We start from the raw sequence: 56,240 nt of genomic DNA on the forward strand, positions 1-56,240 counted from the left end.
CAGTCAGTTGCCAGCCTCCGGCCTGCACCGCCACCCAAGCGCCCCAAGGCGGACCTGCGAACTGGCCCAGGGCAGACCATTGCTGGACCCAGCCCACCGTGGTCGAGACGGTATCAAGGCTGGGCGCCAGCCTGACCGCCAGGTTGAACAGGGTCGCCGGGATCAGCCCGCCCACCATCGAGAACACCAGTACGCCAGCGTATTGCGGCAGCGGATGCGCCGTGGCGCCGAACGCCAGCAACGCGCCGCCCGCCATCGCAAGGAATCCGGTCGCCAGCAGCGCGAACGGCTGGGAACCGCGGCCGAGCCAGTGACCCGCCGCAAGGTTGCCCACGATATTGACCGCTGCCGCACCCGCCGTGAGCCAGGCGGCATTGCTGCCGGGCAAGCCGGCCTGCGCGTAGATCGAAGGCAGGAAACCGATCACCGCCAGCCATTGGCCTGAATACATGGCGAAGGTCAGTGCCATCAGCCAGACGGCGCGCGAACGCAGGGTCAGGCCAAGCAGGCTGCGGTTCGAAAAATGCCTGGGGCCTTGATACGCCAGGACTGTTGGCCGTTGCCGGGGCGGGTCTGCCGGCAAGCGCCAGTTCAGGAGCAGCGCCAGCATGACCGCCAGCGCGCCCAGCAGCCACCACCAGATCCGCCAACCCCATGCCGGGGCGTCCAGTTGCATGACCGACGGTCCGAGGAGCAAGGCCAGCGAGGTACCGAAGGGCATGTAGGCGCCCCAGACGCCGAGCATGCCGTTGAGTCGCTCGGGCAAAACCAGCCGGCGCACCAGTCCGGGCGCGGGCAGCACAACCCACAAAAAACCCCAGCCTTCCAGCGCGCGCGTTGCCAGCAGCCAGGCGGCGCCATTCGCCAGTCCACCAAGCGCGCTCGCGCACCCCAGCATCAGCAGCCCCGCAACCATGCTGCGCTTGAGGCCGACGCGCTGCGCCGCCAGGCCGGTCAGCAGCCCGAGCGTCATGCCGGCCAGTTACACCAGCGACAGCAAAAAACCGGCCTGCAGCAGCGTAATGCCCAGCACGTCGCGAAGCACCGGCAAGGCCGGCGGCAGCTTGCCGACATGCAGCGCGGCCACCACGCCTGCCGCGATCACGTAACGGGCAGCGCGCAACTCATGGTCGTTATCAAGCGTCAGGGTACTCACCACTAGGCTGACAGCTCAGGCAGGAAAAACCGCATGGCCCATAAGCCGCTCATGCTCTTTGCCGGCAAAGCGGTCGGTCATGCCGGCGATGTAGTCGGCCACCACGCGTTCAGGTTTTGCACCGGCGGCCTGCGGACAGTCGCTGCCGTCAAGGCGGTCGAAGCGGTCGAAGCGGTCGATATGCGCCTGCGGCATCTGCGCCGGGTCGGCCATGTAGGCCTCGAACAGGTCGCGCACGACCTGCTGGGCGGCCTGCGTGGTCTGCACCACCTGCGGATGGCGGTATAGATTTTGTAGCAGAAAACGCTTGAGGGACTTGGACTGCAAGGCCATTTGATCAGAAAAGCAGACCAGGCCCGCATGCTGTCGTACCGCCTGGACATCGGCCGGCGCGGCCTGCGCCAGCGCCCGCCCGGTGGCATCGATGACGTCGTAAACCTGGGCGCTGAGCATGCGCCGTATGGTTTCAAACAGCAGGCGCCGGCCCTGCAGCCGGGGGTATTCGGCCAGGGTTTCGCGCCGGTAGCGGCTGAACAGCGGCACGTCCTCCAGCTGCTCCAGGCTCAGCAGGCCAGAGCGCACGCCGTCGTCCATGTCATGGGCGTTGTAGGCAATTTCATCGGCCAGGTTGGCCAGTTGCGCCTCCAGGCTGGGCTGCCGACAGGCCGGCTCGTCGCGGGGCTGATCGACAAACCGGCGCGCCACGCCGCCCGGCTCTCTAGCCTCGATATGCCGGGCGTTGCGTTTCGAGCAGTGCTTCAGGATGCCTTCGCGCGTCTCGAAGGTCAGGTTCAGGCCGTCGTAGTCCGGGTAACGCTCTTCCAGCGCATCGACAACGCGCAGGCTTTGCAGGTTGTGCTCGAAGCCGGCGCTGTCCGGGTTGTGGCGTTGAAGGCAGGCATTCAGCGCATCCTGTCCGGCATGGCCGAAAGGCGTGTGGCCCAGGTCGTGCGCCAGGGCAATCGCCTCGACCAGGTCTTCATTGAGCTGCAGGGTGCGGGCAATGGAGCGGCCGAGCTGCGCGACTTCCAGCGAATGCGTCAGCCGGGTGCGAAACAAGTCACCTTCGTGGTTCAAAAAGACCTGGGTCTTGTAGACCAGCCGGCGAAAGGCGGTCGAATGCACGATGCGGTCACGGTCGCGCTGGAAGTCCGAGCGCGTTGGCGCTACCGGTTCGGGAATGCGGCGGCCGCGCGACTGGGCCGGATCACAGGCGTAGGCAGCCAGATTCATGGTTTATGCATCAAAAAGGCTGGTTGCGCAATATGGATAAGCACAAGCAGCTATTAATTTCATAGTAAAGCGCGTTACCCGTTGATCAGGTGCAGCACAGGTCGATGACTTCGCGCACCAGCGCATCGGGCGCGGCGCATACGGCGGCCTTGCCCGGGCCGTTGATTACCACGAAGCGAATCTCGCCAGCTTCGGACTTCTTGTCCACGCGCATCAGGTCGAGGTAGCGGCCCGCATTGTCGGTACTTGAAAGCACCGGCCCCTTGACCGGCAGCCCGGCGCGCTCGATCAGCGTGGTCAGGCGACTGACAAAAGCCGCATCAACCCGGCCCAGCTGCTGCGACAGATGCGCGGCCATCACCATGCCGCAACCGACGCCCTCGCCGTGCAGCCATTCGCCGTAACCCAGCCCGGACTCAATGGCGTGGCCAAAGGTATGGCCGAAGTTCAAAATCGCCCGCAGGCCCGATTCGCGCTCGTCCTGGCCGACGACCCAGGCCTTGATCTCGCAGCTGCGCTGGATCGCATGCGCCAGCGCGGCGGGCTCCTTGGCCAGCAGCGCATCCAGATTCCCTTCCAGCCAGTCGAGAAAACCCATGTCGGCAATTGGTCCGTACTTGATGACTTCGGCCAGGCCGGCGCTCAGTTCGCGGTCGGGCAACGTCTGAAGCGCATCCAGGTCGCACACCACCAGTTGCGGCTGGTAGAACGCGCCAATCATGTTTTTACCGAGCGGGTGGTTGATGGCGGTCTTGCCGCCCACCGACGAATCCACCTGCGCCAGCAGCGTCGTCGGCACTTGAACAAAGGGCACGCCGCGCATGTAGCTGGCGGCGGCAAAGCCGGTCATGTCGCCCACCACGCCGCCGCCCAGGGCGAACAGCACGGTCTTGCGATCGCAGCCGTTTTCAAGCAGCGCGTCAAAAATCAGCTGCAGCGTCGGCCAGTCCTTGTGCGCTTCGCCATCGGGCAGCGTGACCAGCAGCACCCTGGCATAGTGCGCGCGCAGGGCATCGGTCAGCTGCGCCGCATACAACGGCGCCACGGTCGTGTTGGATACCACCAGCGCCGTTGCGGCCTTGGGAAGCTGCTGGTAAGTGGGCGCCTGGCCCAGCAAACCGGTGCCGATCACGATGGGGTAGCTGCGTTCGGCCAGGTTGATCCGGACCTGCGCCGTTGCGGGAGAAAAAGGAGGATTTGCGTGCATCAACGAAGTGTAGAGGCACTTTTCGGCAGGGATGGGCAGGTGGCTTTTTTACGCGGTGTTGAGGGTCAACACTGCTGAATGGCGCGGCGTCACGACCCCGGAACGATACCGGCCAGTTCGAGTTGCATGGCGATCATGTTGACCAGTGTGGACACCGAGGGACGGCCGGTTTCGATGACGAAATGCGCGGTTTCGCGGTACAGCGGATCGCGCTGGGCATACAGGTCTCGCAGGCGGCCGAGGGGATCAGCCACCTGAAGCAGGGGTCGGCTGACATCATGCCGGAGCCGGCGAAACAACTCCTCGGGTGAAGACCGCAGGTAAATCACATGACCCCGGTCATGCAGATGCAATCGGTTCGCCGGGCGCAATACCGCCCCACCGCCAGTCGAGAGGACACCGCTCGCCTGCAGGGTCAGTTCATCTATTGCCGATTCCTCGACATCGCGGAAACTGGCCTCGCCTTCCCGCTCGAAGTAGTCACGGATGGAACAGCCAAGCCGCTCCTCGATGACGTGGTCGGAGTCGAGAAAGGCAAGCTGCAACCGCCGGGCGAGTTGTCGCCCGACGGTGGATTTACCGGAGCCGGGGAGGCCGATTAAAACAATCAAAAGCTCACAACGGTTGATACTGAACTCGGAGGGGTCACAGTCACATCTACCCGTACGGTCAGGCAATCGGCTGATCCATCTAGGCTAATAACGTGATTCCCCCCGTTTGAGGAATTTCGGACAATATTGGGACTGATTACGGTGATTTTGCATGTTGCACCCGTCGTCACTACCGCAGCGCTTACATTCGTGCCAGTTGACATGGCATTGCCATTTCGGTCAGTAACCCGGACTGTGAATCCGTTCAAGGTTCGAGCTGATGTCAGCGACACGTTGGCGCCTTGAGTGGCCAGAGCAATCACAATCTGCTGGCGCACCCTGATACTGCCGCTCCAAGTCACGTTGTCGCACGTGTTAGCAATAGAAGGATACGAGTGGACATCATCAGCGCACGCCGATACTCCAGTTGTACCGCCAGGGTAGGTCTGCTCGGCCTCAGGGTTGTATACACGATTTTCGTCGTCATCCCGATAAAGAGTTCCTACTGCAAAAAAAGGTTCATTGAATTGCCAGATGTTGTCGCCGTTCAAGTCAACAAAGCTTTCCTCGCCATCCATATACGCGAGAATTGCCACTCGACCGTTGAAGGGACGAATTCCTTGAGTTGTATATTGCACGCTGCACCCGGAGTTCTCATCGATCAAACATGTGCCCTGCACCAAACCATGCGATGCGACAAAGTTCACAGGAGCTCCTGCCGGAACAGGATTTCCTTGCCGATCGGCAACCCGCATGGTCAGCGTCGTTTGGACACCATCAAAATTTAATCCCTCGATACTCAGCTTGGTCGCGCTTAGTGATGCGGCGTTCTGGGTCGCCCGCCCTGAAGTGACGGCAACTCCCGAGGATGAGGCGATTACCGTGGAGTTGCTCGCCAATACGGCGGTCAAAACGACTGGGGTAGGTAAACCACCCGAAGAGACAGTAACAGACGCGAACCCATTGCCATCAGTTGGCACCGATTGGATCAACGTGGTGGCTACTCCTCCCACAGAGAAGGTCACCCCTGCGCCGATGGCCGCACTAGCCAACGAAATATTGACAGTTTGCCCTGCCATTCCCGCCCCGGAACTGTCCAGCACCTGGAACTTGACCGTAGATTGCTTCAAACCAGTAGCCGCAGCGGAGGACACCATCAATGGCACTGTAGCCGAGGTATAGACCAAATTGGCAGGCTGAGCTGCTGCTACGGTGATCGTAGTGGTCACGGCGGCAGCTCCTGTCGCTTGCGCCGTCAAAATAACATCCCCCGAGCAGTTGACAGCCGATTGATAGGTTGTATTGATCAATCCCGCGCTGTTTGTCGATGCGCTGGCAGGGCTAAATGATCCACAACTTGCAGAAAAATTGGCTATCACCACAGAGCTTCCAGCCAATTCACCATTGACTCGTCTTTTAACAGTCACAGCGGAAGACTGAAGCGCACTAATCGAGTTCTTTGCAACCGACAAGTTTGTCAGCGTTACATTGGCTGCGGACGTTTGGTAATCCAGACTAGCGGATACGGCATTTGTACCCACGGTAGCCGCTGCAATCAAGTTTGCAGCTTTTGTAGCATTCAAACTAACAGGGCTGATTTGCACTTTAGCGATACCACCCGCTCCAGTGAGCGCGGAAGTTTGGGCCAAGGTGGCAATAGTCGAGTCTGTAGTGAAGGTAACCAACTTGTTGGTTACCGCTGCACCGCTTGCATCTAAGACAAGGACTTTGACGAAAAACAGCGCGCCGCTACCGATAGCGTTGGAAGTCACAACAACATCCGTAGCGTCCACGATCGACAGGCTAATGGTAGGCACAACATTGACTGTGGGTATCGTCGTATTAGGTGAACCCGTGCCAGTTGTATTTGTGCCAGTGCCAATAGTTGTAGCCGAGTTCCCGCCCCCACCGCCACAAGCTGCCAAAGCCAAAGCCAAAGCACTTGCCAATAAATATTTCGAAAACTTCATGTCACTCTTTCCAAACTTACAGAGAATAAATTTCTACCTGAATCACCGCGCAGCAGCACGATCCGTGATCATCTTCGGCGTAATAAACACCAGCATTTCCTGTTTCCGGGACGTGCGCTCGCGGCTCTTGAACAGATTGCCCAGGTAAGGCACATCGCCCAGCAGCGGAACCTTGGTTTCATTATTCGTCTCTTCCAGCGTGAAGATGCCGCCAATCACCACCGTGCCGCCGTTCTCGACCAATACCTGCGTCTTGATGTGCTTGGTGTCAATGGCAATGCCGGCGGCGGTGGTTTCACCACGGCTGTCCTTGTTCACGTCCAGGTCCAGAATGATGTTGCCTTCAGGCGTGATCTGCGGCGTGACTTCGAGTTTCAGGTTGGCTTTGCGAAAAGCCAGCGACGTGGCACCGCTGGAAGTGGCGGTCTGGTAGGGGAATTCGGTGCCCTGCTCGATCAACGCCTTGACCTGGTCCGCCGTGACCACGCGCGGGCTGGAAACGATCTTTCCCTTGCCATCGGCTTCAAGCGCCGACAGTTCCAGATTCAGGAAGCGGTTGGCCGCTGCGTTGAAAATCGACACGGCAAACGAAGCCGCATTGTTGGCAACGCCCAGGGTTGACGCGGGAAAGCTGACGAAATTGCCACTGGTGTCGGCAGCTGTCGCGCCGTAGTTGGTGCCCAGCGTGACGTTGGTATTGCCGTTTGACAAGGCACCGGCGGCGCCAATCATGCCGCCACCCAGCCTCACGCCCAAAGACCGTCCAAACGTGTCCGACGCCTCGACGATTCGCGCTTCGATCAGCACCTGGCGCACGGCAATGTCCAGTTTGCCAATGAAGCTTTGCACCTGCTCCAGCCTGGAAGGAATGTCGGTGACGAACAACTGGTTGGTTCGTGGCTCGGCAATCACGCTGCCCCGGCTGGACAGTATGCGCGCAGTGGTTGCGCCCGCGCCGCCTGCGGAAATCTGCGCGGCAATTTCACTGGCCTTGGCGTAGTTGATCTGGAACGACTGCGTGCGAACCGCTTCCAGGCCCTGGATCGCCACGCGGGACTCCAGTTCCTGCTTGTCCTTGGCCGCCAGTTCGTCCTTGGGGGCAATCAGCAACACATTGCCGGTCTTGCGCATGCCCAGGCCCTTGGCCTGCAGGATGATGTCCAGCGCCTGGTCCCAAGGCACGTCTTTCAGGCGCAAGGTGACCGATCCGGTGACCGTGTCCGAGGTGACCACATTGAAGTTGGTGAAGTCGGCAATCACCTGCAGCAGTGAGCGAATTTCAATGTTCTGGAAATTGAGCGACAGCTTTTCGCCATTGAAACCCGTGCCTTGGGTCAGCTTGTCGGGGTCCACCTTTTGCGGGCGCACTTCCAGCACGAACTGGTTGTCGCTCTGATAGGCACTTTGTTCCCATTGACCGGTGGGCTCCACCACCATGCGAACCTTGTCGCCAACCTGCGAGGTGGTCACGGTTTGCACCGGGGTTCCGAAATCCGTGACATCGAGCCGGCGGCGCAGCCCTTCGGGCAGGGCAGTTTTCAGGAATTCCACCACCACGGTCTTGCCCTGCTGGCGAATATCCACGCCAACTTCGTTGTTTGGCAGGGCGACCACGATGCGGCCCGAGTTGTTGGGGCCGCGCCGGAAATCGATATCTTTCAGCGGCAGCGTGTCGCGGTTACGGCTTTCGGCAAATACCGGGGCTGCGGCCACCGAAGGCGCGGCCACGGCCTGCGAATCCAGAATGATCAGCAAGGACTTGCCTTGCAGTTCGGCCTTGTAAGCCGTTGGCGTTTTCAGATTGAGCACGACGCGGGTACGCTCGCCGGCCTGGATCACGTTGGCAGAGCGCATGTTGCCCAGGTTGATTTCAATCGCCGAGCGGCCCAGGGAATTGCCGACACCCTGAAAATCAAGGGCAATACGCGCAGGCGCCTGAATGCTGAAACCCGTAGGAACGCTGGCCAATGGTTCGGCCAATTCGATCCGTATCACTTCCGAGCCTCCCTGTACCGAACCCGAAACCGCCTGGATGGAGTTTTCTGCCTGTGCCAGCAGGGGCATGCTGCCGGCCACGACCATCACACCCAGCACTGCGCGGCGCACGACGCGCCCAAGCAAACGTGGCAGACTTTCTTGCACCCTCGTCTTCACTGCCAATTCCGCTGTCTGCTTGTTCATTTCTTTTCCTCTAGAAGCTGTAAAGTCGCTGGCCGCTCTGTCCACTCGCCTGCTGCGTCCTGCACGATTTCACGCAACACCATACTGGCTTCGGTCACGGAAGTGATACGGCCATAGTTCTGGCCCAGATAATTGCCGACGCGTACCTGGTAGATCAGGTTGTCAACGCGCACCAGTGCCACGGGCCGCCCGGCTTTGGTCAGGCTGCCGACCATGGCCACGCTGTCCAAGGGCGTTGCCTCCAGCGGCTCCTTGCGCCGGCTCAGTTCCGGCGTGATCAGCGCGGCATTGGACGTCGCCTGGCTGGAATCACGTTTGAGCGCCTGCACCAGTTTTTGATTGCTGAAAGGCTCGATCGAGCCTTTCTGGTCATAGGTTTGCGGCGTGAATTTGGTCGGTTGCTGCAATGGCGCGACCTTGGGCCGGGTGATGTCACGCTGGGCGCTCATCCATTGCTGCAGTTCTTCATGATCCGATGAACCGCAAGCTGTCAATAAAAGCAGGCTGCAGACCATGGTCAAGGCAAGGATTGGTCGGGTGGCGCTCATTTCTTGGCTCCATTGGCTGAAGCATTCTTGCGCTGCAAGGCAATTTCTTCGCTGTCCAGATAGCGAAAGGTTTTTGCTGTCGCATCCATGACCAGGTTGCCGTCTTTTGCAGGTGTGATGGCCAAATTGTTCAGCGTCACAATACGCGAAAGGTTGGCTATATCGGCTGCAAATGCACCCATGTCGTGGTATTGGCCTGTAACCCTGACCTGGATAGGCAACTCGGCGTAGTAATCTTTGATAACCACCTGCCCCGGCCGAAACAGTTCGAACTGAAGACTGCGACCCAGGCCGGCCTGGTTGATGTCGGACAGCAAGGCATCCATTTCAGCTTTGCTGGGCAACTGCTTTTCAAGATGTGTCACATACTGTTGAACCTGTTCACGCTGTTTCTTCAGCGCCTCCAGATTAATAGCCAGCGTCAGCTTGCTTGTGTAGTCCTGACGAAGCTGAACTTCCCTTGTCTTTTCCGCAGTCAGTTCTGAATCCGCTGCACTCAGCCACACAAACCAGAGCGCCACGACTACCGCGACAGTGACGGCAACACTCAGAAGGTAGCGCGGAAGAGAGGGCCAGGAAGAAGGATCGTTCGGGTCCAGGCCGGTGAACTGGTGCTGGATACGGCTTTGGAAGGCTGCAAAATCAAAGGAGTGTTTGGACGTTTTTTTTGCCATGATCAATTTATTCGTGCTGCATCAAAGCTTGGCCTCAGCAGGTGCCGACGAGGCGGCCTCTTTTTGATCACTGGCCCGTTTGATTTCCATCCGCATCGAGAAATTTGAAACCCGGCGCTGGTCGCGCGGACTCAGCGTCACTGTTCCCGCGGTAATTTCTACCAGTTCAGGCTTGGACAGCCATGGGCTGTTGTTGGAAACGTTGCGTAAAAGTTCTGAAACCCGCTCGTTTGATTGGGCAATGCCTGTCAACAAGACCGTCTGGTTTTCCTGCTTGAGGCTGTTTACATACACGCCATCGGGAAGTTGCCGGACCAGTTCGCTCAGCAAATACACCGGCAGGTTGCGGTTTCCCTGCAAATCCTCAACAGCTGTCTGGCGCGCCTTGAGCGAGTTGATTTCTGCCTGCAAGGTGGCAATGTCTTTGATCTGTTCGTCCAGGCGCGTGATTTCAGATTGCAAAAAAGTGTTTCTACCGCGCTGGCTTTCGATTTGCGTCAAATACCAGGAATACGTGAGGCTGCAGATCAGCACGCCGGCCAGCGCAGCCAGGCCAAGGGTCGCGAAAAAGACTTCACGCCGGCGTTTGCGGGCGGCCTCCCGGTGCGGCAGCAGGTTGATCAGAATCACTGTGCGAACCTTCGCAAAGCCAGGCCGCATGCAGTCAGGTAAGAGGAGGCTTCGCGTCGCATTTTGTTTTCCATAACGCCGCTGCCGATTTCCATTCCGTCAAAAGGATTCACCATCTGGCAGGCAAAAGCCGTCTGCTCCGTTACCGATTCCGTCAGCCCGCCCAATGAAGAGGATCCACCGGCCAGCATCACGTAATCCACCCGGTTGTAGGGCGTGCTGGTAAAGAAAAACTGGAGCGCCCGGCTGATTTCCTGGGTCATGCTCTCGACAAACGGTTTCAACACGCCGAGCGCATAGTCTTCCGGGAGTTCTCCGCCACGCTTTTTGGTTTCTGCTTCTTCAAGCGAAAAACCATATTGCCTGACAATCAGTTGGGTGAGTTGTGCGCCGCCAAACGCCTGGTCACGCTCGTACAAGACTTCATCATTCCTGATGACCTGCATGCTGGTGGTAACTGAGCCAATCTCGAACAGCGCCACCATGGTGTCCACACCCTTGTTGGGCATGTTCTCGATCAGCCGGGCAGTGGCAAGGCGGGACGCATAGGACTCCACGTCCACCACGATAGGCTTGAGCCCGGCGGCTTCGGCAAGACCCTGCCGGTCCTGGACCTTTTCTTTGCGGGAAGCGGCAATCAGCACCTCGACATCGCCACTGGACGTTGCGCTGGGCCCCAGGAGGCAAAAATCGAGGCTGACTTCATCAAGCGAAAAAGGGATGTATTTGTTGGCCTCGGACTCTACCTGTATCTCCAACTCGGCATCGCTCAGCCCGCCAGGCAGAATAATCTTTTTACTGATAACAGCGGAAGGTGGCAGCGCCATGGCGACATTTCGAGTGCGCGTGCCGCTCTTTTTCACAACCCGGCGGAGCACGTTCGCCACCTCGTCGAATTTTTCGATGTTGCCATCGGTGACCCATCCGACGTCCAGAGGCTCGATGGCACAGCGCTCAAGAACCAGGCGGCCAACGCTGTTGCGGCTCAGCTCGACCAGTGTGACACTGGATGAGCTGATGTCGACGCCCAGTAAAGGAGGTTGTTGACGGTTGAATAACGATCCCAGTGAGATCAAGGGCGCCCCCGGATGAACGGCTACTATGTAACCTGTTTGCTTAAAAATCACTTGGATGTTAGCAGCAAGACTGTGCAGAAGTAACCACTTTTACCGTTCACAACAAAGGCTGCGTTGCCAAAAGTGGACGGACTTCAGGGAAAGTGCTCATGTAAAAAGTTGCCCTGTGGTGTAACAGTGCGATTCTCCGGTGCTTGCTTGTCACGCTGGCGCATCCAGAAATTTTTATAATGCGGTTGCGACTCTACGATTGACCCTGATGCCCTCTTCCTCCCGGACTCCCGATTCCCGATCAAAACCCAGCACAGTGAAGCAGCCTTCTTCCTGGCTGCGCTCTTTTGCCAAGTTCTTGCTGGCCAGCATTGGCTTGGTCCTGGCCGGTCTTGCCGGCCTGGCGATTTTTCTGGCGGTTGCCCTGGCAGTCGCCTACCCCAACCTGCCGGACATTTCCGCCTTGTCGGACTATCGGCCGAAGCAACCGCTGCGGGTGTACACGGCTGACGGCGTCATCATCGGGGAATTCGGCGAAGAGCGCCGCAGGCTCACGCCCATCGATGAAATTCCGCAGATCATGAAAGATGCAGTGCTGGCTATCGAAGATGCACGGTTTTTCTCGCATGGCGGAGTGGACTATCTGGGCGTGGTGCGTGCGGCGCTGGCCAACCTGGGCCGGGCGAAAAGCCAGGGTGCCTCGACCATCACGATGCAGGTTGCGCGCAATGTCTACCTGACGGCCGAAAAAAGTTACACGCGCAAAATTTATGAAATCCTGCTGACCTTCAAGCTGGAGCATTCACTGTCGAAGAACCAGATTCTTGAGATCTACATGAACCAGATTTTTCTGGGAAATCGTTCCTACGGCTTTGCTGCGGCGGCGGAAACCTATTTCGGCAAGCCGCTCAAGGATGTCAGCATTGCCGAAGCCGCCATGCTGGCCGGCCTGCCCAAGGCGCCTTCAACCTATAACCCGATCGCCAACCCCAGCCGGGCCAAGACGCGTCAACTTTACATCATCGAGCGCATGGAGCAAAACGGCTTCATCAATGCCCAGCAGGCAAAAACAGCCAAGGAAGAAGAACTTCAGATCAGGACCGGACGTGATGCCGGGCGCGTGCATGCCGAATACGTGGCTGAAACTGTTCGCCAGCTTGTGTTTAACCAGTATGGCGAAGAAACCTATACGCGCGGTCTAAATGTCTACACCACGCTCAAGTCTGCCGACCAGACCATGGCCTACAAAGCCTTGCGCAAGGGCATCATGGATTACGAGCGCAGGCAGATCTACCGGGGTCCCGAAAAATTCATTGACCTGCCGTCCAACCCCCCGGAAGTCGAAGATGCCATTGACGAGGCCCTGGCCGAGAATCCGGACAACGGAGACATCATGTCGGCTGTCGTGCTGGAGGCCAATCCCAAGCGGATCATTGCGATGCGCCTGAACAGCGAAAAGGTGACGATCACCGGGGAAGGCCTGAGGCCTGCGCAATCGGGCCTGGCCGACAAGGCCGGTCCGAACATCAAGATTCGTCCGGGTGCGCTGATCCGGGTGGTCAAGACGCCGAAGGATGGCTGGGAAATCACCCAGTTGCCGGAAGTCGAAGGCGCCTTTGTGGCCATGGATCCGCGTGATGGCGCGGTTCGCGCGCTGATTGGCGGCTTTGATTTCGAGAAAAACAAGTTCAACCATGTGACCCAGGCCTGGCGCCAGCCCGGTTCGAGCTTCAAGCCCTTCATTTATTCGGCGGCGCTGGAAAAAGGCTTCACCCCGGCCACCGTTGTGAATGATGCACCGCTGTTTTTCGACGCCGGCGTGACAGGCGGACAGCCCTGGGAACCCAAGAACTACGACGGCAGTTTCGAAGGCCCGATGAGCCTGCGCACCGCCCTGAAAAAATCAAAAAACCTGGTGTCGATCCGCATCCTGCAATCGATTGGCGCCAAGTATGGCCAGGAATGGGTAACGCATTTCGGTTTCGATGCGGAAAAGCACCCGGCTTACCTGACGATGGCGCTGGGCGCCGGATCGGTGACCCCGATGCAGATGGCAACGGGTTACTCGGTTTTTGCCAATGGCGGCTACCGCGTCAATCCCTACCTGGTCACCAAAATCACTGACCAGCGCGGCAAGGTGCTGCTTGATGTCACGCCGCCAGCGCTCAACGAGTCAATGCGCGGCATCGATGCCCGAAACGCGTTCATCATGAACAGCCTGCTCCAGGAAGTGGCGCGTTCAGGCACGGCGGCCAAGGCTCAGGCCATGCTCAAGCGTCCGGATATTTTCGGCAAGACCGGCACCACCAATGACTCGATCGACACCTGGTTTGTCGGTTTCCAGCCCACGCTGGCGGCAGCGGTCTGGATGGGTTACGACACGCCCAAGAAGCTCGGCGACCGTGAAACCGGCGGCGGCCTGAGCTTGCCGATCTGGATCAACTTCATGGAATATGCCCTCAAGGGCGTGCCGGTCACCGAATACCAGGCGCCAGCAGGCGTGGTCAACCTGAATGGCGAGTGGTACTACGAGGAATATGCCAAGGGCGCGGGCATCAGCAGCGTGGGCATGCAGCCAGAGACTGGCGCTTCCAGCGAGGAAACAGCACCTGCGCCAGGCGGCGGCATTCAGGTCCTCCCCCCCTCTGACGAGAAAAAACGAATCCTGGACCTGTTCAAGAACTGAAGCCCTCCGTGTCCTGAAAATACCCTGAATAAAAAAACGGACCTTCAAGGTCCGTTTTTCTCGGGCTTGCCAATGATCAGGCAGCAGCGGCAAACACCAGGGGCTGGCCGGCCTGTTCGCTGGCGTAGTGCGAAAGATTTGAAAAAAACTCCCGCTCGTCCTTGGTGTCAAGCCATTTCGCGCTATTGAATTTATAGTGAAAACCGCCGGCCCTGGCAGCCATCCAGATTTCCTGCAGCGGTTTTTGAAGGTTGATGATGATCTGGCTGTGGTTGGCAAAAGTCAGCGTGACCATTGCGCCGGTGCGCTGGTTGTCGATGTCCACATCGCTCTCGTCGTTCAGCCGGTCGCAAGCCTGCTCGATGGCCTTGAGCACGCGCTCTGCCTGGTTCTGGTATTCAAGGTCCGTCATTACAATCCTGTCATGGTTTTTTCACACCGAATTCTAGGCCGCCTTGCCCGTGTCGTTGCCAGGCATGGTTTTGTTGCCATTGTGGCGGGCGCTGCAATGCTGTCCGGCTGCGGGCAGAAAGGTCCGCTGTTTTTGCCGGTACCCCCACAGGCGCCTGCACTGGTGCTGTCGCCCAGCCTTTCCCAGTTTCCCGCGCCTGCGACTGCCCCGGCGTCGGCGTCGGCAGCGCGATAGCCGTTGCCGACGTGGCGGTCATTCATCCTTTCATGCGCTGATTTGCATGGCAGCATACAAGGCAGCCGGCCTCTCAGTCATCGCTCCCATTTTTTGCCCCTTGCTCCAACAGAACCTGCCCCATGCAACTTCCCGTCCTTCCCGGCCATCCCCATTTTGCCTACCAGGGCAACGCGCTGTTTGCCGAGGCTGTGCGCGTCAGCGAACTGGCCGCCACCTACGGAACGCCCCTGTTCATCTATTCAAAAGCCGCCATGCTGTCGGCGCTGGCGGCCTACCAGCGCGGCTTTGAAGGCCGGGATGCGCAGATCTGCTATGCGATGAAGGCCAATTCCTCGCTGGCGGTGCTGCAGGTGTTTGCCCGTGCGGGTTGCGGCTTTGACATTGTCTCCGGCGGCGAACTGGAGCGTGTCCAGGCAGCAGGCGGCGATGCAGCGAAGGTCATTTTTTCAGGCGTTGGCAAGACGCGCGCCGAGATGCACCAGGCGCTTGCCGCAGGCATTGGCTGCTTTAATGTCGAAAGCGAGGCCGAACTCGACGTGCTGTCCGGCGTGGCCCTGGCCATGGGGCTGCGCGCGCCCGTCAGCATCCGCGTCAATCCGAATGTCGATCCGAAAACGCATCCTTATATTTCCACCGGACTAAAAGGTAACAAGTTCGGCGTGGCCCATGAAGACGCGGTGCGCATCTACCGGCATGCCGCTTCGCTTGACGGGCTGGAAGTGGTAGGCATTGACTGCCATATCGGCTCGCAGATCACCGAGGTAACACCTTACCTTGACGCCATGGACCGCGTGCTGGACCTGGTGGCCGCGATTGAGGACGCGGGCATCGCGCTGTCGCACATCGACTTTGGCGGCGGGCTGGGCATTGACTACAACCACGACATGCCGCCCGAAGCCGATGCACTCTGGCGGCAACTGCTGGCCAAGCTTGATGCCCGCGGTTATGGCGGCAGAAAACTAATGATCGAACCCGGCCGTTCGCTGGTCGGCAATGCCGGCATCTGCATCTCCGAAGTGCTTTACCTCAAGCCGGGCGAACAGAAGAACTTCTGCATCATCGACGCAGCCATGAACGACCTGCCGCGCCCGGCCATGTACCAGGCTTTCCATGCCATCGTGCCGGTCGAGCCGGTCGCCTCGGAGGCGGACGGGCCTGTTTATGACGTGGTGGGGCCGGTCTGCGAAAGCGGCGACTGGATTGGCCGCGACCGCGTGCTGAATGTGGTGGCCGGCGACCAGCTGGCCGTCATGTCGGCCGGTGCCTACTGCATGAGCATGGCCAGCAACTACAACACCCGGGGCCGCGCGGCAGAATTGCTGGTGGATGGCGACGTGGCCCGGCTGATTCGTGCGCGCGAGTCGGCAGCCGACACCTTTCGCGGTGAACTGCTGCTGCCCTGAATGAAGAAGCGCCAAAGCGCGTTGGTTGAAATTTCAGCGCTACCGCAGGCTGTATTCAAGCCAAATACGCCTCCAGCGCTTATTTCACGGGCGCAACCAGCTATTTATTTAATAGCAGTAAAGTCAGCGAGTAGCAACGACTGGTTGGCTCGAAACCTGTCGCCGTTTCTTGGACCAGTGGTTCCACACGCGCCAGCCCAGCAGCGTGGCAACAATGGCGGCATAAACGAAAACTTCATCGAAGTTGTTTTTTCCGGCGCGCATCCAGAAAAAATGCAGAAGGCCCAAGCCGGCAATCAGGTACACCAGCTTGTGCAGCAACTGCCAGCGCTTCGCGCCCATGGCCTTGATAGCGGCATTGAAGGACGTGGCCGCCAGCGGGGTCAGCAGTAAAAAGGCCGAAAAACCCACCAGAATGAACGGTCGCTTGATGATGTCCTTGACAATGTCGGCCACGTCAAAGCCCATGTCAAACCAGCTGTAGCTGAGCAGGTGAACCACGACATAGAAGTAGCCAAAAAGCCCCAGCATGCGCCGAAAGCGGGCCAGTGCCGGGGTTTTGCTGATAACCCGCAACGGGGTGACCGCCAGCACGATGCAGACAAATCGCAAGGTCCAGCTGCCCGTGGCGCGGATCAGCGCTTCGGCCGGATTTGCGCCCAGCTGGTCGCTGAAAGCCTGGTAGAAAAGCCACGCAAACGGCAGCAGGCACAGCATGAAAACCAGCGGCTTGGCCGCCGGGTGCAACAACCATTTTTGCCGCCCCGCCATTGCAGCCGCCATCAGAAATTCTTCTTGAGGTCCATGCCGGCGTAGAGCTGGCCGACTTGCGCTTCATAGCCGTTGAACATCAGGGTCTTGCGCTTCTTGGCAAACAGCCCGTCCTCGCCAATGCGCCGCTCGGTGGCCTGGCTCCAGCGCGGGTGGTCAACCAGGGGATTGACATTCGAGTAAAAGCCGTATTCCTGCGCCGCCGCCTTGTTCCAGGCAGTGCGCGGCTCCTTGTCGGTGAAGCGGATCTTGACAATGCTCTTGCCACTCTTGAAACCGTATTTCCAGGGCACGACCATGCGCACCGGTGCGCCATTCTGGTTGGGCAGCACCTCACCGTACATGCCAAAGGTCAGCAACGCCAGCGGGTGCATGGCCTCGTCCAGGCGCAATGCCTCGACATAAGGCCATTCGAGCACGCGCGAGCCGACAAACGGCATGGTCTTGGGGTCGGCCAGCGTGATGAACTCGACATACTTGGCGCTGCCCAGCGGCTCGACCTTTTTGATCAGTTCGGACAGCGAATACCCCACCCAGGGAATCACCATCGACCAGCCCTCGACGCAGCGCAGGCGGTAAATGCGCTCTTCCTGCGGACTGAGCTTGAGCAACTCTTCGAGCGAGAAGCTTCTCGGGTTCTTGACCAGGCCTTCGACCGCAACCGACCAGGGTTTCACCGGCAGCGTCGCAGCATTTTTCGCCGGGTCGGCCTTGTCGGTGCCGAACTCGTAGAAGTTGTTGTAGGTGGTCGCGTCCTTGTACTCGGTGACTTTTTCCATCGTCACTGCACCGGCGGCCGCAGATTTTCCACCGGTCAGCGCCGCCAGCTTGCCCGGCTTGGGCACGCCTTGCGCCAGCGCACCGCGCCCGGCCCAGCCTGCCAGCGCGGCGCCTGCCGTTCCGCTGGCCATGAGCTTGATCAGGTCGCGACGGCCCTGGTAGATGCCTTGCGGGGTGATGTCACTGGAAAGCGGATGATTCAACCCGCTGGAATTTGTCTTGATAAGCATGGGAGTTCCTTTCAAACCTGCAGTGGTTGGCTGTAGTACGCAGCAAATCCCATAAAGGATTCAATACGAAGGACTCAACTGGCCGCTACAAGGTTCCGTAGCTGTGCAGGCCCGACAGGAACATGTTGACACCGAGAAAGGCGAAGGTGGTGACTGCCAGTCCGCCCAGCGCCCACCAGGCCGCCACCGTGCCGCGCAGGCCCTTCATGAGCCGCATGTGCAGCCAGGCGGCATAGTTGAGCCAGACGATCAAAGCCCACGTTTCCTTCGGGTCCCAGCTCCAGTAGCCGCCCCAGGCCTCGGCGGCCCACAGGGCGCCCAGTACCGTGGCAATCGTGAAGAAGGCAAAGCCGACGGCGATCGCCTTGTACATCACGTCGTCCAGCACTTCCAGGCTCGGCATGCGAGCGGCAATGTGCTTGCGGCCCAGCAGGATGCCACCGGTGATCAAACCGGCCACCAGCAGGTAGCCCATCCAGTAGTTGCTGCCGCCGGCTTCGAGCGGCGACTTGCGAAACACGATGGGCACGAAGCACAGCACCACGCCCACCATCCACAGGGGCGTCAGCTTGTACCAGCGCGTTTCCTGCGCCTGCTGCTTGACATGGTAGGACAGCGCCACCATGGCCGCCAGCGCGAACATGCCGTAGCCGATGAAGTTGGCCGGCACATGCAGTTTCATCCACCAGCTTTTCAGCGCCGGCACCAGCGGCTGGATTTCATGCGCTTCGCGAATGACGGTGTACCAGAGCAGGAAACCGACCGCAGCGCTGACCACCAGCATGACAAATGCGCCCAGCGCGCGGGTCTTGTATTCGGCTTCGAAGTACAGGTAAAAAGCCGCCGTCATCCAGCAAAACAGCACGAACACTTCATACAGGTTGCTGACGGGAATGTGGCCGATGTCGGGGCCGATCAGGTAACTTTCGTACCAGCGTACCAGCGTGCCGATCAGTGCCATGCCCACACCCACCCAGGCGATTTTCGAACCCAGCGACTCCAGGGTTGCGCTGTGACTCGATCCGACGCTGTTCGGCGTGTTGCTGGCGAACATGCCGAGCCAGTAAAAAATCGTACTCATGAAGAACAGCATGCTCATCCACAGGATGGCCGACTGGCTGGACAGGAAATACTTGAGCCAGAACACCTGTTCGGCCTGCGCCAGATCGCCCTGGTAGGACGTGATGCCCAGCAGGGCAAAGCCGGCAACGACCATCATCAGCACGCGCAGCGGTCGCCAGAACCAGCCCATTGCGATGGTGGCCGGAATAGCGCCAAACAAGATGCCTTTTTCATAGACATCCATGTAGGCACTGTAGCGGGCAAAGGCATACAGGAAGCCGCCCGCCACCAGCACGGCAAAGACCCAGTCCAGCGCATTGCGCTTGGCGAAATAACCTTCGTTCAGGCTCAGCGTGCTGTCGCCGCCGGAAGAAAGGGTGGTCGTGGTGTTGATGCTCGTCGTGGTATTCATTGGGGTGCCTGCAACAATTTCGTTTTCAACATCTCAAATTCCTTGTCGCCGTCCATGGTTTTGCGGTTGGTGGACAAGGCCATGGTGGCCTGGCTACTTTGGGCAGATTCTGACACCGAATGCATGGCCTCGAGGCCACCGGCGGAATCAGCATTGCCGGGTGCATGGGCAGGCGCAAGCGGCGCCAGCCAGACCCATATCCGGCGCTCGCGGATGTACAGCATGGCAAAGATACCCAGGATCAAAAAGGCACAGCCCAGGTAAACGATGGTCTTGCCTGGCGCCCGCGCCACCTGGAAAACGCTGGCCTGGACCTGCTTGAAATCCTTCAGCTGAAACGCCATCGGCGCCGGGTAATGCGGCGCGTCCGACAGGCTCAGCACCATCTGCGACATGAAGGCCTGCGTTTTCTCGTCCTGCGGCAAGGGCTTGAGATCAGCCTTCTCGCGCGTCATCGACGTCAGCTCGAACAGCACGCCGTTGAGGATACGGACCAGCACTTCTCCGGCGCGCTCACGCTCGGCCTGCGGCACATTGGCCTCCATGAAATCGGAAATTGCCTGCAGTCCGGCAACCGGCCCGGCCTTGCCGGCAGGTATCACCGCAGTTGCCTCCGCACCGGCAAAAAGCGCCAGCGCACGCGATGCCGATTCGTTCAGTTGCTGCGCCAGTTCCGGGCGGGCCGTGCCGACGGCCAGACGGGTGTAGCGCTGGACCGCCAGGTCGCGCTGCGCCGGATCGGCCAGCGCGGCGCGCAGGCGAACGAAGGTTGCCGTGCTGCTTTCCGGATCGGCGGGTATGCGCAGGTACTGGAAGGCGTCGACCGTGTTTTCGCGCACGCCCATCAGGAACATGGGCGGGGTGTCGGGGTTGTCATCCATCTTGACCGGCAGCATGTAGTTCTGGAACTCACGCGCCTGGCCGGCGGCATCGCGCAGCTTGTAACTCACACTGGGGCCGACATTGCGCAACTGCTTTTGCGTGACGGTCTTGTTGGCCGCACCGAGCCGCGTTTCGATCGCCTTGTGCAGGTCTACCTTGCGCACGTCGGCGCCCGGGCTTGCCGCGCTACCCGAAACGCCGGCAAAATTCTCGACATTGATGACGCGCAGCGCGGTGTATTCCAGGGTGAGCTGCTCGGCGCCGGCCCCCTGGCCGTTGGTCAGCGCGCTGGAGCCGCCAATCGTTCCCTGGATTTCAAAAGGCCGGGTGGCGGCGGACATCGGAATCGCGCTCAGCGTGACGCTGGAGCCACCATCGTCAAAGCTGGACTGGTAAATCTCCACGCCCTTGTAGTTCGCCGGGTGGTTGACCTCGACCCGCGCCGGCGTTTTATCGCCCGTGGCCTTGTCGTGGATGACGATGTCGCTGGCAAACAGCTTGGGCATGCCGGTGGAGTAGTACTCGACGCTGAATTTCTTCAGTTCTATGGCAAAAGGCAATTCCTGCAGCAGGATGCCGCCCGGCTGGTTCAGGATCGCAGTGCTCGACTGGGTGCCCTCGGCCACCAGCAGGTTGGCGCGAAAGGTCGGGTTGCGCTCGCTCAAGCGGTGCTCAGCCGGTACGTCGGCAATCAGCCCGCCGCCGGTAAAGGTGGTTTTGCCGTTGATCAGCATTTGCGCCCGCACGATCATGTCGCCGTCGAGCAGGCCGCCGATGCAGATCAGCACAATAGCGCTGTGTGCGGCGATGTAGCCCAGCTTGTTGGCTGAGCCCTTTTTGGCGGCGACCATCCAGCCGGCGCTTCGCTGCTGGAGCTTGACCTTCCAGCCGCTTTGCACCAGGGTCTGGCCGATGCGCCGCGCGGCCGCTTCGGGCGACTCGGCCAGACCAACTTGCGCGCGGTGGCCAAAAGCCTTGAGGCTTTGCTCGCGCACGTCTTCCTTGAGCTGGTTGAAGTCGGCCAGGATCTTGGGCGTGTTGCGAGCGATGCACAGGGATGTGGAGACCACCAAAAACGCCAGGATCAGCAGGAACCACCAGGCGCTGTAGACCGTGTTCAGGCTTGCCAGGCTGAACACCTGCGCCCAGAACGGCCCGAACTGGTTGACGTAGTTGCCGAGCGGCTCCTGCTGCTTGAGTACCGTGCCGATCACCGAGGCAATGCAGATGACCGTCAGCAGCGAAATCGAAAAGCGCATCGACGACAGCAGCTCCACCGACGCGCGCAAAGTGCGCGAGCCCCAATTGACGTTCATGCCTTCGGTGGAAACTGTCATACGTGAAACTGAAAGCCCGCAGGCTTGGTGTGGAGCATGGAAATGGACGGTAAAAAAACAAAAAGGCGGACTTTCCTCAGAAAGACCCGCCTTGATGTGATTGATTGATACGGCTTCGGTTCAATCCAAGCCAAGGATTTCTGGAGTAAAACTGCAAAAAAGGGGCGCTTGGCTTAAACCATGGCAGACCCCAAGTTCAGGGCTTAGCGCAAACCGGCGATGTAGTCGGCAACCGCCCGGATTTCCTTGTCATTGAGCTTGGCCGCCACCTGGGTCATCTGGATGCTGTTGGTGCGGATGCCGTCACGGAAATACGTCAGTTGCGCGGCGGTGTATTCGGAATGCTGGCCGCTCAGGCGCGGGTATTGTGCAGGAATGCCGCCACCCGTCGGGCTGTGGCAGCCGGCGCAGGCAGCGATCTGGCGGTCGGCAATGCCGCCGCGGTAGATGCGCTCGCCCAGCGTGACCAGCTCTTTTTCCTTGGCGAAACCGGGCTTGGCCTTCTTGCTGGTGGCCCAGTAGGCAACGTTCTTCATGTCGGCGTCCGACAACGTGGCGGCAAAGCCCTGCATGATGGCATTTTTACGCTTGCCTGACTTGTATTCCTGCAACTGCTTGACCAGGTATTCAGGATGCTGCTGCGCGAGCTTGGGGTACGCCGGTGTTCCGGAATTGCCGTCGGCACCATGGCAGGCGGCGCAGACGGCGGTGAAGGTGGCTTCTCCCTTGACCAGGTCAGGCTTGGCAGCCATGACCGGCGCCACAACAGCGACCGCAGGCGCTTGGGCGGCATCCGCCGGTGCAGTTTCAGCCGCAGCAAATGAAGACATGGCAGGCAAGGCCAGCAAGGCGGCCAGTAGGGAAGTAGCGAACAGCTTCATATCGGGACTTTTAATTGGTTGGCGCACAGAACTTGGGTAAGGCGGGATTTTACAATGGCTTGGACGCCAAGCCCTATTATCGGGATTTGGCAAACGGCTATTCGCCTGCCTTGTGGGCCAGCGCCTGCCGTTGCGCACTTTTATTTTTTCCGGCCTGCCTTGCAACGGCAGCGCAGCCACCGACTTCCAGGGATCGCCCCATCATGACTTCTTCAGCCGCCTTGCCTCTTGCCGCCGCCACCAAGCCCGATCCCAAGATCGCCATGGGCTGGCTGCACACCGCCAAATTCCTGACGACCGCGCCCGAACTCAAGCACCTGCCGCGGATCGAAGTGCCCGAAATCGCCTTCGTGGGCCGCTCCAATGCCGGCAAATCGACCTGCATCAACACCCTGACGCAGCAGCACCGGCTGGCGTTTGCTTCAAAGACGCCTGGGCGAACGCAAAGCATCAACCTGTTTTCGCTGGGCAAGCAGGGCGTGACCGATGCCGTGCTTGCCGACCTGCCGGGCTACGGCTATGCCGCCGTTCCCAAGGAAGCCAAATACCGCTGGCAGCAGGTGATGGGCAATTACCTGCAGACGCGCGACAACCTTCAGGCCATCGTGCTGCTGTGCGACCCACGGCTGGGCCTGACAGAACTCGACGAAATCTTGCTCGACGTGATCCGTCCGCGCGTCGAGGAAGGGCTGAAATTCCTGGTGCTGCTGACCAAGTCCGACAAGCTCAACAAGACCGATGCAGCCAAGGCATTGCAGATCGTCAAGCTGCAGGCGGGCGGCGGCGACGTGAAGCTGTTTTCATCGCTGAAACGCCAGGGTGTCGAAGAGGTGGCCCAGCACTTGTGGGACTGGGCGCATCCCATGGAAAAACCGGTCAAGGCGCCAAAACCTGCGCCAGAGTCGCCAACTGGCGGCGAATCAGACCCGCAAACGCCCATACCGCCAGCGGCTGACCTGGCCTGATCGCCGACAAGGCATTCCAAACGACCGACAACTTCAATTTCAAGCAAATAATGGCTATAGCGCATGTCCTGCATACGCAAGCAGCTATCAATAAAATAGCACCATGATTGAAACGAGCGACTGCGCCCTGCCCCACGGCATCACCCTTTCCTGCCGCTGCACCGGCGCCAGGGGCCGGCCGGTGCTGATGTTCCTGCACGGGTTTCCGGAAGCGGCGTTTGTCTGGGATGGCCTGCTGGAACATTTTGCGCGCCCCGGGAATGGCGGCTTTCGCTGCATCGCCCCCAACCTGCGCGGCTACGGGCAGTCCAGCGCACCTGCCGAAGTGGCCGACTACCGGCCCCGGCATCTGGTGCAGGACGTTGCCGCACTGATCGAGCACGAAGGCGGCCCGCTGGCCTGTCTGGTGGCGCATGACTGGGGCGGCGCCGTGGCCTGGAACCTGGCCGCCAGCGCGCCGGGCTGCATGGAAAAGCTCGCCATCATCAATTCACCACACCCTGGCACCTTTTTGCGCGAGCTGCAGCATTCGCCGGCGCAGCAGGCCGCCAGCGCCTACATGAATTTTTTGATTCGCCCGGATGCCGAAGCGCTGCTGGCCGAAGATGACTTTCGCCGGCTGTGGGAATTTTTTACCGCCATGGGCGCAGCTGACGGACCGCACGCCTGGCTGACTGACGCCGTCAAGGCGCAATACCGCGACATCTGGCGCGCCGGGCTGACCGGCCCGCTCAATTACTACCGTGCCTCACCGCTGCGTCCGCCCCGGCCAGGTGCGCCACACCACGACCCGGCGGCCGCCGCCGTGGTGATTCCACGCGACAAGCTGGAAGTGCACGTGCCGACGCTGGTCATCTGGGCCATGGACGACACCGCCCTGCCCCCGGCCTTGCTCGACGGTCTTGAAGACTTCGTGCCGCAAATGCAGTTGCACCGTGTCGAGGGCGCCACCCACTGGATCGTGCATGAGCAGCCCGAACGGGTCATCGGCTGCCTGGAAGATTTTCTTCGATAAACCCGTGATTGCGCGCGAACTGCTATAAAAATAATAGCTATAAATGCAATCCTGTAATGCGCAAAGACGCTAAAAAGCTTAAAAAAACAGCCGCGATGACTGAACGTCCGCTCAGTACAGCGAAGGCTCGCCTTCGGGCCGTGTCTTGAAGCGTTTGTGCACCCAGTAATACTGCGCCGGCATGGTGACGATGTAGTCCTGCAGCCGCGCATTCATCAGCGCGGTGTCGGCCACCGGGTCGTCGCCGGGAAAATCGGTCCAGGCCGGCATCACCTGCACGTCATAGCCCTCAGGCGTCAGGCGCGGCAACAGCGGCACGACCTTGGCCCGTCCCAGGCGGGCAAAGCGCGACAGCGACGGCACGGTGGCAGTCTGAACGCCGTAAAAGGGCACGAACACCGACTCGTCCGGGCCAAAATCCATGTCCGGCAGCAAATACAGCGGCTGTCCTTCGCGCAGCGCTGCGACGATCGGCTTGACGCCCTCAATGCGCCCAAACAGGCGCAAATGGCCAAAGCGCTGGCGGCCCTGCAAGATCCACTGGTCGACGAGCTTGTTCGACTGGTCGGTGTAAATCGTGGTGGAGGGCCGGGGCACAACCAGCGCCGTGGCGGCCCAGGCCGCATCCAGACCAACAAAATGCGGTAGAAAAATTACCGTCGGGTCGGTGCCCGCCAATTCCTCGGTAGCGCCAGTCAGCCGGACACGCTGCCGCACGCATGATTCAGGCGCATGCCACAGCCAGGCGCGGTCCAGCCAGGCCTGCGAAAAACAGACAAAGGTCTCGATGGCCAGCTTGCGTCGCTCTGCTGTTGACAGCGCTGGAAAGCACACCGAGAAATTTGCATGCACGACGCGCCGGCGCGCGCCGATCAGGCCATACAGCACCCAGCCCAGCACCGTTGCCAGGGCGCGCACGGCCGGCAGCGGCAGCCAGGCCAGCGCTTTCATGAAGGCAATGCCAACCCGCGTCATCGCATCGCCGACCGAGGCGCGAAGATTGTTCAAGTAGCGTCCTTTCGAGGCGTCTTGTAGCGCGCATAGCCCCAGAGATACTGGCCGGGCTGGCTCAGCACGATGGCCTCGATCGCCTGGTTAATGCGGGTAACGGCCGGCAGCATATAGGCCTTTCCACCCTTTTCAACGGCGTCCAGACCGGACACGGCCGGCCAGATCTTCAGGAAATAGCCCCGGCCCCTGGGCAGACGCTCGCAGCTGACCGGCAGCACGGTCGCGCCGGTTTGGAGGGCCAGCCGGGCTGCCAGCGTCATGGTGTAGGCCGACCGGCCAAAAAATGGCGCCCAGATGCCCCAGCCTTCGGGCGGCACCTGGTCGGTCAGCATGGCGATGGCCTGGTTGGCCTTCAGGGTCTTGTGCATCAGCCGGATGCCGCGCATGCTGGCCGGCACCATGGTGAGGTTCTGGCGGTCGCGGGCAAAGCTTTCCAGGCGAGCCAGCCAGGCCTTGCGGGCGGGCCGGTAAATGGCGGTGATCGGCCCGTACAACTCGGCCAGCGCCTGCGTCCCCAGCTCGAAACTGCCGCAGTGCGGCCCGAAAAATATCACGCCCTTGCCCTGCTTAAACGCGTTGTCGGCATGCGCCCGGCCTTCGACCCGGACATTGCCCAGGCACGACTGCGAACGCGGCCGCATCCACAGCTTGGGCAATTCGCCGACAAAGCGCCCGGCCTCGGCAATCGCCGGCCGGGCTGCTTCAAACGACAGGCCAGCTTGCGCCACGTTGGCGCGGAACTGGGCGCGGTAACGGGCACTCAGCCACCAGACGCCCCAGCCCAGTCCGGCGCCCAGCGTGTGCAGTACCGGCAACGGCCAGCGGGAGAAAAAACGGAATAACCAGAGCATGAAAAGGGTGCTAAAGGACTAATGAAGCCAAAAAAGGGAGCGTCTTATAATTGCACTTGTCGCCGAGTTACTGAACAACTTGCAGGGCGACATTAAACCAAACTGCTAAAGCGTTCGCCAAAGCACTTCCTGCTGGCAACGCGCCAGCAAAACTTATGGAGTGTACGCAATGGCAAACGATTTTCTCTTTACTTCCGAATCCGTCTCTGAAGGCCATCCCGACAAGGTTGCCGACCAGATTTCAGACGCCATTCTGGACGCCGTCTTCAAACAGGACCCGCATGCGCGCGTGGCCGCCGAAACGCTGACCAACACCGGCCTGGTCGTGCTGGCCGGCGAGATCACCGCGCGTGAAGATGTGAATGTTGACTACATCCAGGTGGCGCGCGACACCCTCAAGCGCATCGGCTATGACAACACCGAGTACGGCATCGACTACAAGGGCTGCGCGGTCATGGTCTGCTATGACAAGCAGAGCAAGGACATTGCCCAGGGTGTGGACCATGCGAGCGACGACCACCTGAACACGGGTGCAGGCGACCAGGGTCTGATGTTCGGCTATGCCTGCGACGAAACACCCGAACTGATGCCCGCGCCGATTTACTACGCGCACCGCCTGGTCGAGCGCCAGTCCCAGTTGCGCAAGGACGGCCGCCTGCCGTTTTTGCGGCCCGATGCCAAGAGCCAGGTGACGATGCGCTACGTCGATGGCAAGCCGCACAGCATCGACACCGTGGTGCTGTCAACCCAGCACAGCCCCGACCAGAGCGAGACACCGTACAAGATGAAGGCCTCGTTCATCGAAGCCGTGATTGAAGAGATCATCAAGCCGGTGCTGCCTAAGGAGTGGCTGCAAAATACCCGCTACCTGATCAACCCGACCGGCCGCTTTGTCATCGGCGGACCGCAGGGCGACTGCGGTCTGACCGGGCGCAAGATCATCGTCGACACCTATGGCGGCGCCTGCCCGCACGGCGGCGGCGCCTTCAGCGGCAAGGACCCGAGCAAGGTGGACCGTTCGGCGGCCTACGCAGCGCGCTATGTGGCCAAGAACATCGTGGCCTCCGGCCTGGCCCGGCAATGCCAGATTCAGGTGGCTTACGCGATTGGTGTCGCCAAGCCGATGAATGTGACGGTTTATACCGAAGGTACCGGCGTCATCCCGGACAGCCAGATCGCAGAACTGATCAACGCGCATTTCGATCTGCGCCCGAACGGCATCATCCAGATGCTGGACCTGCTGCGGCCGATCTATGAAAAGACCTCCGCCTACGGTCACTTTGGCCGCGACGAGCCTGAATTCACTTGGGAGCGCACCGACAAGGCAGCAATTTTGCGCAACGCCGCCGGCCTGTAAAGCCATTCCTTTGGCCGGGACCTGCAAGGGCAGGCCGAAGGGGCACAGCACGTCGATGGCTCGCTGTGCGCGGTGAGCGATCAGAAAAACGATGCTTTGTTGCGCCTGTTGTCAAGGCCACGCTCGGGCTGCGACCAAGTCAGGGCGACAAGACGCGTCAGACGCTGGCGCTATCCCCGGGTGTAAGGCGAATCCGGAATGAACTTGCTTTTGGTCCCCTGAAGTTCGGGTGCAGGTTCTGCATCGGGCTGAGGAACAGGAACGGTCTTGTTGGTTCCCTCAAAACCAAAATCCTTGCCTCGACGCTTGGGGCCGGAGTCAGGTGCGGGGTTGGCCTTTTGCGCCCCTTGTGGGCCATGGGGATCTGGTGAATCAGGCGTTTTTTCCATGTCTGGTGCTCTCTCAGGTAATGAAAGGGCTGCTTTCCTTGCGCGTCAGCGGCAGGCTGTCGGCTGCTGGGGACCGCGCCATGGTGAGACTCCTTTCGACCGTAAATGGCCAGCGGCTGGGCAACCTGCCCGCGGCGGGAATTTCGCTGCGCAACTGAAAATTTCTAACCGCGATGGGTGTACTGGAATCGCGAAAGCTTGAACTATCTTTTGGCATTGTGATTTCTTGATCGCAGTCAACAGAAATTCACTTTAAGGCTGCCTTTGCAGCTTGCGCATCGGACCCAGAGGAAATACATGTAGGACATGAAGCAAGTTTTGCTCGTCCATTCCCTAGAATTCTGTAACCCTGTCCAGCATCTGCCAACTCACTGCCCGCAAACAACAGCGCTTACGCCCGAGTATTTGAGCTGCACAGAATCCGGTGCATATTCAATGTGCACGCCTTCGGCATCGGCCAGCGCCTGCACATCAGACCATTGCAGGCAACGATAGGTCGGCATGCGGTTGCCCAGGACGAGCAGTTCATTCGACGCATCAGCCTCTACCGTGATGCGCAACCGGGTGTCGCCTGCTTCACCCTCCACGCCAATCACCACGCCAGCCGGTTTCTCGAAGGTATCGGTCAGGGCGATCAGGCTCGCGGTGAACACACTGCGAAGCATGCCCTTGGGCAGCTTGGCAACGGCCCCTGTCGCTTGGTTGTCCAGGGAGAACCCGCGAAAGGAAAGCTCGGTCGCCATGAGGCCCAGCGATTCCTCGACCGCGCTGTTTACCGCGATCAGTTCGTTGTCTTTGGGCGCCAGCCAGGTCATCAGGTTCAGGGACGTGGCCGCGGCTTCCCGCGACAAGGTGCCGAGCGCCTGGGTGTTCTTGGCCAGTTGGGCCATGTCAGGAACTGCAGCCTTGATCCGCCTGTCCAGCATGGCCGACATCATGCCGATCGGCTGAAGCGTCCCGGCGAGGTTGTGGCGGATGGCCGGCAACAGCCGGCGCATGAGTGCGTAGCGGGCTGCCTCGGCAAGGCGCTCTTTCAGATGAGGAATTTCGCTGGACATAAAGGAGAAGCAGAAAGTGTCGATAAATCATGAGTCAGGGATGCGCGTGTGCAGCAATGCCAAACGCAAATCGTCCGGCAAAGGCGCATCGGCGGCAACCGGTAGCGGTCGAATAATAGCAGTGGCCGGTGGAATGCCTGCCGGGCCGATCACAGGCCGACACATCAATTAATCACGCCGCTCTTGAAAACCGGCATGAATGCCCCTATTATTAGCACTCGATGGTATGGAGTGCTAACAACATCACACACCGCCCAATCGACAGGCAGTCGCTTTTTCAGCAGCTGCGCTTGAATTCCAAAAACCATTGTTAAAAAACAAGGAGCTTTTCATGAATCTTCGTCCTTTGCATGACCGCGTGATTGTCAAACGCGTGGAAAACGAAACCAAAACCGCCTCCGGCATCGTGATTCCGGACAGCGCTGCTGAAAAGCCAGATCAAGGCGAAGTGCTGGCCGTCGGTCCAGGCAAGAAGAACGACAAGGGCGAACTCGGCGCCATGGCCGTCAAGGTCGGCGACCGCGTGCTGTTCGGCAAGTACAGCGGCCAGACGGTCAAGGTTGACGGTGACGAACTGCTGGTCATGAAAGAAGAAGACCTGTTTGCAGTGGTCGAGAAGTAATTTTCACTCTCTCCAATATTGCTACTTATTTAATAGCTGCTTATGCAAGCAGAACGCGCGCAAGCAGGCTATTTCATTGATAAATTTTAAGGAATCCGAATCATGGCAGCAAAAGACGTAATTTTCGGCGGCGAAGCCCGCGCACGCATGGTCGAGGGTGTCAACATCCTGGCCAATGCCGTCAAGGTAACCCTGGGCCCCAAGGGCCGCAATGTGGTGCTGGAGCGCTCGTTCGGCGCCCCTACGGTGACCAAGGACGGTGTGTCCGTGGCCAAGGAAATCGAACTGAAAGACAAGCTGCAGAACATGGGCGCGCAGATGGTCAAGGAAGTCGCTTCCAAGACCTCCGACATCGCGGGCGACGGCACCACCACCGCCACCGTGCTGGCCCAGGCCATCGTGCATGAAGGCATGAAGTACGTGGCCGCCGGCATGAACCCGATGGATTTGAAGCGCGGCATCGACAAGGCAGTTTCTGCCCTGGTCGAAGAGCTGAAAAAGGCTTCCAAGGCTACCACCACCTCCAAGGAAATCGCCCAGGTCGGCTCGATCTCTGCCAACTCCGACGAAACCATTGGCAAGATCATTGCCGATGCGATGGACAAGGTCGGCAAGGAAGGCGTCATCACCGTTGAAGACGGCAAGTCACTCGACAGCGAACTCGACGTCGTCGAAGGCATGCAGTTTGACCGTGGCTACCTGAGCCCTTACTTCATCAACAATCCGGAAAAGCAGTCTGCACTGCTGGACAACCCGTTTGTTCTGCTCTACGACAAGAAGATCAGCAACATCCGTGACCTGCTGCCTACCCTGGAACAAGTCGCCAAGGCGGGCCGTCCGCTGTTGATCATTGCCGAAGAAGTCGAGGGCGAAGCCCTGGCAACCTTGGTCGTGAACACGCTGCGCGGCATCCTGAAGGTGGTGGCTGTCAAGGCCCCTGGTTTCGGCGACCGCCGCAAGGCCATGCTGGAAGACATCGCTGTGCTGACCGGCGGCAAGGTGATTGCTGAAGAAGTCGGCATGTCGCTCGAAAAAGTGACGCTGGCCGACCTCGGCCAGGCCAAGCGCATCGAAGTGGGCAAGGAAAACACCATCATCATCGACGGCGCCGGCGAAGCGGGCGACATCGAAGCCCGCGTCAAGCAGGTTCGCGTCCAGATCGAAGAAGCCACCAGCGACTACGACCGTGAAAAACTGCAAGAGCGCGTGGCCAAGCTGGCCGGCGGTGTTGCCGTGATCAAGGTTGGCGCGGCCACCGAAGTCGAGATGAAGGAAAAGAAAGCCCGCGTTGAAGACGCACTGCATGCAACCCGCGCTGCCGTCGAAGAAGGCATCGTGGCCGGCGGCGGCGTGGCATTGCTGCGCGCCAAGCAGACCGCTGGCGTCATCAAGGGTGACAACGCTGACCAGGACGCCGGCATCAAGCTGGTGATGCGCGCGATTGAAGCGCCGCTGCGCGAAATCGTTTACAACGCAGGCGGCGAAGCCTCTGTGGTGGTGAACGCCGTGCTGGCCGGCACCGGCAACTACGGCTTCAACGCCGCCAACGACACCTACGGCGACATGATCGAAATGGGCATTCTGGACCCCACGAAAGTGACCCGCACGGCCCTGCAGAACGCTGCGTCCGTCGCATCGCTGATGCTGACGACCGAAGCCATGATCTGCGAGTCCGCCAAGGACGACGCACCTGCAGGCGGCGGCATGGGCGGCGGCATGGGCGGCATGGGCGGCATGGGCGACATGGGCATGTAAGCTGACTTGGCCGGGAAGCAACCGCTTCGCAGTGCTTGTTTTCCGGCAATTGGCAATGCCCGGGCCATTCAATTGGCCGACACAAAAAAACCCGCAGCGTGCAAGCGCTGCGGGTTTTTTCATGGGCTGCTTGTTCCATTTCCATGGCTGCAGGCAAAGCGCTACAAGCCTAATTTTTCCGTCAACTGACCCGGCAGTCGCTCTGGCACTTCGCAGTGAACCGTCTGCCATCCCAGCGCATCCGCCGCCTGCACATTGGCCAGGCTGTCGTCAATGAACAGGGTGTCGGCGTCCGCAAGGCGGTAGCGCGACACCAGCAACCTGAAAATTGCCGGGTCCGGCTTGCCGAGCTTCACATCGCTTGAGAAGATTCCGCCGTCAAACCACTGCAGAAAACCGTGACGCCGTTCCAGCGCCCGGGCAAAGGGCTCGGGCATGTTGGACAAAAAATAAAGCTGGATGCCGCCCTGGCTGTCGCGGCGGTCGCGCAAGCCGGCCAGCAGGTCGACATTGCAGTCAATGGGCATTAGCTGCTCGCCAATCGGCGCCAAGGCGTTGCGAAGCCTGGCCTCGCACAATCCAAGCCGCAGGGCGGTGCGGGAAACCACCTGTTCAAGCGCCACCGTGCCACTGTCAAAACCGCGCCAGTCGGCATGGTCAAACACGGCACGGGCCAGTTTTTTTGCCTGCGCGGGCGTGGCGCCCAGGTCGGGAAAGTGTTGCGCCATCAGCTGCGCTGGCTGCCAGTCGAACAGCACCGCGCCGAAATCAAACACAATGTTCATGCCGGATCGGGCCGCAGCTTTCGCAGCAGGCCGGCGGTCGAGCCATCGAGCCCCGAAACATCGCCACTGCACAGGCGCGGCTCGATGTCTCGGGCCAAGACCTTGCCCAGCTCGACGCCCCATTGGTCAAAGCTGTTGATGCCCCAGATGGCGCCGCTGACAAACACGCGGTGCTCCTGCAGCGCAATCAGCGCACCCAGGCTGGCGGGCGTGAGCCGCTCCAGCAGCAAGAAGGTGCTGGGCCGGTTGCCGGGAAAATCCCGGTGGCCGCCGGCATCAGGCTTGCCGTGCATCAGCGCCTGTGCCTGCGCCAACACGTTGGCCAGCAGCTTGTCGTGGTGGCCGGGCAAATCATCCGACGCATGCGCCGCTTGTTTGATCGCCACGAATTCGACCGGAACCACCGATGTGCCCTGGTGCAGCATTTGAAAGTAGGCATGCTGTCCGTTGGTGCCGGGCTCGCCCCAGAGCACCGGCGAGGTGTCAAACGGCAAGGGCTGGCCGTCCTGGTCCACGCGCTTGCCGTTGCTTTCCATTTCCAGTTGCTGCAAATACGCCGGCCAGCGGCACAAGGCGCTGCTGTAGGGCGCAATGCTGCGGCTGGAAAAGCCGTGAAAGTTGCGGTACCAGACATCGAGCAGGCCCAGCCGCACCGGCAGGTTGTGCGCCAGTTCTGCCGTGCGAAAGTGTCCATCCATCGCATGCGCACCGGCCAGAAACTCGCGAAAGCCCGCCGCGCCAATCGCAATGGCAAGGGGCAATCCAATCGCCGACCACAGCGAATAACGCCCGCCCACCCAGTCCCAGAAACCGAAGGTGGTGGTGACGCCGAAGTCGTTCGCCGCTGCCACATTGGTCGTCAGCGCCGCGAAATGACGGGCAATGTCCCGCCCGCCCTGCGCTTCAAACCAGGCCTTGGCAGAATGCGCATTGGTCATGGTTTCGGTGGTGGTGAAGGTCTTGGACGCCACCAGGAACAGCGTGCTGGCGGGTTTGAGCTGCCTCAGGACGCCGGCCAGTTCATCGCCGTCAATGTTCGACACAAAGTGAATCCGCTTGCCGGACGCGGCGAATTCACCGAGCGCCAGCACTGCCATCTGCGGCCCCAAGTCCGAGCCGCCAATGCCGATGTTGACGATGTCGGTGATCGCTTCGTCGGCGCGCACCTGCTCCGCATAGGCCAGCATGGCGTTCAGGGTCACTTCCACCTCAGCCTGTGCGTCTGCTATTTTATTAATAGCTGCTTGTGCAGGTATGTATTGCGTGGAAGGCGGATTTCGCAATAAAAAGTGCATCACGGCACGGTTTTCGGTGCGGTTGATGCGTTCCCCGGCGAACATCGCGTCGCGCTGGGGCTCCAGCCCGCACTGCCGCGCCAGCGCCAGCAGCAGCGCCTGGCTGTCGGCGTCGATCAGGTTCTTGGACAGGTCGGCAAACACATGCGGCGCTTCCTGGCTGAAGGCTTCGAAGCGGTGGGGGTCGTGCGCGAACGCGTCGCGCAGGTCGAAATTTTGGCCGCTGGCTTCAAAACAGGTCTTGAGCTCTCCCCAGGCTGGGGTCTGGTCGCAACGCACTGGTTTCATCACGGTCTCCTGGTGTTCAGACAGCCTGCATCAACTGCTCAAGCTTGACCGCGTCCACGGCAAAGGCGCGAATCCCTTCGGCGAGCTTTTCCGTGGCCATGGCGTCTTCATTGAGCGCATAGCGAAAACGCGCTTCGTCAAAGTCCACCACCTGCAGGTCAAGCGAATCGGCGGCACTCGCATCCAGTGCGCGCTGCAATGGCGCGTCACTGGCAGCCAGCTGGGCAAGCAACTCGGGGCTGATGGTCAGCAAATCGCAACCGGCCAGCGCCGTGATCTGGCCGACGTTGCGAAAACTCGCACCCATGACCTCGGTGGCAATGCCGAATTGCTTGTAGTAGTTGTAGATCTCGCACACCGACTTCACGCCGGGATCGTTGGCGCCGGCATTCGCATCTTCAGTCCAGGCGCTGCCGGCCGACTTCTTGTACCAGTCGTAAATCCGGCCGACGAAGGGGGAAATCAGCTGCACCCTGGCCTGGCCGCAGGCGACGGCCTGGCAAAAGGAAAACAGCAGCGTCAGGTTGGTGTGGATGCCGCGCTGCTCCAGCAGCCGGGCGGCCTGAATGCCTTCCCAGGTGGCGGCCACCTTGATCAGCACCCGGTCGATGTGGATGCCTTCGGCCTGGTACAGCGCAATCAGGCGCTCGCCCCGGGCCACCGTGGCGCTGGTGTCAAAACTCAGGCGGGCGTCGACTTCGGTCGAGACGCGGCCCGGAATGATGGACAGGATTTCGCAGCCAAAACGCACCAGCAGCCGGTCCATGGTTTCGTCCAGCGCCCGGTCCTTGAAACGGGCCATCGTGCTTTGCATCAATGGCGCGTAATCGGCTTTTTGCACCGCCTTCAAGATCAGCGACGGGTTGGTGGTGGCGTCTTGCGGCTTGAACTGGGCCAACTGGTTGAAGTCGCCGGTGTCGGCCACCACGGTCGTGAGTTGTTTCAGGGCGTCGAGTTGGTTCATGGGCTTGGGGCGCCGGGCAAGGGCGAAAAGTGGATCAGGAAGCCCGAAAACCGCACCGTGCCAACACAGGGGTCACAGCAGGTCACCGGGTGTAGTTACCATTATGCCCATAGAATGTGAAACTTTATTACCATCACAAGTCCTTACCATGAGCTTTGACCTCATCCTGTTTGGCGGAACCGGCGACCTGGCCTGGCGCAAGATCATGCCTGCCCTGTTCCAGGCCTTTCGCCACGGTTCGCTGCCAGCCGATGGCCGCATCATTGGCGTGGCCCGCGATGACTTGTCGGACGATCAGTACCGCGCGCTCATCAAGTCACGTTTTGACCATGTCGAATTGTCCAAGCGGCCGAACGAAGAAGAATTCACGCGTTTTGCCCAGATGCTTGGCTACCTGCGCATGGACCTGTCGAAACCGGACGACTATGCGCGCCTGGCGGACCAGCTCAGGCAGCGGCCGGCAGATGTGGTGGTGATGTACCTGGCGACCGCGCCCGGCCTGTTCACCACGGTCTGCGAACAGATCGCCGCTGCCGGCCTGAACGGCCCGCAAACCCGCGTGGTGCTGGAAAAGCCGCTGGGCCATGACCTGGCGTCCAACCGCGCCATCAATCAAACCGTTCGCAGCGTGCTGACCGAGCAACAAATCTTTCGCATCGACCATTACCTGGGCAAGCCTTCGGTGCAAAACCTGTTCGCGCTGCGCTTTGGCAATTCGCTGTTCGAGCCGCTCTGGCGGCGCGAGTACATCGCCAACATCCAGATCACGATTGCCGAAGAACTCGGTGTGGAAAAACGCGGCGCTTTTTACGACAGCACCGGCGCGCTGCGCGACATGGTGCAGAACCATGCCCTGCAGTTGCTCTGCGCCGTGGGCATGGAGCCGCCCATCAATTCGCATGCCGACGCGATTCGTGACGAAAAACTCAAGGTCTTGCGCTCGCTCAAGCCCTGGACGCCTGAAACCCTGAGCCAGCATGTCATTCGCGGCCAGTATGCCGCCGGAACCATCGATGGCGAGGCGGTTGAGGCTTATCGCAGTGCGCCCGGCGTGAACCCGGAAAGCCGCACCGAGACCTTCGTCGCCCTGCGCACCGAGATCGAAAACTGGCGCTGGGCCGGTGTGCCGTTCTACATCCGCACCGGCAAGCGGCTGGCCGGCCGCGACGCGCACATTGAGGTCAACTTTCGCCCCACGCCGCACGCGATTTTCAAATCGCGGCAGGACTGCAGCACTGGCAACCGGCTGGTCATCGACCTGCAGCCCCGGGATGGCCTGGAACTGCACCTGCTGGCGCAGGGCACCGACCAGCGACTGCGCCGTGGCACCCCGACGCTGGAGCCGGTGCAGCTTGACCTGGACTTCGACAAGCGCTTCGGGGCGGAGCGCGTCGGCGCTTACGAGCGCTTGCTGCTCGATGTGGTTGACGGCCGGCTGAACCTGTTCGTGCGCAGTGACGAGCAAGAGGAAGCGTGGCGCTGGGTCGAACCGATCCTGGACCGCTGGAGCCATGACCCGACGGCACCGCGCCCGTATGCGGCAGGCACCTGGGGACCGAGCGCCGCCAGCGCGATGATCGCCCGCGATGGCTACTGCTGGAGCGAGGAGCGCTAGCATGCTCGACCGAATCAAGGCTTCCCTGCCCTCGCTGGCCCCGGCGGAACAACGCGTGGCACGCCTGGTGCTGGCCGACCCGCGCGCCTTTGCCAGCCTGCCGATCACCGAGTTGGCCAGCCGCTCGCATGTCAGCAAGCCGACGGTGGTGCGCTTTTGCCGCAGTGTCGGCTACGACGGGTTGCTCGACTTCAAGCTCAAGCTGGCCGGCAGCGTCAGCGAAGGCGTGCCCTTCATTCACCGCAGCGTCGATGTGGACGACAAGACCGGCGACGTGATGGTCAAGGTGATCGACAACACCGTGGCGGCCTTTCTCAAATACCGCAATGACGCCAGCCCGGTGGCGATTGAAAAAGCCGTGCTGGCGCTGCTGGGCGCCTACCAGAGTGGCAAGCGCATCGAGTTTTTCGGCGCGGGCAACTCCGGCATCGTGGCGCAGGATGCGCAGCACAAGTTCTTCCGGCTGGGCATCAACTGCATCGCCTACAGCGACGGCCACATGCAGGTCATGAGCGCGTCACTGCTGGGGCCGGGCGACTGCGTGGTGGTGATTTCCAACTCGGGCCGCACCCGCGACCTGATGGACGCGTGCGACATTGCGCGCAAGAACGGCGCCACAACCATTGTCATCACCGCCACCGCGTCACCGCTGGCTGCCGCCGGCCACATCCACCTGGCCGCCGACCATCCCGAAGGCTATGACCGCTACAGCCCGATGGTGTCGCGCCTGCTGCATTTGATGATCATCGACATTTTGGCGACCTGCGTGGCGCTGCGCATCGGCCCCAAGCTGCAGCCGCTGCTCAAGGAAATGAAAAACAATTTGCGCAATAAACGCTACACCTGACGCGGCGGCAGACGTGGACATAAAGGCCGGGCAGTCCTGCGCCGGCCCAGCGCCTGTTTTTATTAAAAATACTGCCTTTGCGCAATCTGGGTCGGCACTTGTAGCTATTAATTAAATAGCAATCACTCAACAACGTTCAAATTCACGCCAACGGCATTGAGCGCTCCACGATGCCAGCAAACAGCGCAGCGCCCAAAGGCAGCACGTTGTCGTTGAAGTCGTAGCAGCTGTTGTGCAGAAAGCGGCTGCCCACGCCGCCCTGTCCGTCCGGGCCCTGCTCGCCCTGGCCCAGCCGCAAATAGGCGCCCGGTTTTTCCTTGAGCATGAAGGAAAAGTCTTCCGACCCCATGCTCGGCTCCAGGTTGCGCACCACGTTTTCGGCGCCCACCAGTTGCTCGGCCACCAGGGTTGCCAGCCGGTATTCGGCCGGCGAGTTGATGGTCGCGGGATAGATGCGTTCATAGCTAACCGTCGCCGTGGCGCCAAAACCATCAGCCACCGCAGCGCAAAGCTGCTGCAGGCGCTGCTCGACAAAATCCTGCATCTCGGGCTTGAAGGTGCGAACCGTGCCGACCAGCGTGGCATGGCCGGGCACCACGCTCATCGCTGCCATGTCACCGGCCCGCATGGCGCACAAGCTGACCACGACGTTGTCCATGGCCTTGACGTTGCGCGACACGATGCTTTGGACGGCCGTGATGATGTGCGCCGCCACCAGGATCGGATCGACGGTCAGGTAGGCATGGGCGCCATGCCCGCCCTTGCCGGTGATTTCGATGGTGATGCGGTCGGCCGCCGCCATCATCGGTCCGGAATTGATGCCGATGCTGCCGGGCGGCATGGCCGGCCAGTTGTGCATGGCGTAAATCGCCTGCACCGGAAACCGCTCGAACAATCCGTCGTTGATCATGGCCTCGGCGCCGCCGCGCCCTTCTTCCGCCGGTTGAAAAACCAGCACGGCATCGCCGGCAAAATTCCGGGTTTCGGCCAGGTAACGCGCGGCACCGACCAGCATGGTGGTATGGCCGTCATGGCCGCAGCCATGCATCAGGCCGGGCTTGGCTGATTTCCAGCCAAAATCGTTGCGCTCGGTCATGGGCAGCGCATCCATGTCGGCGCGCAGGCCGGCCATCGGCCTGACCCCGGTCTGCGCGGCGCGGGAAGCAGGGCCAGGCTGGCGACCCTTGATGACCGCGACCACGCCGGTTTTTCCGATGCCGGTGTGCACTTCGTCCACCCCGCACAGCTTGAGCGCCTGCGTCACCCGGCTGGCGGTGTACACCTCTTCAAAACCCAGTTCCGGATGTGCATGCAGGTCCCGGCGGAAGGCGGTCAGCTCGGGATGGAAGCGGGCAATCTGTGCAAAGGCACGGCCGTTGACCTGCAAGGGGCGTGGCAGGTGAACGGCGACCGAATCGCGCATGTCCGCAGACAGCGGCGAAAGGGTTTTTTCAAGAAGAGCCGGAGTGCGCATGTCTGTTGGGTCCCGATGTCAGCAAGTGGTAAATACTAGGGTGAAACGTTGGTGCGGTAAACATCAGGAAGCACAGGCCAACGGTATTTGCGTAGAAACGACAGCCTGGGGACAGATACAGGCGACCATCACACAAACCCAACCCCAATGCCACCAACCGACACCACCGCTGAAAGGATCAACGCCCACAGGGAGCCACCCATAAAAAAACCCCACCGTGTCGCCACGGTGGGGTTTTTGTTTTCTGCTTTAACCGCTGGCTTGCGCCAGCTGAAAAATTAGAACGAGTGGCGAACACCCAGACCGTAGGTCGTGGTTTCGGTTTCGCGGACAGTATTGAGACCAGCAGTAGCGGTAGGGATGTAAGCCTTGGTGTTCTGAGCACCAGCGTACAGACCGGTACGCTTGGACAATGCGTAGGTACCCAGGATAGAGTAGCCCTTGCCAGTGCGCTCAACGCCTGCACCTTCGCTCTTCGAACGGGCATAGCCGACGGAAACGGCAGCGGCACCGAAGGGAACCGACACGCCGATCTGGCCTTCCTTGTCCTTCAGGACGTTGTTCTTGACCGTGTTGTAGCTACCAGTCAACTTGGCCATGCCGAAGTCATACGAACCGCCAACCAGGTTGTACTTGTTCTTGTCTTGGCCAAGTGCAGTTTGTGACAACTTGTCTTCTTGGTACGCATAACCAACCAGGATAGGGCCGTTGGCATACTTGATGTGCACGCTGGCGCTGTCCGTTGCGTCGCTGTTGAGCAGAGGAGCAGCTGCAGTGCCCACGTTGGTTTTCTTGTCTTCGCCGAAGCCGTAAACCACTGCACCGCTGAAGCCGCTGAAGCTAGGCGAAGCGTAGGCAATCGAGTTGCTGACACGATTGGTGTAGTCCTTGATGCCGTTGGCAGACACAGCGCCGCGTGCGCTGAAGGTGAACGCATCGTAGTTGTGGTTGGTCGCGCCTTGCAGGTTGTCGTACGCAGAATACTGACGGCCCAAGGACACAGTACCGAAACCGCTTTGCAGACCAACGTAGGCTTGACGGTCAAAAATGCTGCCAGCTGTCTTTTGCGCGCCGGTGTCCAGATTGAAACCGCTTTCCAGCGTGAAGATGGCTTTCATGCCGCCGCCGAGGTCTTCAGAACCCTTCAGGCCCCAACGCGAACCGTTGACACCTGAGGTGCTGACGTTGGTTTGACGCTGGCCAACGCCACCGACTTGGGTTTCGGTGCTGCCGACGAAAGCGTCAGCGATGCCGTACAGGGTTACCGAAGATTGGGCCATTGCGGCGCCGGATGCTGCCAGTACGGCCAAAGCGATGAGTGATTTTTTCATTGAGAATTTCTCCAAGGTTAAACATAGGGCTCCGGTAAGAGGACTGCCCAATACTTTCGCATTTGCAGCTCCCCCAGAGACCCGGGCCAACCCCCTTTCGGGAAGTTGGGTCTATTGCACCAGAAGGAACCTTGATCCGCAAAGAAATGCGCCATAAAAGGGCTTTTCTGTTGCAGGGACGCGACAAAAAAGACCGCTGCGTGGAGCAAAAACAACGCAGATGCGCTGTGCTTAAAGGCATTCAAATTTCAGTGATTCAAATCAGGTGATGAAAAAAATGAAAAAACCGCTTCAGGTTTCCCGAAAGCGGCTTTAAAAAAGTTCAACGTCCTGGCATCAAGCCAGGAGCCGATCAAAACTTGTGCTGAACGCCCACTGCAAAGGTGTCGGTCTTGACTTCCGAACCGGCTATTTCATTTTTAGCCAGTTGGAGGCCGGTGTACAGGAAGGTGCGCTTGGACAAGTCGTACTTGGCAGCCAGACCAATGCCCTTGCTCGTGACATCGCCAGCGGTGCTGGTAATTTTGGAATGCGCATAACCACCCGACAAGGTGACGGCACCAAATGGCACATCCACGCCAATCTGGTATTCCTTAGCCTTGTCGCTGCCATCTTTCACATGGCCATAAGCACCCAGCAGCTTGGCAGGGCCGAAATCATATGAACCATTCAGTTGCGTGAACTTGGTGGTGTTGGTGTTGAGCGATGCACCGCCGTCTTTTTCGGTCTGGTAAGCCAGTGCCGCTGCCACAGGGCCGCCGGCATATTGCACATTGAAGCTGGCAATCTTGCCTGCGCTAGACGTAGCCGTCTTGTTCTCGCCCAAGCTGTACATGGCGGCAGCGCTGAAACCGCTGAAAGAAGGCGTTGCGTAGTAAAGCGCATTGCCTGGACGGTCCTGGTAGTTGTTGCTAGCCCACACACCGGCAGCGGGTGCAAAAATGTTGGCATCGAACGCAGCGGCGCCGCTGCCTTTGACTTCGTCATAAGGCGTCCACATCTTGCCGACGCGCACTTCGCCAAAACCACCCGACATGCCGACCCACGACTGGCGTCCGAACGTTGAGCCGGACACCGCACCGGTGAACGGATTGGTGTAACTGTTGGCGGCGCCGGTGTCGACGTTGAAACCAGCTTCCAGCACAAAATTGGCTTTCAAGCCGCCGCCCAGGTCTTCCGAACCCTTCAGGCCAAAACGGCTGGTATTAAAACCGCCGCTGTCCACCACCGTCTGGCGCGTCGAGGTGGTGGCAACACCTGGCGATGAAAGCTTGACCCTGCTGCTGCCGACATAGGCATCAACCAAACCGTAAAGGGTCACGCTGGACTGAGCCGATGCAATGCCGGATGCGGCAAGAACTGCTAAAGCGATCAAATTCTTTTTCATTGAAGAAACTCCAAAAAGTGGAAGACAAAAAACTGGTTCCCAAACATTGCTTGAGGGATTTCGGGTTAACCCTAGTTCGATTTAACCAAACTGTTACATCCAAAGCAAAGTCTTTTAAACCAAAAGCAATTTGTATGCCTCATCTGTTGGCGGTTGGCAACGCTGATCGCTTCGTGGGCAAATTCGTTGGAGAAACACCTTTGAAATCACCCGATTGCAGGATGTTTTGCCCTGTTTATGCAATCGGAAACACCAAAACAGTGCGCATGGTGGTGATAAATTTTTTTTGAGCACTATCAGTGCATCGCGGTACAAAAGCATGGACAGTTCACATCGACTGACTGGTGTTCAACCATTCTCTAAACAATGGCAATTCAAAACCATGCGTTCTCAGAATTCAAAGTCTCTTTATTACAACGCTTGTTAAAAATGTAATTGCCGGCCGCAAAAACTTTCGCAACCAAACGCCACAGCCAGAAGCGTGTTTGCTGTGTGATGGCCCAAGCTGTTTTAAGGAACAAAAGTCCATACAACACAGTTTTGGCGCGTTCATCCGGACGACTTCGAGGGGTTGAAAACACCGGGTTTTCCCCTGTCTCTAAAGTGATACGCCTGCGTGATTCCGCTCTTTACGTGTTTTTACCAAGCCATTAATCTTGCATTGTCGAAACCACCGACACAGTGACGGCGCGTTGAAAACCATCCCTTATCCAATCAAGAATCCTGGAGACTTCATGAAAAAACTCACTCTCGTTGCAACTGCCGTGCTGGGGCTTTTGTCCGCTTCCGGCGCCATGGCCCAAAGCACGGTGACGCTTTACGGACTGGTTGACGCGGGCTACAACCACGTCAGCGGCCTTAAGAATGGCTCTTTCAACGGCCTCGCCAGCGGCATCATGGAAGGTTCACGCTGGGGAATGCGCGGCAACGAGGACCTGGGCGGTGGCTACAAGGCGATTTTTACGCTTGAAAGCCGGTTTGAGGCAGACACGGGTTCGGTGACGAACCGGCCTAATTCGGGCAACCAACTTCCCGATCGCGTTGGAACTACCGTGAACGCCAACCTGCCCGTTGGTCTCGCCGGCACCCCAGTTGCACTCGGTACTATCGCAGCCATTAACAATGCTATCGGTACCAACGCATTTGGCGTCAACCTTGCGGGCAACCTGTTTGATCGTCAGGCCTTTGCCGGGTTGATCACTCCCTTCGGCGCATTCACCCTCGGCCGCCAATACACACCGGGTTATTTGGTGAGCGCAGCGTTCGATGCTTCCCAGACTCAATCCAGCCTTGCGGCTGGTCAAGTGGCCAGTTTGCCGGCTGCGTTCGACATCCGCTTGGCCAATACGCTGCAATACGGCATCAAGACAGGCGGCATCACCGCGACCTTGATGTATGGCGCTGGCGAAGTCCCAGGCAATAGTTCCGCAGGCCGGTTCTTGGGCGCCATGGCGATCTACACAGGCAACGGTTTTTCTGTCGGTTTTGGACACAATGAGAAAAAGAACGAGTTTGGCCAGAAATCCCTCACTAACAATGTTCTGGGCGCCAACGTGAACGTTGGTCCGGGCACCGTGTATGGCCAGTACGCCACCATCAAGGACGACAATCCTTCAGGTCTTTCACCGTTTTTTGTGGCCGCCGGCCCTGTTTTCCAGAACGCCTACAACGCCGCCTTCAGGCAGGACGCCCGTCTGATGCATATCGGCTACAAGATCACCAGCGGTGTTCACACAGTGGTCACGGCCTTCAACCGGCTTGATGACAAACGCGCTGTCAATGCCGATACCGACTCCTACGGCGTGACCTACACCTACGCCCTGTCCAAGCGCACCAACCTGAACGCCGTGCTGACGCGCTTCAACAACAAGGGAGCCGGTCAGATCGCCCCGGGCGGCAATGGCTTCCTGGGCGGCGTGACGGCTTCTGCCGGAACGGATTCGACCAACGTGGCTTTTGGCGTTCGCCACACGTTCTAAAGACCGCCCGGCCCTGACGCCGCTTGTCTTTGGCATCAAGCCCCCTTTTGGGGGCTTTTTCAATTCGGTGCAGTCTGTCACGCGGGCGCTAACATGTCAGAAAGACCACCGATCCTGCAACGGCCTGCTTGTCCCGAATAATTTGCCACGCCCAGCACGAACTGATGAAAGCTGCCCATGACCACTGCCCTTGACCTTGCCCTGAATGCCGCAGACGGCGCCCTGCGGACCCTGTTTGCCAAACCGCATGCCAGCCGCACCTGTCCCACGGTGCCGGCCCAGGCAACCGACCTGAGCGCCGAAGACAAAGCCTTGTCAGGCGCGCTGATGCGCGTCAACCATGTGGGCGAGGTTTGCGCACAGGCGCTGTATGCGGCGCAGGCGCTGGGAACGCGCGATCCGGTGCTGCGCAAGCATTTCCTGGACGCCAGCCGCGAGGAAGGCGACCACCTGGCCTGGACCAAGGACCGGCTGGACGAATTGGATGCCCGCCCTTCCCTGCTCAACCCTTTATGGTACGCAGGCGCATTCGGCCTTGGCCTGGTGGCGAGCCGCCTGGGCGACAGGCTCAGCCTGGGCTTTGTGGTGGAAACCGAGCGCCAGGTCGAAGCTCACCTGGCCAGTCACCTGGAGCATCTGCCGCAGGGCGACCACGAATCGCGCGCCATTGTGGCGCAGATGAAGGACGATGAAGCGCACCATGCCAGGACGGCGGAAGATGCGGGCGGCGTGCGGTTGCCCGCGCCGGTCAGGCTGATGATGCGTTCTGCCGCCAAGGTGATGACGACGGTGGCGCAGCGGATCTAGCGAAAAGTCAGTGACTGAACAGCTTGCACAGAATCAGCAGGCAAAGCGCGGTGTTCAAACCCACGGCCCACTTGAGCACCAGCAGATCGGCCTTCATGGGATTGAGAGATTGCTCCAAAGCAATTCGCAAATCTTTTTTTGTGACCAACTCGTCTTGCGCCTCGGCAATGACGCGCACCACGGTTTCAGCTTGTTCGGCCGTGAAGCCGTGAAGCCGTGAAGCCGTGAAGCCTGAAGCCTGAAGCCTTGAGCTTGTCACTGAGCTTGAGGGAATCAACAGTGATGGTGACCATAGCGGCTATTTAAGCAGAAATCCCTACCAACTCAAAACTGGTGGTGATGTCCGCCGTCTTGCCCAGCATGATGGTGGCCGAGCAGTATTTCTCGTGGCTCATGGCAATGGCGCGCTCAACGGCACTGTCGCTCAATTTGCTGCCCGTCACGACAAAATGCATGTGGATTTTGGTGAACACCTTGGGGTCCACGGGCGCCCGTTCGGTGGTCAGCCGGACCGTGCAGCCACGGACATCATGGCGGCCGCGCTTGAGGATCAGCACCACGTCGTAGGCCGTGCAGCCACCCGCGCCGGCCAGCACGGTTTCCATCGGCCGGGGCGCCAGGTTGGCGCCGCCGTTTTCAGGCTTGACGGCGTCGGGCGCGCCATCCATGACCAGCGTGTGGCCGCTGCCGGTTTCGGCCAGGAAGGTCATTCCCGATTTCGATCCATTGACCGCATTGCTGCCGGTCCAGCTCACTGTGCATTCCATAACTGCCCTTCCTTGTCCATGATGATTGGTGTCGTGGAGCCTGCCGGCGTTCATCGCGCTGGCGGCCAGGACCGCGACTTGTAGGTAAAACCCCTTAAACCCTGTAATTGTGCGACTTTCGCTGCAAACACATGGTGCAGTGCAGCATGGACTCCGATATACTGGACTTATCGCATCAGTACACAGTCCTTGCCGACCTGCTGTATTTTTGCACTGGTTGTCTCCTCCACCTCCTCAAAGGGTGGATTTACAGGCCCAGACCGCATGGTCTGGGCCTTTTTTTCGTGCGCCTATGATCATCGGGTTCTGCTGCGATAAAAAAATGTCCCCTCCTAAAAAATTACCCACTGGCGCTGCACCCACGGCAGTCGCAAAACCCCTGCCCAAGGCAATGGCCAAACCGGCCAGCAAACCTGCGGCCAAGACACTCAAGCCTGCCGACTATCTGAAAAAAATCCTGACGGCACGGGTTTATGACGTGGCGATCGAGTCGGCGCTGGAGCCGGCCAAAAGCCTGAGCCTGCGCCTGAACAACACGGTACTGCTCAAGCGCGAAGACCAGCAACCGGTGTTCAGCTTCAAGCTGCGCGGCGCCTACAACAAGATGGCGCACCTGACCTCTGCGCAACTCAAAAAAGGCGTGATTTGCGCCTCGGCCGGCAACCATGCGCAGGGTGTGGCCATGAGCGCGCAAAAGCTCGGCGCGCGCGCGGTGATCGTCATGCCGACGACCACGCCGCGGCTCAAGATTGATGCCGTCAAGGGTTGGGGCGGCGACGTCGTGCTGCACGGCGACAGTTATTCGGATGCCTACACGCACGCGGTCACGCTGCAGAAACAGCAGGGCCTGACCTTTGTCCATCCTTTCGACGACCCGGATGTGATTGCCGGCCAGGGCACGATTGCCATGGAAATCCTGCGCCAGCTGCAAACCCTGGGTTCGCGCCGGCTCGACGCGGTGTTCGTGGCAATTGGCGGCGGCGGGCTGATTTCCGGCGTGGCCAATTACATCAAGGCGGTTCGGCCCGAGATCAAGGTCATCGGCGTGCAGATGAACGACTCTGACGCGATGATCCAGTCGGTGAACGCCAAAAAGCGGCTCACGCTGCCCGACGTGGGCCTGTTTTCGGATGGCACGGCGGTCAAGCTGGTGGGCGAGGAAACCTTTCGCATCAGCCGCGAACTGGTCGATGAATTCATGACCGTGGACACCGATGCGGTCTGTGCCGCCATCAAGGATGTATTTGTCGACACGCGCAGCATCGTGGAGCCGGCCGGTGCGCTGGCTGTGGCCGCGATCAAGCAATACGTCGCCACCCACAAGACCCAAGGCGAAACCTACGCCGCCATCTTGTGCGGCGCGAACATGAACTTCGACCGCCTGCGCTTTGTCGCCGAGCGCGCCGAAGTGGGCGAGGAGCGCGAAGCGCTGTTTGCCGTGACGATTCCCGAAGAGCGCGGCAGCTTCCGGCGCTTTTGCGCGCTGATCGACAAGGCGCCCGGCGGGCCGCGCAGCGTGACCGAATTCAATTACCGCATCAGTGGCCAGGCGGTGGCGCATGTGTTTGTCGGCCTGACCACTTCCACCAAGGGCGAGAGCAGCAAGATTGCCACGCAGTTCAACCGCCACGGCTTCAAGGCGCTGGACCTGACGCATGACGAACTGGCCAAGGAGCACATCCGCCACATGGTCGGCGGACACAGCGCGCTGTCGAAAGACGAGCGCCTGCTGCGCTTCATCTTCCCCGAGCGGCCGGGTGCACTGATGAAGTTCCTGAGCCTGATGCGGCCAGACTGGAACATCACCCTGTTCCACTACCGCAACCAGGGCGCCGACTACGGCCGCATTCTGGTCGGCCTGCAGGTGCCCCAGGCGGACCACGGCGCGTTCCAGGAGTTCCTGGACACCCTGGGCTACCCGCACGTGGAAGAAACCGACAACCCGGTGTACCGGCTGTTTCTTCAAAGCTGAGCGTCGCCATGGCGCTGACTGAACTGAAAGCCAACACCTCGGTGTGCCCACGTTGCGGTGCGGACCTGCGCTGCGGCATGGTGGCAGGCGATGCCGAATGCTGGTGCGTCCAGTTGCCCCCTGTGATGCCGGTTCCCCGTGCCCTGCCTGAAAACGCGCTGCCGGACAGCGGCGCAGCCTCCTGCTTTTGCCGTGCCTGCCTGAAACAGATCACCGATGAACGAAAAAATGCGCTTTCACATCCCAACCATTGAATCCACCGCCGACGCTTCGCTGCAAGCGCGCCTGCGCCACAAGATTGACCACAAGACCAAGCCGCTGGGCGCGCTGGGGGCGCTGGAAACCCTGGCGCTGCAACTGGGCCTGGTCCAGCGCAGCGAATCGCCCGTGCTCCAACAGCCGCAGATGGTGGTGTTTGCCGCCGACCATGGCATTGCGGCTGAAGGCGTGTCGGCTTTTCCGCAAGCCGTGACGGTGCAGATGGTGGGCAACATGCTGGCCGGCGGCGCCGCGATCAATGTGTTTGCCCGCCAGCACGGCTTTGCGATGCAGGTGGTCGATGCGGGCGTGGCCGCCGAACTGCCGGCCCACCCCTGTTTGCTGCCGCGAAAAATCGCCTTGGGAACGAAAAACCTATGCAATGAACCCGCCATGTCGCGGGCCGAGGCACAGGCGGCGCTTGCGGCAGGCATGCACGTGGTGCAGGCATTGCCGGGCAACGTCGTGGCCTTGGGCGAGATGGGCATTGCCAACACCTCGCCCGCCGCGCTGCTGCTGGCCCGGCTGACGGGCGCGACCATCGAAGACGCAACGGGTCGGGGCACCGGTCTGGACGACGCGCAACTGCTGCACAAGCAGGGCGTGCTGACGCGTGCCCTGGCCCGTCACCCGGCCACGCAACCGCCTGATGCCGTGGCTGAACTGGCGGCGCTGGGCGGCTTTGAAATCGCCATGATGAGCGGCGCCATGCTGCAGGCGGCCAGCGATCGCCGCCTGGTGCTGGTCGATGGCTTCATTGCCGGTGCAGCGGCACTCATCGCCCAGGCATTGGCGCCGCACGTGCGCGATTACCTGGTGTTTTGCCACCGCTCCGCCGAAACCGGCCACCGTTTGCTGCTGGCGCACATGCAAGCCAAGCCCCTGCTGGAACTCGATTTGCGGCTGGGCGAAGGCACGGGGGCGCTGCTGGCCTGGCCGCTGGTGCAGTCGGCGGCCAACTTTCTCAATGAAATGGCAAGTTTCGACTCGGCGGGTGTCAGCGGCAAGGAAAGCGCCTGAGTCGGGCGCTGCATGGATGAATTTCTTTGCCAGCCGGTTTGACGCGGTGAAAAAAAGCCTGATGCCGGTTGGCAGCGGAAGCCGGCTCCGTTGGCCTGCGCACGCCGTTGCCTTGCTACAGCAAACTCCTTTATTGATAGCTGCCAGCACCCGCCCATATTGCGCTAGAGCCTTAAATAACTCATAAACCCGTGCTTCAATTCATCCGCGAATATTTGCTCGCCGTCCAGTTCTTCACCCGCATCCCGATCACCGGGCGGCTGGCTGACTGGGTCGGTTACAGCCCCGAAATGCTGCGCGCCAGCGCCGCGCACTTTCCCGGCATTGGCGTGGTCGTGGGCGGCGCAGCGGCGGCGGTTTTTGCGCTGCTGCAAATACTGCTGCCCGACACGCCCTTCACGCCGCTGGTGGCGGCCGTGTTTTCCACCATCGCCACCGTGTTGCTGACCGGCGGCTTTCATGAAGACGGCCTGGCCGATGTGGCCGACGGCCTGGGCGGCAGCTACGACCGCGAACGCGCCCTGGAGATCATGAAGGACTCGCGCGTGGGCGCGTTCGGTGCGATGGCGCTGGTGCTGGCGCTGCTGTGCAAGGTCGCGCTGCTGGCACTGCTGGGCTCGGTCGAGCTGGTGACTGCCGCCGAAGCACCCTCGCTTTTCAGCGGCTGGTATGTCTGCGCCGCGCTGTGGACCGGCCACATCGTGTCGCGCGGCTTGCCGCTGCTGGTGATCCGGCAGCTAGCCCATGTCGGCGACACGGCAACGTCCAAATCCAAGCCACTGGCCGACCAGATCTCTTCCAGCGGGCTGCTGATTGCCTTTGCATGGTGTTTTGGTGCGCTTGCGCTGGCCAGTCTTTTACTGGATGCTGTTAATTTAATAGTTGCCTGCAGTTTTTCAGTCGTGGCGCTGCTGGCGATGCTGCGGTTCTTCAAACGCCGCCTGCAGGGTTTTACCGGCGACTGCCTGGGCACCACCCAGCAGGTGTGCGAAATCGCGTTCTACCTCGGCTTGGCGGTCAGCCTCTGATCGCCTCAATGAAACTCTGGCTCGTCCGTCATGCACAGCCGCTGGTTGCCGCCGGCATCTGCTACGGGCGGCTTGACATGGCAGCAGATGCCGATGCCACCGCTGAATGCGCTGCAAGGCTGGCCAAACAACTTCCGGGGGGGCTGCACGTCATCAGCTCGCCGCTACAAAGATGTGAGCAGCTCGCGCTGGCCCTGCATGCGCTAAGGCCTGATTTGGCTTATAAAACCGATGCGCGGCTGCAGGAAATGGATTTTGGCCAGTGGGAAGGCCGCGCCTGGCGTGACATTGACCGATCCGAACTGGAAGCCTGGACCGGCGACTTTGCGCAGTACGCCGTGGGGGGTGACGGTGAAAGCGTGACGGCATTCATGGCGCGTGTCGGCGCGGCGTTTGATGCATTACCGGACCAAGGCACTGCGCTGTGGATCACCCATGCCGGCGTCATCCGGGCGGCTGAACTGCTGGGCAATGGCGTGCGCCACATCGAACGCGCAGACCAGTGGCCGCTGCAGGCGCCTAACTATGGACAATGGCGGACACTGGACCTGCACACTGGCCAGGCGCACCACCACACCGCGCTGTGAACAACAGGCAACGCAAAAGAAAGCAACTCCATGTCAGCAAATCTCGACGGACAGCTTGTGGTGGCGATTTCCTCGCGCGCCCTGTTTGACCTTGAAGAAGAAAACCGGGTTTTTGAAGATGGTCCGGCACCCGTCCTGACGCGGGACCTGCCGCCAGGCGTCAAGAAAGACGCCGCGTACATGAAGATGCAACTGGAGCGGCTCGATGTGCCGGCGAGGCCGGGCGTGGCGTTTTCGCTGGTCAAAAAGCTGCTTGCCTTCAACGACGCGCCCGAAAGCAGGGGGGAAGCCGTCAGCCCGGCAGAGCCGCGTCAGCGGGTCGAGGTCGTCATTTTGTCGCGCAACGACCCGGTGTCGGGCATGCGGGTGTTCCGCTCGGCCCAGCATTACGGCCTGAACATCCAGCGCGGCACCTTCAACCGGGGGGCGCCGCCGTGGCGCTATCTCAAGCCGCTGCACGCCAACCTGTTTTTGTCCACCCACCTCAGCGATGTGCGCGCCGCGCTGGAAGCCGGCGTGCCGGCCGCGCAGGTATACCCGCATTCGGTGCGGGCCAGCGACGCGCATCCGAACGAGGTGCGGATTGCCTTTGACGGCGATGCGGTGCTGTTCTCGGACGAGGCCGAAATGGTGTTCCAGGCACAGGGCCTGTCGGCCTTCCAGGCGCATGAGCGCGACAAGGCCGCGCAGCCGCTGCTGGCCGGACCGTTCAAGCCACTGCTGGAGGCGCTGCAACGGCTGCAGCAGGCCGGCACCTCGCGCATGAGCATTCGTACCGCGCTGGTGACGGCGCGCAGCGCGCCAGCGCATGAACGCGCCATCCGCACCCTGATGAACTGGAACATCGAAGTCGATGAAGTGATGTTCCTCGGCGGCCTGGCCAAAGGACCCTTCCTGCGCGAATTCGAGCCCGATTTTTTCTTTGACGACCAGACCGGCCATGTCAACTCAGCGGCGCAGCATGTGCCTGCCGGCCATGTGGTGAGCGGCGCGTCCAACCGTCCGACCTGAATTTCCCGAGAGAAACCTGAATGAACCTGCTTTCCCGCACTACGCAAAAATTCCGCGACTTCAGGCACTTCACCCGCCGTGTCTGGGCGCTGTCGGCGCCCTACTTCCGTTCGGAAGACAAATGGCGGGCGCGCGGCCTGCTGGCTGCCATCGTGCTGCTGAACCTGGGCGCGGTCTACATGCTGGTGCTCCTCAATGAGTGGAACCGGGTGTTCTACGACGCGCTGCAAAACAAGGATGCGGCGGTATTCTGGACGCAGCTGGCGCGCTTCACCTACCTGGCGTTTGCCTTCATCATCATCGCCGTCTACCGCTTTTACCTGACGCAACTGTTAGAGGTGCGATGGCGTGCCTGGATGACGGCGCACTACCTGGAACGCTGGCTGAGCGACCATGCGTTCTACAAGATGGAACTGGCGCGGTTTTCCGGTGCCGACCATGCCAACGGCACGCCGGACAACCCGGACCAGCGCATCCAGGAAGACATCAACCTGTTCACCACCTACAGCATTTCGCTGAGCATGGGCCTGCTGAACGCAGTGGTCACGCTGGTGAGTTTTGTCGGCATCCTGTGGTCGCTGTCGGGCGCGTTCGCCTTCAGCTTCAATGGCAGCAGCTACAGCATTCCGGGCTTCATGGTCTGGATGGCAGTGCTGTATTGCGTGGCTGGCAGCATCATCACCCACTACATCGGCCGGCCGCAGATCAAGCTCAACTTTCAGCAGCAACAGGTCGAGGCCGACTTTCGGCACCACATGGTGCGGGTGCGGGAATACAGCGAATCGATTGCACTGGACAAGGGCGAGGCGGTGGAGCGGGCGCAGCTCGACACCCGTTTTTCCGCCGTGCTGGCCAACTACCTCAAGCTGATCAAGAAGCAGAAAAACCTGGTCTGGTTCACCAACTTCTTTGGCCAGGCGGCGGTGGTGTTTCCCTTCATCGTGGCCGCGCCGCGCTTTTTCAGCGGCGCCATCCAGCTGGGCGAACTGATGCAGATTGCGTCCGCCTTCGGCCGCGTGCAGGATTCATTGAGCTGGCTGGTCGACAACTACAGCAGCCTGGCCGCCTGGCGCGCCACAACCGACCGCCTGACCAGTTTTGAAGACAATATAAGGGCTTTAGCGCAACAGGGACGGGCACAATCAGCTATTAATTTAGTAGCAAATAAGGCCAGACCGCTGGCGGCGGACACGCTGGCCGTCAACGACTTGTCGCTCAAGCTGCCAACCGGCGCGACGCTGCTCAGCGGCGTGTCGCTGCAGGCCGGACCGGGCGAAAGCATCTTGCTCAAAGGCCCGTCGGGGAGCGGCAAATCGACGCTGTTCCGGGCGCTGGCAGGCATCTGGCCCTTCTCCACCGGCCAGACGCATTTGCCGGCGGACGCCATGTTCATTCCGCAACGCCCCTACTTTCCCGATGGCAGCCTGCGCAACGCGCTGGCCTATCCGCAGCCCGCCGCGCAGTACGACGACGCGGCCCTCAGGCAGGCGCTGATTGACGCGCTGCTGCCGCAACTGACCGGACGGCTCGACGACGAGGACGCGTGGAGCCAGAAGCTGTCAGGCGGCGAGCAGCAGCGGCTGGCGATTGCCCGGGTGCTGCTGAAAAAGCCGCGCTGGATCTTTGCCGACGAGGCCACCAGCGCGCTCGACGAAACCGCCGAGAAAACCCTCTACGACAAGCTGCTGGCCAGCGTCAGATCGGCCCAGGGCAGCCTGGTGTCGATTGCCCACCGGCCCACCGTGGCGGCGTTTCATGGCAAATTGTGGGAACTGGAGAAACTGCCCGAAGGCGCGCCCGCCCTGTACCAGGTGCGCGAAACCCCTCACGACGCGGTGGGCGCAAAAGCCTGAGAATGACAGGCCATGCCTGAAGAAGCGACTTCCCCCGCATCGCTCGCCGCCGTCCCGTCCCTCTCGCCCTGGGGGCCGATCAAGCGGCCGGCGTTCCGCATGCTCTGGACGGTCTGGCTGACGGCCAACATCTGCATGTGGATGAACGACGTGGCGGCCGCCTGGATGATGACGTCGATGACCAGCACGCCGCTCTGGGTGGCGCTGGTGCAGTCGGCCTCAACCCTGCCGGTGTTCCTGCTCGGCCTGCCCAGCGGCGCGCTGGCCGACATCCTGGACCGGCGCCGTTACTTCATCATGACGCAGTTCTGGGTCGCCGGCGTGGCCACGCTGCTGTGCATCGCCGTGATTTCAGGCGTCATGACGCCAGCGCTGCTGCTGGCACTGACCTTTGCCAACGGCATTGGCCTGGCGATGCGCTGGCCGGTGTTTTCGGCCATCGTTCCCGAGCTGGTGCCGCGCAGCCAGCTGCCGGCGGCGCTGGCGCTGAACGGCATTTCGATGAACGCGTCGCGCATCGTCGGCCCGCTGGTGGCCGGGGCCCTGATTGCCAGCGCCGGCACCGAATATGTGTTTGTGCTGAACGCCGTGTTGTCCATCATTTCGGGCTTTCTCATCATGCGCTGGCGGCGCGAGCATGTGCCCAGTCCGCTGGGCCGCGAGCGTTTGCTCAGCGCCATGCGCGTCGGGCTGCAGTTTGTCAGCCAGTCCACCCGGCTGCGTGCGGTGCTGGTTCGCGTCTCGCTGTTTTTCCTGCATTCCACGGCCTTGCTGGCGCTGCTGCCGCTGGTCGCGCGCGGCCTGCAGGGCGGGGATGCGGGCACCTTCACCCTGCTGCTGGCGTGCATGGGCTCGGGCGCCATCGTGGCCGCCCTGTTCCTGCCGCGCCTGCGCCAGATGATGAACCGTGACACGCTGGTGCTGCGCTCGGTCATGCTGCAGTCGGCGTCCACCTTTGCCATGGCCCTGGCGCCCAATGCCTGGGTGGCCGTGCCGGCCATGGTGCTCAACGGCATGGCCTGGATCACCTGCGCCAATGCGCTCAGCGTGTCGGCCCAGCTGGCCCTGCCCGACTGGGTGCGGGCACGCGGCATGTCGATGTACCAGATGGCCATCATGGGCGCCAGCGCGCTGGGCGCGGCGCTGTGGGGCCAGGTGGCCACGGTGACCAGCGTGCCGACCGCGCTGCTGGCAGCCGCCGTGAGCGGCACCGTCACCATGCTGCTGGCGCAGCACTGGGTGCGCGACCTCAGCATTGAGGAAGACCTGACACCTTCACGCGAATTCAAGATGCCGGTAACTGATGCGCCGCCTGGCGTCGGCCGGATGGTGGTGACGATTGAGTACCTGATCGAGCCGACGCGGGCTGATGACTTCCTGAAAGTGATGCAGCAAAGCCGCCGCAGCCGTCTGCGCCAGGGCGCGCTGGAATGGGAAGTGCTGCGCGACGTGAACCAGCCCGGGCGCTTCATTGAGCAGATCGTTGATGAATCGTGGACCGAACACCTCCGGCGTTTTGACAGGGTGACGGCCAGCGATGTGGCGCTGCGTGAGCGCAAGCTGGCGTTTCACATCGGCGACGGGCCGCCCCTGGTGACGCGCTGCGTGGTCGAGGAACTGGCGCGGGCCTGAAGCCGAATCCGCTTGGCTGGCCACCACGGCATACCGTCAAACCAGTATTTTGCTACTGAAATAGTAGCTTGCAGCGTATGCACAGCCTGCGCAAATACCTTTTTTATACGCAAATAATCGGTTTTCTGCTCAGAACGAATGCGCTTTAGCTGCCAGCCTTAACAAACCGTTCATAGCCGCGTGCCCGCAACTCACAGGCCGGGCATTCACCGCAGCCGTAGCCCCAGTCGTGCCGGTGCGTGCGGTCGCCCAGGTAGCAAGTATGGGTATGCTCGACGATCAGGTCCACCAGCGCCTGGCCGCCATGGGGCAGGCCCGACTGCTCGCCCAGCGAGTGCGCCAGCGCCCAGGTGTCGGCCTTGTCGATCCACATCAGCGGGGTTTCGATCAGGAACCGTTTGTCCATTCCCAGGGACAGCGCCAGCTGCATGGCCTTCATGGTGTCGTCACGGCAGTCGGGGTAGCCGGAAAAGTCGGTTTCGCACACGCCCGTGACCAGCACCTGCAGGTCACGCCGGTAGGCCAGCGCCGCGGCCAGGGTCAGGAACAGCAGGTTGCGCCCCGGCACAAAGGTGTTGGGCAGGCCCGAGCTTTCCATCTTGAACGCCACGTCGCGCGTCAGCGAGCAGTCACTCACCTGGCCCAGCACGGCCAGGTCAAGCAGGTGGTCCTGGCCCAGCTTTTCAGACCATGCGGGAAACTGGCTTTCAAGTTCGCGCAGGACGTTCAGCCGGGCGTCCAGTTCAACCCGGTGCCGCTGGCCGTATTCGAAGGCAATGGTCTCGACACGCTGGTATTTGCTGAGCGCCTGCGCCAGGCAGGTGGTGGAATCCTGCCCGCCTGAAAACAGGACCAGGGCAGAAGTATGGGCGCGGGAGATGGAGGCAGGCGGGTTCATGGCGAAAGAAAATTTTCCCTATTGTCGCCTCACCTGCAGGCCATTCAAGGCCTGGGCCTGAACCGCCGTTATGGCTGTTCAGGCCAATGCAGCATGTTCAGGCTTTCTTGCCGATCACCATGCGATAGAGGAACAACAGAATGATCGAGCCCAAGACGGCGGCAATGAATCCGGCGGATTCGCCAGGCCGGTAGAACCCGAGTGCCTGGCCCAGGTAAGTGGCAATCACGGAGCCGACGATACCGATGATCGCGGTGATCACAAAGCCTCCCGGGTCGCGGCCTGGCATCAGGAATTTGGCAACGATGCCGACGATCAAGCCAATGATGATGGTCCAGATAATGCTCATTTTTTTCTTTCAGGGTGGTTAAAAAACACGGATCAAGGCAGGGTCAGGGTGACAACGTGATTAATGGGCCATGGCCGGTTCGGCAAGCGGCGTGACCGCTTTGCGGTCCTCCTGGGCCATCAACTCGTCGTTGCGCTGCTTGAGCTGCTCGGCCAGGCTGAGAAGGTCCAGCTTGCTGGCGCGCGCCGGGACTAACATCTCGGTGCGCTCTTCCTTGACGTGGTGGTCAATTTATTCGCCAAGGACTGTCACCCTGGCATCGAACAGTTCTTCGGCCGGGTCCATGCCCTTGATCTGCGCGATCAGGTCCTTGGCGCTGGCATGCTCGACCGTGGCTTCGTTCATCAGGTCGTTGTCCTTGATGGCCTTGCGCACCGCCGGGTAGAAGATTTCTTCCTCGATGGTGGCGTGAACCGTCAGTTCCTTGCAGATCCGGTTGGCCAGCTGCCGCTTCTTGGTGGTGGAACGGCAGCGGCTTTCGCTCAAGCTTTCGGATTCCTTGAACAAGGCCTTGACGGCTTTGTGGTCCGCATCAAGCAGATCGCAGGCATCCTTTTGCCGTTTGGCCTTGGCAGGTGCCCGGGCCTGTGTTGTCTTGGCGCTGGCCGTTGGCGGCTTTCTGGCAGCGGCTGTAGTTGCCATGGTGGGTTCCTAGTGTTTGTTTGGGTCATGGACCGACATGTGCCGGACAGGGATAGATTCCCATGGCGTCACTTGCTTG

Annotated in this window: 53 protein-coding genes and 1 pseudogene (1 of these 54 running past the window's edge); 21 read left to right on the forward strand and 33 right to left on the reverse strand. The window is 60.5% G+C overall.

The features are described from left to right. From IWX85_RS08810 to IWX85_RS08855, 11 genes are all read right to left on the reverse strand, one after another. Window positions 1-973, reverse strand: the 5' portion of a protein-coding gene (locus IWX85_RS08810) for a CynX/NimT family MFS transporter (RefSeq protein ID WP_370584251.1). Its footprint begins 95 nt before the window's first position; the window shows 973 of its 1,068 coding nt (coding positions 1-973); the start codon lies at window positions 971-973; the stop codon falls past the left edge of the window. Between the two features lie 9 nt (window positions 974-982). Beyond that, window positions 983-1,156: a hypothetical protein gene (locus IWX85_RS20940; RefSeq protein ID WP_370584252.1), complete on the reverse strand. Its 174-nt coding sequence runs from the start codon at window positions 1,154-1,156 to the stop codon at window positions 983-985. A 15-nt stretch (window positions 1,157-1,171) separates the two neighbouring features. Next, window positions 1,172-2,389, reverse strand: coding sequence for a deoxyguanosinetriphosphate triphosphohydrolase (locus IWX85_RS08815; protein WP_196869474.1), 1,218 nt, complete (start codon window positions 2,387-2,389; stop codon window positions 1,172-1,174). A gap of 85 nt (window positions 2,390-2,474) precedes the next feature. Continuing rightward, window positions 2,475-3,596 carry a 3-dehydroquinate synthase gene (gene aroB / locus IWX85_RS08820; protein ID WP_196869475.1) on the reverse strand — a complete coding sequence of 374 codons (1,122 nt, stop codon included), beginning with the start codon at window positions 3,594-3,596 and terminating at the stop codon, window positions 2,475-2,477. 89 nt (window positions 3,597-3,685) lie between these two features. Further along, window positions 3,686-4,195: a shikimate kinase gene (locus IWX85_RS08825; protein ID WP_196869517.1), complete on the reverse strand. Its 510-nt coding sequence runs from the start codon at window positions 4,193-4,195 to the stop codon at window positions 3,686-3,688. 8 nt (window positions 4,196-4,203) lie between these two features. Further along, window positions 4,204-6,156, reverse strand: a complete 1,953-nt coding sequence (locus tag IWX85_RS08830; RefSeq protein WP_196869476.1) for a hypothetical protein — start codon at window positions 6,154-6,156, stop codon at window positions 4,204-4,206. Window positions 6,157-6,198: 42 nt separating this feature from the next. Beyond that, entirely contained in the window at window positions 6,199-8,337 is a 2,139-nt protein-coding gene (gene pilQ / locus IWX85_RS08835; RefSeq protein WP_196869477.1) for a type IV pilus secretin PilQ, read from the reverse strand. After that, a complete protein-coding gene (locus tag IWX85_RS08840; protein ID WP_196869478.1) occupies window positions 8,334-8,885 on the reverse strand; it encodes a pilus assembly protein PilP in 552 nt (183 codons plus the stop codon). The genes pilQ and IWX85_RS08840 overlap by 4 nt, the downstream gene beginning before the upstream one ends. Continuing rightward, on the reverse strand, window positions 8,882-9,559 hold the full coding sequence (locus IWX85_RS08845; RefSeq protein WP_196869479.1) for a type 4a pilus biogenesis protein PilO: 678 nt from the start codon (window positions 9,557-9,559) through the stop codon (window positions 8,882-8,884). Before IWX85_RS08845 ends, IWX85_RS08840 begins: the two co-directional genes overlap by 4 nt. 21 nt (window positions 9,560-9,580) lie before the next feature. Continuing rightward, window positions 9,581-10,189 carry a PilN domain-containing protein gene (locus IWX85_RS08850; protein WP_036806126.1) on the reverse strand — a complete coding sequence of 203 codons (609 nt, stop codon included), beginning with the start codon at window positions 10,187-10,189 and terminating at the stop codon, window positions 9,581-9,583. Then, on the reverse strand, window positions 10,186-11,265 hold the full coding sequence (locus IWX85_RS08855) for a pilus assembly protein PilM (protein ID WP_196869518.1): 1,080 nt from the start codon (window positions 11,263-11,265) through the stop codon (window positions 10,186-10,188). Before IWX85_RS08855 ends, IWX85_RS08850 begins: the two co-directional genes overlap by 4 nt. A 259-nt stretch (window positions 11,266-11,524) precedes the next feature. Between IWX85_RS08855 and IWX85_RS08860 the strand changes: the two genes are divergently transcribed. Beyond that, window positions 11,525-13,942 carry a penicillin-binding protein 1A gene (locus IWX85_RS08860; protein ID WP_196869480.1) on the forward strand — a complete coding sequence of 806 codons (2,418 nt, stop codon included), beginning with the start codon at window positions 11,525-11,527 and terminating at the stop codon, window positions 13,940-13,942. Window positions 13,943-14,018: 76 nt separating this feature from the next. Here IWX85_RS08860 and cyaY read toward each other — a convergent pair whose 3' ends face one another. Beyond that, complete coding sequence (cyaY, locus tag IWX85_RS08865) at window positions 14,019-14,354, reverse strand: iron donor protein CyaY (protein ID WP_036806132.1); 336 nt, start codon at window positions 14,352-14,354, stop codon at window positions 14,019-14,021. Window positions 14,355-14,366: 12 nt separating this feature from the next. Between cyaY and IWX85_RS20740 the strand changes: the two genes are divergently transcribed. Both IWX85_RS20740 and lysA read left to right on the forward strand, forming a co-directional pair. Continuing rightward, on the forward strand, window positions 14,367-14,588 hold the full coding sequence (locus tag IWX85_RS20740) for a lipoprotein (protein WP_036806135.1): 222 nt from the start codon (window positions 14,367-14,369) through the stop codon (window positions 14,586-14,588). A gap of 122 nt (window positions 14,589-14,710) precedes the next feature. Continuing rightward, window positions 14,711-15,994: a diaminopimelate decarboxylase gene (gene lysA, locus IWX85_RS08875; protein ID WP_196869481.1), complete on the forward strand. Its 1,284-nt coding sequence runs from the start codon at window positions 14,711-14,713 to the stop codon at window positions 15,992-15,994. A gap of 123 nt (window positions 15,995-16,117) precedes the next feature. Here the strand turns inward: lysA and IWX85_RS08880 are convergent, their stop codons facing one another. The 5 genes from IWX85_RS08880 to IWX85_RS08900 all read right to left on the reverse strand — a co-directional run bounded on the left by IWX85_RS08880 (window position 16,118) and on the right by IWX85_RS08900 (window position 22,349). Further along, window positions 16,118-16,777: a sulfite oxidase heme-binding subunit YedZ gene (locus IWX85_RS08880; protein WP_196869482.1), complete on the reverse strand. Its 660-nt coding sequence runs from the start codon at window positions 16,775-16,777 to the stop codon at window positions 16,118-16,120. After that, the gene (gene msrP / locus IWX85_RS08885; protein ID WP_036806143.1) at window positions 16,777-17,775 is read right to left on the reverse strand and encodes a protein-methionine-sulfoxide reductase catalytic subunit MsrP; all 999 of its coding nucleotides are present in this window, start codon (window positions 17,773-17,775) and stop codon (window positions 16,777-16,779) included. The genes IWX85_RS08880 and msrP overlap by 1 nt, the downstream gene beginning before the upstream one ends. An 85-nt stretch (window positions 17,776-17,860) precedes the next feature. Continuing rightward, window positions 17,861-19,249, reverse strand: a complete 1,389-nt coding sequence (gene ccsB / locus IWX85_RS08890) for a c-type cytochrome biogenesis protein CcsB (RefSeq protein WP_196869483.1) — start codon at window positions 19,247-19,249, stop codon at window positions 17,861-17,863. Further along, window positions 19,246-21,468: a cytochrome c biogenesis protein ResB gene (locus IWX85_RS08895; RefSeq protein ID WP_036806145.1), complete on the reverse strand. Its 2,223-nt coding sequence runs from the start codon at window positions 21,466-21,468 to the stop codon at window positions 19,246-19,248. The genes ccsB and IWX85_RS08895 overlap by 4 nt, the downstream gene beginning before the upstream one ends. A gap of 203 nt (window positions 21,469-21,671) precedes the next feature. Then, a complete protein-coding gene (locus tag IWX85_RS08900) occupies window positions 21,672-22,349 on the reverse strand; it encodes a cytochrome c (protein WP_036806148.1) in 678 nt (225 codons plus the stop codon). A 203-nt stretch (window positions 22,350-22,552) separates the two neighbouring features. Here IWX85_RS08900 and yihA point away from each other — a divergent pair, with 203 nt between their 5' ends. Together yihA and IWX85_RS08910 are read left to right on the forward strand one after the other, a co-directional pair. Then, window positions 22,553-23,314: a ribosome biogenesis GTP-binding protein YihA/YsxC gene (gene yihA, locus IWX85_RS08905; protein WP_051984095.1), complete on the forward strand. Its 762-nt coding sequence runs from the start codon at window positions 22,553-22,555 to the stop codon at window positions 23,312-23,314. Window positions 23,315-23,417: 103 nt separating this feature from the next. Beyond that, the gene (locus IWX85_RS08910; RefSeq protein ID WP_196869484.1) at window positions 23,418-24,329 is read left to right on the forward strand and encodes an alpha/beta fold hydrolase; all 912 of its coding nucleotides are present in this window, start codon (window positions 23,418-23,420) and stop codon (window positions 24,327-24,329) included. A 111-nt stretch (window positions 24,330-24,440) separates the two neighbouring features. Here the strand turns inward: IWX85_RS08910 and IWX85_RS08915 are convergent, their stop codons facing one another. Then, the gene (locus IWX85_RS08915; protein WP_196869519.1) at window positions 24,441-25,304 is read right to left on the reverse strand and encodes a lysophospholipid acyltransferase family protein; all 864 of its coding nucleotides are present in this window, start codon (window positions 25,302-25,304) and stop codon (window positions 24,441-24,443) included. A gap of 29 nt (window positions 25,305-25,333) precedes the next feature. Beyond that, entirely contained in the window at window positions 25,334-26,191 is an 858-nt protein-coding gene (locus tag IWX85_RS08920) for a lysophospholipid acyltransferase family protein (protein ID WP_196869485.1), read from the reverse strand. A gap of 169 nt (window positions 26,192-26,360) precedes the next feature. Between IWX85_RS08920 and metK the strand changes: the two genes are divergently transcribed. Further along, entirely contained in the window at window positions 26,361-27,548 is a 1,188-nt protein-coding gene (metK, locus tag IWX85_RS08925; RefSeq protein ID WP_196869486.1) for a methionine adenosyltransferase, read from the forward strand. 170 nt (window positions 27,549-27,718) lie between these two features. Here metK and IWX85_RS08930 read toward each other — a convergent pair whose 3' ends face one another. Both IWX85_RS08930 and IWX85_RS08935 read right to left on the reverse strand, forming a co-directional pair. Further along, entirely contained in the window at window positions 27,719-27,937 is a 219-nt protein-coding gene (locus IWX85_RS08930; protein WP_196869487.1) for a hypothetical protein, read from the reverse strand. A gap of 368 nt (window positions 27,938-28,305) precedes the next feature. Continuing rightward, the gene (locus IWX85_RS08935; protein ID WP_036806162.1) at window positions 28,306-28,995 is read right to left on the reverse strand and encodes a hypothetical protein; all 690 of its coding nucleotides are present in this window, start codon (window positions 28,993-28,995) and stop codon (window positions 28,306-28,308) included. 331 nt (window positions 28,996-29,326) lie between these two features. Between IWX85_RS08935 and groES the strand changes: the two genes are divergently transcribed. Beyond that, window positions 29,327-29,617 (forward strand): co-chaperone GroES, encoded by a 291-nt coding sequence (groES, locus tag IWX85_RS08940; RefSeq protein ID WP_011800072.1) that lies wholly within the window; start codon window positions 29,327-29,329, stop codon window positions 29,615-29,617. Between the two features lie 102 nt (window positions 29,618-29,719). Then, a complete protein-coding gene (gene groL / locus IWX85_RS08945; protein ID WP_196869488.1) occupies window positions 29,720-31,372 on the forward strand; it encodes a chaperonin GroEL in 1,653 nt (550 codons plus the stop codon). A gap of 161 nt (window positions 31,373-31,533) precedes the next feature. Here groL and IWX85_RS08950 read toward each other — a convergent pair whose 3' ends face one another. Genes IWX85_RS08950 through tal form a run of 3 tightly spaced genes read right to left on the reverse strand, consistent with a single transcriptional unit; the run spans window position 31,534 to window position 34,704 of the window. After that, window positions 31,534-32,157, reverse strand: a complete 624-nt coding sequence (locus IWX85_RS08950; protein WP_036806168.1) for an HAD family hydrolase — start codon at window positions 32,155-32,157, stop codon at window positions 31,534-31,536. Continuing rightward, window positions 32,154-33,740, reverse strand: coding sequence for a glucose-6-phosphate isomerase (pgi, locus tag IWX85_RS08955; RefSeq protein ID WP_196869489.1), 1,587 nt, complete (start codon window positions 33,738-33,740; stop codon window positions 32,154-32,156). Before pgi ends, IWX85_RS08950 begins: the two co-directional genes overlap by 4 nt. A 16-nt stretch (window positions 33,741-33,756) precedes the next feature. Next, window positions 33,757-34,704 carry a transaldolase gene (gene tal / locus IWX85_RS08960; RefSeq protein WP_196869490.1) on the reverse strand — a complete coding sequence of 316 codons (948 nt, stop codon included), beginning with the start codon at window positions 34,702-34,704 and terminating at the stop codon, window positions 33,757-33,759. 148 nt (window positions 34,705-34,852) lie between these two features. Between tal and zwf the strand changes: the two genes are divergently transcribed. Then, window positions 34,853-36,319: a glucose-6-phosphate dehydrogenase gene (gene zwf, locus IWX85_RS08965; protein ID WP_196869491.1), complete on the forward strand. Its 1,467-nt coding sequence runs from the start codon at window positions 34,853-34,855 to the stop codon at window positions 36,317-36,319. A gap of 1 nt (window position 36,320) precedes the next feature. After that, a complete protein-coding gene (locus IWX85_RS08970) occupies window positions 36,321-37,166 on the forward strand; it encodes a MurR/RpiR family transcriptional regulator (RefSeq protein ID WP_036806180.1) in 846 nt (281 codons plus the stop codon). A 142-nt stretch (window positions 37,167-37,308) separates the two neighbouring features. Here the strand turns inward: IWX85_RS08970 and IWX85_RS08975 are convergent, their stop codons facing one another. The 3 genes from IWX85_RS08975 to IWX85_RS08985 all read right to left on the reverse strand — a co-directional run bounded on the left by IWX85_RS08975 (window position 37,309) and on the right by IWX85_RS08985 (window position 41,358). Next, entirely contained in the window at window positions 37,309-38,589 is a 1,281-nt protein-coding gene (locus IWX85_RS08975; protein ID WP_231379652.1) for a M20 aminoacylase family protein, read from the reverse strand. Between the two features lie 329 nt (window positions 38,590-38,918). Further along, window positions 38,919-39,971: a porin gene (locus tag IWX85_RS08980; RefSeq protein WP_196869493.1), complete on the reverse strand. Its 1,053-nt coding sequence runs from the start codon at window positions 39,969-39,971 to the stop codon at window positions 38,919-38,921. A gap of 352 nt (window positions 39,972-40,323) precedes the next feature. After that, entirely contained in the window at window positions 40,324-41,358 is a 1,035-nt protein-coding gene (locus IWX85_RS08985; protein WP_196869494.1) for a porin, read from the reverse strand. Here IWX85_RS08985 and IWX85_RS08990 point away from each other — a divergent pair. Continuing rightward, entirely contained in the window at window positions 41,358-41,648 is a 291-nt protein-coding gene (locus tag IWX85_RS08990; protein ID WP_196869495.1) for a hypothetical protein, read from the forward strand. The two genes, IWX85_RS08985 and IWX85_RS08990, sit on opposite strands and share 1 nt — an antisense overlap. Window positions 41,649-41,732: 84 nt before the next feature. Here IWX85_RS08990 and IWX85_RS08995 read toward each other — a convergent pair whose 3' ends face one another. Next, complete coding sequence (locus tag IWX85_RS08995; protein WP_196869496.1) at window positions 41,733-41,939, reverse strand: hypothetical protein; 207 nt, start codon at window positions 41,937-41,939, stop codon at window positions 41,733-41,735. 153 nt (window positions 41,940-42,092) lie between these two features. On the opposite strand from IWX85_RS08995, the gene IWX85_RS09000 reads away from it, so the two are divergent. Then, entirely contained in the window at window positions 42,093-43,337 is a 1,245-nt protein-coding gene (locus tag IWX85_RS09000; RefSeq protein ID WP_196869497.1) for a porin, read from the forward strand. A gap of 177 nt (window positions 43,338-43,514) precedes the next feature. Beyond that, window positions 43,515-44,144: a 2-polyprenyl-3-methyl-6-methoxy-1,4-benzoquinone monooxygenase gene (gene coq7 / locus IWX85_RS09005; protein WP_196869498.1), complete on the forward strand. Its 630-nt coding sequence runs from the start codon at window positions 43,515-43,517 to the stop codon at window positions 44,142-44,144. 7 nt (window positions 44,145-44,151) lie between these two features. On the opposite strand, the gene IWX85_RS09010 is transcribed toward coq7, so the two are convergent. Next, window positions 44,152-44,322, reverse strand: coding sequence for a hypothetical protein (locus IWX85_RS09010; protein WP_231379642.1), 171 nt, complete (start codon window positions 44,320-44,322; stop codon window positions 44,152-44,154). Between the two features lie 124 nt (window positions 44,323-44,446). Further along, on the reverse strand, window positions 44,447-44,911 hold the full coding sequence (locus IWX85_RS09015; RefSeq protein WP_196869500.1) for an OsmC family protein: 465 nt from the start codon (window positions 44,909-44,911) through the stop codon (window positions 44,447-44,449). A gap of 391 nt (window positions 44,912-45,302) precedes the next feature. Between IWX85_RS09015 and ilvA the strand changes: the two genes are divergently transcribed. From ilvA to IWX85_RS09055, 8 genes are all read left to right on the forward strand, one after another. After that, window positions 45,303-46,883, forward strand: coding sequence for a threonine ammonia-lyase, biosynthetic (gene ilvA, locus IWX85_RS09020; protein WP_036806193.1), 1,581 nt, complete (start codon window positions 45,303-45,305; stop codon window positions 46,881-46,883). An 8-nt stretch (window positions 46,884-46,891) separates the two neighbouring features. Beyond that, window positions 46,892-47,137 (forward strand): cysteine-rich CWC family protein, encoded by a 246-nt coding sequence (locus tag IWX85_RS09025; protein WP_036806195.1) that lies wholly within the window; start codon window positions 46,892-46,894, stop codon window positions 47,135-47,137. Then, window positions 47,100-48,161, forward strand: coding sequence for a nicotinate-nucleotide--dimethylbenzimidazole phosphoribosyltransferase (cobT, locus tag IWX85_RS09030; RefSeq protein WP_196869501.1), 1,062 nt, complete (start codon window positions 47,100-47,102; stop codon window positions 48,159-48,161). Before IWX85_RS09025 ends, cobT begins: the two co-directional genes overlap by 38 nt. A 191-nt stretch (window positions 48,162-48,352) precedes the next feature. Continuing rightward, on the forward strand, window positions 48,353-49,189 hold the full coding sequence (locus tag IWX85_RS09035) for an adenosylcobinamide-GDP ribazoletransferase (RefSeq protein ID WP_196869502.1): 837 nt from the start codon (window positions 48,353-48,355) through the stop codon (window positions 49,187-49,189). Between the two features lie 8 nt (window positions 49,190-49,197). Next, a complete protein-coding gene (locus IWX85_RS09040) occupies window positions 49,198-49,776 on the forward strand; it encodes a histidine phosphatase family protein (protein ID WP_196869503.1) in 579 nt (192 codons plus the stop codon). Window positions 49,777-49,806: 30 nt separating this feature from the next. Then, entirely contained in the window at window positions 49,807-50,787 is a 981-nt protein-coding gene (locus IWX85_RS09045; protein ID WP_196869504.1) for a 5'-nucleotidase, read from the forward strand. Between the two features lie 20 nt (window positions 50,788-50,807). Continuing rightward, window positions 50,808-52,640: an ABC transporter ATP-binding protein/permease gene (locus IWX85_RS09050; protein WP_196869505.1), complete on the forward strand. Its 1,833-nt coding sequence runs from the start codon at window positions 50,808-50,810 to the stop codon at window positions 52,638-52,640. 12 nt (window positions 52,641-52,652) lie between these two features. Beyond that, window positions 52,653-54,272, forward strand: coding sequence for an MFS transporter (locus IWX85_RS09055; RefSeq protein WP_196869506.1), 1,620 nt, complete (start codon window positions 52,653-52,655; stop codon window positions 54,270-54,272). Window positions 54,273-54,417: 145 nt separating this feature from the next. On the opposite strand, the gene queC is transcribed toward IWX85_RS09055, so the two are convergent. The 3 genes and pseudogenes from queC to IWX85_RS09070 form a co-directional block, all read right to left on the reverse strand. After that, on the reverse strand, window positions 54,418-55,170 hold the full coding sequence (queC, locus tag IWX85_RS09060; protein WP_196869507.1) for a 7-cyano-7-deazaguanine synthase QueC: 753 nt from the start codon (window positions 55,168-55,170) through the stop codon (window positions 54,418-54,420). A 97-nt stretch (window positions 55,171-55,267) separates the two neighbouring features. Then, window positions 55,268-55,519, reverse strand: a complete 252-nt coding sequence (locus IWX85_RS09065) for a GlsB/YeaQ/YmgE family stress response membrane protein (RefSeq protein ID WP_036806218.1) — start codon at window positions 55,517-55,519, stop codon at window positions 55,268-55,270. A 60-nt stretch (window positions 55,520-55,579) separates the two neighbouring features. Next, window positions 55,580-56,161 (reverse strand): annotated as a pseudogene (locus IWX85_RS09070) (hemerythrin domain-containing protein). Between the last annotated feature and the right edge of the window lie 79 nt (window positions 56,162-56,240).

The sequence above is a fragment of the Polaromonas sp. CG_9.11 genome, from assembly GCF_015752225.1.
Classification (GTDB): domain Bacteria; phylum Pseudomonadota; class Gammaproteobacteria; order Burkholderiales; family Burkholderiaceae_C; genus Polaromonas.

What these genes read in the sequence shown, in the direction of transcription:
- IWX85_RS08815 (WP_196869474.1), bottom strand. Translation starts at nt 2,389, where the DNA reads ATGAATCTGGCTGCCTACGCCTGTGATCCGGCCCAGTCGCGCGGCCGC.
- aroB (WP_196869475.1), bottom strand. Translation starts at nt 3,596, where the DNA reads ATGCACGCAAATCCTCCTTTTTCTCCCGCAACGGCGCAGGTCCGGATC.
- IWX85_RS08830 (WP_196869476.1), bottom strand. Translation starts at nt 6,156, where the DNA reads ATGAAGTTTTCGAAATATTTATTGGCAAGTGCTTTGGCTTTGGCTTTG.
- pilQ (WP_196869477.1), bottom strand. Translation starts at nt 8,337, where the DNA reads ATGAACAAGCAGACAGCGGAATTGGCAGTGAAGACGAGGGTGCAAGAA.
- IWX85_RS08840 (WP_196869478.1), bottom strand. Translation starts at nt 8,885, where the DNA reads ATGAGCGCCACCCGACCAATCCTTGCCTTGACCATGGTCTGCAGCCTG.
- IWX85_RS08845 (WP_196869479.1), bottom strand. Translation starts at nt 9,559, where the DNA reads ATGGCAAAAAAAACGTCCAAACACTCCTTTGATTTTGCAGCCTTCCAA.
- IWX85_RS08860 (WP_196869480.1), top strand. Translation starts at nt 11,525, where the DNA reads ATGCCCTCTTCCTCCCGGACTCCCGATTCCCGATCAAAACCCAGCACA.
- cyaY (WP_036806132.1), bottom strand. Translation starts at nt 14,354, where the DNA reads ATGACGGACCTTGAATACCAGAACCAGGCAGAGCGCGTGCTCAAGGCC.
- IWX85_RS20740 (WP_036806135.1), top strand. Translation starts at nt 14,367, where the DNA reads ATGGTTTTTTCACACCGAATTCTAGGCCGCCTTGCCCGTGTCGTTGCC.
- lysA (WP_196869481.1), top strand. Translation starts at nt 14,711, where the DNA reads ATGCAACTTCCCGTCCTTCCCGGCCATCCCCATTTTGCCTACCAGGGC.
- IWX85_RS08880 (WP_196869482.1), bottom strand. Translation starts at nt 16,777, where the DNA reads ATGGCGGCTGCAATGGCGGGGCGGCAAAAATGGTTGTTGCACCCGGCG.
- msrP (WP_036806143.1), bottom strand. Translation starts at nt 17,775, where the DNA reads ATGCTTATCAAGACAAATTCCAGCGGGTTGAATCATCCGCTTTCCAGT.
- ccsB (WP_196869483.1), bottom strand. Translation starts at nt 19,249, where the DNA reads ATGAATACCACGACGAGCATCAACACCACGACCACCCTTTCTTCCGGC.
- IWX85_RS08895 (WP_036806145.1), bottom strand. Translation starts at nt 21,468, where the DNA reads ATGACAGTTTCCACCGAAGGCATGAACGTCAATTGGGGCTCGCGCACT.
- IWX85_RS08900 (WP_036806148.1), bottom strand. Translation starts at nt 22,349, where the DNA reads ATGAAGCTGTTCGCTACTTCCCTACTGGCCGCCTTGCTGGCCTTGCCT.
- yihA (WP_051984095.1), top strand. Translation starts at nt 22,553, where the DNA reads ATGACTTCTTCAGCCGCCTTGCCTCTTGCCGCCGCCACCAAGCCCGAT.
- IWX85_RS08910 (WP_196869484.1), top strand. Translation starts at nt 23,418, where the DNA reads ATGATTGAAACGAGCGACTGCGCCCTGCCCCACGGCATCACCCTTTCC.
- IWX85_RS08915 (WP_196869519.1), bottom strand. Translation starts at nt 25,304, where the DNA reads ATGACGCGGGTTGGCATTGCCTTCATGAAAGCGCTGGCCTGGCTGCCG.
- IWX85_RS08920 (WP_196869485.1), bottom strand. Translation starts at nt 26,191, where the DNA reads ATGCTCTGGTTATTCCGTTTTTTCTCCCGCTGGCCGTTGCCGGTACTG.
- metK (WP_196869486.1), top strand. Translation starts at nt 26,361, where the DNA reads ATGGCAAACGATTTTCTCTTTACTTCCGAATCCGTCTCTGAAGGCCAT.
- IWX85_RS08930 (WP_196869487.1), bottom strand. Translation starts at nt 27,937, where the DNA reads ATGGAAAAAACGCCTGATTCACCAGATCCCCATGGCCCACAAGGGGCG.
- IWX85_RS08935 (WP_036806162.1), bottom strand. Translation starts at nt 28,995, where the DNA reads ATGTCCAGCGAAATTCCTCATCTGAAAGAGCGCCTTGCCGAGGCAGCC.
- groES (WP_011800072.1), top strand. Translation starts at nt 29,327, where the DNA reads ATGAATCTTCGTCCTTTGCATGACCGCGTGATTGTCAAACGCGTGGAA.
- groL (WP_196869488.1), top strand. Translation starts at nt 29,720, where the DNA reads ATGGCAGCAAAAGACGTAATTTTCGGCGGCGAAGCCCGCGCACGCATG.
- IWX85_RS08950 (WP_036806168.1), bottom strand. Translation starts at nt 32,157, where the DNA reads ATGAACATTGTGTTTGATTTCGGCGCGGTGCTGTTCGACTGGCAGCCA.
- pgi (WP_196869489.1), bottom strand. Translation starts at nt 33,740, where the DNA reads ATGAAACCAGTGCGTTGCGACCAGACCCCAGCCTGGGGAGAGCTCAAG.
- tal (WP_196869490.1), bottom strand. Translation starts at nt 34,704, where the DNA reads ATGAACCAACTCGACGCCCTGAAACAACTCACGACCGTGGTGGCCGAC.
- zwf (WP_196869491.1), top strand. Translation starts at nt 34,853, where the DNA reads ATGAGCTTTGACCTCATCCTGTTTGGCGGAACCGGCGACCTGGCCTGG.
- IWX85_RS08970 (WP_036806180.1), top strand. Translation starts at nt 36,321, where the DNA reads ATGCTCGACCGAATCAAGGCTTCCCTGCCCTCGCTGGCCCCGGCGGAA.
- IWX85_RS08975 (WP_231379652.1), bottom strand. Translation starts at nt 38,589, where the DNA reads ATGCGCGATTCGGTCGCCGTTCACCTGCCACGCCCCTTGCAGGTCAAC.
- IWX85_RS08980 (WP_196869493.1), bottom strand. Translation starts at nt 39,971, where the DNA reads ATGAAAAAATCACTCATCGCTTTGGCCGTACTGGCAGCATCCGGCGCC.
- IWX85_RS08985 (WP_196869494.1), bottom strand. Translation starts at nt 41,358, where the DNA reads ATGAAAAAGAATTTGATCGCTTTAGCAGTTCTTGCCGCATCCGGCATT.
- IWX85_RS09000 (WP_196869497.1), top strand. Translation starts at nt 42,093, where the DNA reads ATGAAAAAACTCACTCTCGTTGCAACTGCCGTGCTGGGGCTTTTGTCC.
- coq7 (WP_196869498.1), top strand. Translation starts at nt 43,515, where the DNA reads ATGACCACTGCCCTTGACCTTGCCCTGAATGCCGCAGACGGCGCCCTG.
- IWX85_RS09015 (WP_196869500.1), bottom strand. Translation starts at nt 44,911, where the DNA reads ATGGAATGCACAGTGAGCTGGACCGGCAGCAATGCGGTCAATGGATCG.
- ilvA (WP_036806193.1), top strand. Translation starts at nt 45,303, where the DNA reads ATGGCCAAACCGGCCAGCAAACCTGCGGCCAAGACACTCAAGCCTGCC.
- IWX85_RS09025 (WP_036806195.1), top strand. Translation starts at nt 46,892, where the DNA reads ATGGCGCTGACTGAACTGAAAGCCAACACCTCGGTGTGCCCACGTTGC.
- cobT (WP_196869501.1), top strand. Translation starts at nt 47,100, where the DNA reads ATGAACGAAAAAATGCGCTTTCACATCCCAACCATTGAATCCACCGCC.
- IWX85_RS09040 (WP_196869503.1), top strand. Translation starts at nt 49,198, where the DNA reads ATGAAACTCTGGCTCGTCCGTCATGCACAGCCGCTGGTTGCCGCCGGC.
- IWX85_RS09045 (WP_196869504.1), top strand. Translation starts at nt 49,807, where the DNA reads ATGTCAGCAAATCTCGACGGACAGCTTGTGGTGGCGATTTCCTCGCGC.
- IWX85_RS09050 (WP_196869505.1), top strand. Translation starts at nt 50,808, where the DNA reads ATGAACCTGCTTTCCCGCACTACGCAAAAATTCCGCGACTTCAGGCAC.
- IWX85_RS09055 (WP_196869506.1), top strand. Translation starts at nt 52,653, where the DNA reads ATGCCTGAAGAAGCGACTTCCCCCGCATCGCTCGCCGCCGTCCCGTCC.
- queC (WP_196869507.1), bottom strand. Translation starts at nt 55,170, where the DNA reads ATGAACCCGCCTGCCTCCATCTCCCGCGCCCATACTTCTGCCCTGGTC.
- IWX85_RS09065 (WP_036806218.1), bottom strand. Translation starts at nt 55,519, where the DNA reads ATGAGCATTATCTGGACCATCATCATTGGCTTGATCGTCGGCATCGTT.